Source organism: Planococcus sp. ANT_H30 (assembly GCF_008369335.1).
Lineage (GTDB): Bacteria > Bacillota > Bacilli > Bacillales_A > Planococcaceae > Planococcus > Planococcus kocurii.
In genome coordinates this window covers 57,672-115,342 of the sequence record NZ_VOBJ01000008.1, presented here as the reverse complement: position 1 = coordinate 115,342, position 57,671 = coordinate 57,672, and the positions used below count along the sequence as shown (strand labels likewise).

Genomic DNA, 57,671 nt, shown 5'->3' with positions numbered 1-57,671 from the left:
GTCCAGGCAACATCCATTGGTGAAATTGAATATCGCTCGGTACCTCAATGGGATTAATGTATGTTTCAATATACTGCTGTACAAAAGAGTCTTGGAATAAATTATCGGCATAGGATTCATGACTTTCTGCAACTTGCTTTTTCGTCTGTTGAATAAAATGATGGATGTATTGTTGCCACTTTTCATTGAAAAAATGAATGAACTTTTCTTTGGACTGAAAAAGCATTACACTGTCGGCAGAAAATTGTTTTGGTGGCATTGTGAGCAAGTTCTTCAGATGCTTCGATAAAAAAATTGGCAACTCTTCATGAAACCTATCGTAATAGAGCAAGCCCGCTTTCACTAAATCCGTTAAATTATAAATTCTTGATGCATGAATATCACAGACGGCATTGAGCAAGAAATTTATGGTTTCACGACTATTTAATCTTTGGCCTTTTGAATGCTGAGCTTTATATATAGGTTCGTGCATCCAAGTGGGGCACTGCCTTATAATAGAAGGCTCTAAATTTGGAAACAACTTATCAAGAGACAATGTTACACAAACGGCTTGTGCATATACATCATAAGGAACTTGGTTGAATTGGCTGTCTGGAATAACAAGCAGCAAGCTTGAACGTTCAGCTCGATTTACATGCCGAAAATTGAGCTCATAATACTCACGGAATACAACGGGGTCTTCATAAAAATGAAGTATACAATTTTGTTGAGTAAAAATATCTTGTATTGTTGATTGATCAAGAAAATCATGTTCATCGGACACAACATACAGAAGCCCATTTCCTGTAAAGTAAGACGCTATTTTTTCAGACCAATTCAACCTCATCACCCACTTTTCTCCTTACATATCTAAACGAATTTGTGCATTGTCATAATACATTAACAGCTTATCATCTTCCTGGATGACAGTTTCAGGTAAACGATCACCAACTGTAACAATTTTTGTGTAATCTTTATCGCTCCAAGCTTTTTTGAATCCTGCTCGGATTGCTTCTGTACGGAATTGTTTTAACTTCTTTTTATGTGTAAGCAATTCCTCTATATAACTGTCAAATTCACGTAAAAGCGACTTCTCACGTAGTTTTTCAAGATCGGCTTGCTTGTTTGGATCAGGGACATACCAACGATTCAATGCTTTATTTTTCATCTTTGTGGCACTATTCTCTAACCCACGTAAATCATGATAATTTCGACGTAAGTAGCTCGCTATTTGATCTGGAACGACCTCATTTCCTTCATAGCGTAAGAAGCTTTGCAACAGTAAAGCGTTCATTTCGGGTAATTGCTCATGCTTCGCAATATGCTGAATTTCTTTCATAAACTGCGGGTGTAAGTCTTGACTTGTTTGTGGCTTCTTCATCAATTGTTGACGAAGCCACTCTATCGCACTATTCTCATCGGAAATAAATAAACTTAGTTGGGAAAACTCTTTCACAAGGATGCGTTTTTTATCGTATTCGGCTACTTGAGATTCTAAAAATATCATACCATCGCGTATTGGAAAACTTTGTATCACCCCTGATTGGAATTCGGCTGAAGAGATAGGTACAGGTAAATTATTTTGAACGTGATATGCTATCATGCGGTCATAAAGGATGCGTGGTGTCCGCTCAGCAATAATAGATGCTTCACCTTTCGAGCCTAAAAATATAGGTAGTTTTTCTAAATGTTGGCTAATAAATGTCCATGCAGCATCTGGCGTGTTTGTTTGTTCACGTATTTTTATAATATCTTTTTCAGACGGTTTATAGGCAGAAATAACTAAGTCTTGTTTTACCGCTGTTGTTCCAATCATAGAATGTAAGCCACCACGTTTTTTATTTAAGGCATCAACACTAGCTATAACAAATCCTACTTCTTGTAGACTTCGTTGAATTACGTTCCATATTTTTGCTTGAGTATTTGAAAATTCAATTGTAATCCATCTACCAGATTTAAGGATTCTATATGCCTCTCTAAAACAATCCGTCATTAGATTCTGATAATCAGATAACGATTTTGATATAGATTTATTTTCAATAGCTTCTTTTTCACTATTCGTAATCACATTTATCCATGATTCTCTTATGAAATTTAATTCAGAATACATAATGTTCGCTCCAAATGGTGGATCTAAAAATATATAATCAATTGAATTATCTTTAATATTTGTTTTGGATGATGATTGAGTAGATATTATATTCCCTGAATACGTAGAAAAGGCTTTAATAATCTTTTTTTGTTGAAATTCAAGTTGAGATAAAGCATTGTTTTCAATAGAAACAGGTGGTAAATATAGTGTATTAGCCATTGGTCCAACCAAAGCTCTACTCCCATGCTGAGGCATAAATCTGTTAAATTTTGTTAATTTCGGCAAGACACTACCGTGTAAAAATAAGTTTTGAATGGAGTTATTATTTTGGTTAATAAAATCACCTAAAATTAATAAAGTTCTGTCTGTATAAAAGTGATGAACATGTGTATGCCCGCTTGAATCATTTCTTCTTGTTTCTCCACCATACATCATTCTATTACTTGGTAACTTATACGGTATGTTATAGTCTTTCAATAATTTTATTAATTTCAAATCAAATATATCTGGCTTTTTATTGAACCTCTTTTTATTTATAGTGAAATTTATTAACACCGGAAGACGTTTAGCTATTTGTATAGTTTCACCAAGTAAATTGTCATATTTAATGTCAAATGAATAATCTAATTTATTTTTTGAAACCTCAGCGCTACAGTAGGGACATTTATATACTTGCTCTAGCCTTTTTGTTTCTTTATTTAATGCGGCATCATAATATATAATTTCATTAGAACAATTTGAACATAAATGAACTTCACTCCAAACAATATAATTTATTTTCCCCATCTTATCTTCATAACGCTTATAAATATCCTTTAAATCTTCAAGTGTAGTAATATCTTTTATATTTTCTAAAAGACCACTTTCATTTAAATCAAAGTTTTCACTTAAGGTAGAATACATCCATTCATAATTATTTTTTAAATCATTTAATAAACGACTACTTTCTTTTTCAAATTTAGATGAATCAATTGCGGCATTATAATTTTGTGAAATTAATGTTGCAGCAGGTGATATATCCATTAAGATAGCATGCCTAGAACCTATTTTGGAAAACTCTATGGTGTTTTCTGTACTACCATTTTCTTGCAACTTATCTAGAATTGTGCCATTCTCACTAACTTCATAATCTAATTGCTCTATTTCTGAAACACTTCCACAAAGTTGTGAAGCTACACCTGTCATTCCAGTGCCAGAAAAACCATCAAATACAATATCACCGGGATCAGTATAGTTTAAAATATACCTCATGATAGCTTTATGAGGTGTTTTTGTATGATAACTATGGGCGTTATAGATAGCATCATTTTTTCCTTCTGTGACGTCAGAAGAAAATGGGAATCTATGATATGTTTCAAGTAATTTCCCGCTATGTTTTATAAGTTTTTCTTTCTCCCATTCCTCTATAAAATCATTAATCCAAGGATTAGGACATGCCATGTAGTACGGGGGATCGGATAAGGCTATGATGTCCTCATCTTCTCCAATCGGGAATCCTTCAATATTTTTTAGTTCGGGAAGCTTTTTACGCAGCTCTTCCCTAAAATATTCTCTTCTTGCTTCTTCACTTTCAAATTTCATACCTAAGCAGACAACTGGTGTATTTTCTGCGGCAGATTGTTTATCTAAAAAAGAAAGCTGATTGTCTTGGCGTGACATGTTCGTCTCCTCATTTCTTTAGCATGATGCGTACTCGGTTTGTTGATGTGGCACCAACCTTTTTTGTAAGGAGATCCTCAAATCGTTTCCGCAACTCATCGACGGCTAACGGGTGTCCATTGGCCATCATTTCTTCGATATCTGAGATGGATACTTCGACTTTATGGATTCCTTTTAATAAGTCATTGATTGCCTGAATTAAGCGAATGTCTAACGGTAAAGTGAATGCTTGGTTTGCAATGAGTGCATCCACGAATTGTTGTTGTTCAGGTTTTAGTAGTGAAATATTTTCTTTTACAGATGGGTCATTGAAGTTCGCAAGTAATGTTTCTGTCCAGTTTGTCAGCATATCAGGAAGCTCTTCTTGCATTTTCTTCAATGTGGATTTTTCATTCGTCGCGACTTCTGTAGGACGGAACTTACACTCCGAGCATATAGGAGTATGTTCTAGCTTCTCTTTCGTTACGTGATAGCAAGTCTTTAATTGCGATAATGTTCGTTCCCAATTAAACAGCTCCTCTTTAGGCAAAATGGGAATATGAGCAGCTAATTCTTTTAATGCCTTTGTCTGAGCATCGTTTAATAATGCGTTTTTTAACATGTTTTCTGAAGCATTTAAACGGGATTGATCATGTGCTTCAATATATAACTGGATATATTCTTTTTTCAATGTATCAAGAGCAGTAAGCTCTTTAGTAGTATCTTGGTGTTGTTTTAAAGCGCACTGTAATTCATCCAATGCATCATCTACACGCGAAGACCATTCAGACTGGCTGCCGACGTTTGGCTGCGCAATTTGCAAGTAACTGACGCGCTGTTGAATTTCTTTAATTTGCTGTTCCAACTTTTTAAACGAACCGAGTTTATTAATTGCTTCTTTTTGCTTTTCAATTGTCTTAAGATCATACTTTAAATTACGCATTTTTGCAGGCGTATCATATCGTTTCAGGCCTTCACAAAAGTCTTTGTATTCCTCGAGTATAGATACATTCTCTTGAATTTCGGCAGGATTTAGCAATGGACCATCCCATGTAGGAAAGCCTTTTTTCACGATTTGAATGGTGTTTAATGCGTCAAGAATTGCATTGTTTGCCTTGCCTGCAATCGTCGTGATGGTGCGCTTTAACATTTCATCTTCATAGTTAGCGATGCGCTCGTCAAAGAGGTCAGCCACAGCATTTAATTCCGCAATAGGAAGACCAGTCGGCTTTTTGATATGGCTGAATTGAGCGAGCTTCGGCAAAGGAAGTTGAATGTACTCTTGTAAATTAGAAGCATTATATGTCTTCCCTTCAACTGTCACTTCGACTGTCCCTGTATAAATCATTGCGCCAAATAGAACGACCAATAGCTCAGGTTCTAGGTAAAACTGTTTTGTATATTGAAGGTCTTCAACCCCACGAATAAATACGGTTTCAATAAGTTCATTATGATTAACAACCTGGCCATGTCCTTTTTGTTCTAACAAGTCTACTACCCATGCAGCATATCCAGATTGTTTAATTGATACTTTACCGGCTGGATCAAGTAGAACTAAGCCATCTAAGATAGATTCCCCTTGCTTCGTTTCTTTTCCATTCAAATAGTAGAGTGCATCACGCACATAAGTTTCTAAGTTATTTTTGGATAAATAAGAACCTTGAATTTTTCTGAATGAAGGATAGTCTTCATATTTTTGCGCAAACCAATCAGTTAAAATACCCTCGGAAATGATATTAATTATTTCTTGAATGGTAACGTTTGCGGGTAAAAACATTCCGAATTCGAGCACACTTCCCTTTTTTCCTTTATAAGTGATTTCAAATGAGTGTACAAAGTTATCATTTAACCATTTATTGATTTCTTTAAAGTAACTTTCTATTTTCCTTGTGTATAAATTCCTTGTTGCAGATGCAGATTCTGCTTTCAAATCGTTGGCAGCTGCGTATAAGCGTAACAACTGTGTAAAACGTTCATCTTTTTGATTGAGTTCAAAAAAGAGCTCATCAGGCTTTTGTTCGTCTTTAAAAGGTGTTTCCAGATAAGGTCGTAGCATGTAGATATAAAAATCGCGTTCAGGCTGCGCAGTTGAACGTTCGTTTGGTGCACCAAAAAACAAGTACCCTTGCCGAGTAATACGACGTGCATCCCAAGGAAGATTGTGCCGCCAGATTTTATATCCGGATACATACGTATTGTCATCGAGCGTAATCGCTTGTTTTAAAATATCGTAATAGAAGCGATCTAATTTATCATCCTCAATTTTTTCGGCTTTTTGTTGAATTAAGCTATCAATATCAATATCTTTTTTCAGATCCAAATAATATTGTCCATTTGACTCGTTTGCAGATAGATACTGGTAACTTACTGTTTTTTGGATTTCTCTAACTGCTGCATCGACATTAGTTTTTAAGAAGTCTGACGCATCCTCTAAATCCCTTAAAAGATCCATTCCTCCTGGAGGAGTTAATAGAAGTTCATCTCTTAATTCTTCAGCAGTTAAGCCGACTTTGTCATAGATATCGGATGTAGATAGACGATATAATGACAATGCATTAATGATTCTTAAAGACATCGGTTTATAAGCACGCTTCTCCAGGGCATTCTGCACGCGGTCTTTCAATATCTTTGCTTTATCCATGACTTCTTTAACATCTGGATTTGATTTGTACGAAGGATCTTCCTCAATGAATTTCCAGTAGCTATCATACGAAATAAGCCCTGGCTCTTCTTCAGGTAGTTCCTTGTCAAGAATGCTATTCATCTCAATGCTTATTGTCTTTAGTGCTACACGTTTTTCAATACCATTTACTTTTTCAAATGCACTCAAGTAAGCAGGATGGATTGGGAAAAGATTTACGTACGCTTCCATATCTTCATTTAATCGTCCGTATAGCGTTGTAAATTTTGATAAATGTTCTCGAATTAACGCTTTTTGCTCTTCGTTCTTTTTTAATAGTCGCTCTGATACGACATGGGCGATATCTTCTCGGACGATACGAACTTGCTCAAAGCGTTCCTTTACACGACGTAATGGTTCAGCTACGAAACTGAAACTAGGATTATCGAAGAGCATTTCCTGAATACCAGCTATGAAGCGAAGACGCGTTTTACTACAAATCTCTCCTAATTCACGTAAGAAGCCTAAATCCAGTGTGATTTCTTGTTCTTTTCTACCGCGCAAATAATCGAGTAACTCATCTACTACGATGAGTAGGCCGTGTTTAGGATATTTTTCATTGAATAGCCCCATCATTTCTTCGAGCGCATCTTTGTTATTTGTAATTTTATCGAATGAAGGGAAGGTAAAATTGACATCCATTTCAGCAAGTCCATCTTCAATATTGGATACTAAAATATCACGTAAAGATGTACCGACGCTTCCGATTTCCAAGCGAATTACTTTGAATTTCCCTTCGATATCTTTAGATTTCTCTGCAACAGAAGGATTTGAAATATGAGCACTGGCCCCTTCGCGTTCTGCAATCGTAGAAATGACGCTCATTAAGTGGGATTTACCTGTACCGTAGTTACCGACAATGAGTAATCCTTTATTATCAATAGATCGATCAAATTGAAGTTGGTTGATGATCATATCATTTAATTGTTCAGCCATACGGTCAGAGATTACATATGTATCTAGTAATTGAAACGCGCGATCTTTGTTATTAGCATCTTTTAATTGAATAACTGATTCGATTGGTTCGAATTGTAATAGATCCTTATATTGCAAAATATTCACTCCTTCTATTTGATAACAATTGCATCTTTTGTGGAGTACTTAGTGTACTCTGGGTGGCCAGGTTCAGCGTGAATAAAATAATCACCTTCAATCCTGCCTCGCCAAGTAATAATTAACGTTTTGTTTCTACTTAGATTGGTAAAAAGATCAAATGGATTAACTCCTAAAGATGGTTCAAATAACATTTCATAATAATTTATACAGACAATTTCAGAATCTACATTATTAATAAATTCATGTAAAATTCCTGCTACTTTATAAGGCCTTCTATTCCGAGCTACTGTTTTTAATCTTTCAGATAATAATAAATTTATATTCATTAAGGGATAATGATTAGCCCGACTAAAATACTCTACGCTATTACCTCGTTCAAATTCATATACATAAACTTGTTTATAATAAAGTTGAGAAATATTCTGCAGCCTAACACTAAGGTTGTTTAATACAGATATATTCAATTTAGTAAAACCCCCAAGTGAATTTTTTTGATGATGATAAACGATTAAACTTTTAGATGATTTCTTAAAGCTTCTTCCACTATCTCTAACATCGTCTTGTCCTGTTCAACTGCAGCAGTTTTCAAACGTTTATGCAAATCTGTAGGCAACATAAAAGTTGCTTTTTTCGTTTCTTTTTTTTGAGAGACTTCGTCAACTTTCTGATTAGAAAAACCATAGTCCCCTTCTAAATTGTTACTGTAATTATTTTTAGTTGGCATATTTTAGCATCCCCTAAATAAATTAAATTATTAAATATTCCTAACTTCCAAAAGAGATCTTGTTCGAATCTAGAATACTTATAAAATTGTACCAAGAAACTTAATGGACATAAAGCTGTATTTACAGAAAAACAGCTTTGTATTGGATAAGTGAGAATCAAAGTAATTTAGTAAGTGGGCGTGAGGACAAGAAAGGATGTCATTTAAAATGACATCCTTTCGATTCTTTCACTTATCAAACTCTTGCTTGGCGATTAGAATGTGTTCTTTGAGCTTTTTTTATTTCTTTCTTTTTCTTCTTGTAATTGTATTTAAAAGTATAATGAAGGACCAACATTAAGAAAATATATCCCAAAACTAGAGGTATCATTTGTTTCCAAAAACCAATTATTAATACTGATTCGGCACCATAAAAAGCTTGACGATCATATAAATATGCTAAATCGCTCACCAATGCTGCACCTAAAAGTAAGGAAACAAGCGTTAATAATATTTGTAGAACCACCCCAATCATATAAAGATTTCTTAAATGTCCGATACTTAAAAATCTATTTGCCATTAACCAATCTACTCCTATCATCTTTTACTCTATTTATCGGCATATTGAGCTTATTTATTAACTAGAGGAGATGACTACTAATTACATAAGTCTTATATATTTAATATAAGACTCAATTCATTTGAGGGAAGTCTAAGTTGAACTTAGGAATACTCTTGCAACTTTAATTACAGTTGAAAAGTTCCTCCACCTATTTATCTTGTTTCACCAAATTGCTAAGCGAAAGGTTTCCTCAAAAATGAGGAAATTTTTTTATTTAATTTCTCTCAAGATGCGAAGAAAGTTAGGATATAAATTAGTTGAAATAATCCTCTATTATTCATACGGATACTTATATATGGATAGAACCTATAAAGATACTATTTACATGAAGAGGTTTAGGTCAATCATTTTACAAACAAGATAATTTGTAATACAATGTATTACAAAGAACTGAAGGAGGTTTATCCATGGCCACCATTTCCTTGCGTGTGGATGATCGCGACAGCAAACTCATCCGCGATTACGCCAAACTAAAAAAGACATCTGTTTCTGATTTAATGAGAAATGCCATCATTGAAAAGATTGAGGATGAAATCGATGTAGAGAATTTTAATCGGGTCCTTGCCAATATAGAAAAAACCCATTCCTTGGATGACGTCAAAAAAGAATTGGGTTTATAACAGACGATGTATGCTGTTCATTTTTCAGATGTCGCGTTGAAGAAATTAAAAAAGATGGACCGGTACCAGGCCTCTCTCCTGATTGGTTGGATCGAAAAGAACTTGCAGGATGCCAGCGATCCCCGAATACATGGAAAGGCTTTGGTCGCGAACCACAAAGGCAAGTGGCGTTATCGTGTCGGTGATTACCGCATCCTGGCGTTAATCGAAGACGAAAAAATCATTATTACCATTATCGATGTCGGGCATCGAAAAGATATTTATGAATAATAAAACAGATACAGCCCCTGTATTGAACTGAGCCCCAAATGGGTCACTTTTTAAAGTGTCTACCATTTGGGGCTCAATTCATAATTGGCTTCTTTTTTTACTTTACGGAGTTATAGGCTGCTTCTAACGTTTGTTCAAACACACTGCGGTAAGCGTCTCTTTCTTCTTCAGAAAGCATACCTAATTCACCGCTCATTAGACCCATAATCTTTTTCAACTCGGATATTTGTCCGCTCATACCCAATGCTTCTTGTTGATTCTTATCAATCGATTTAATAGCAATAAAAGTTAGGTTCTTTTCATAATCTTGATTGGCAAATCCGCCACCGTTAGTCCAATGCTTCCATGCAGTTTTTATATTCTCTGCTCCTTTGAATGCTTCGGCATCTTCTTTAGAATAATCTTCTGGAATTCCACCTTCTACAGTAGCAAGGTTAACCCAAGCGATTGAAATTGCCAATGAAATAAGAACCACAAAAGGTGCGGCAAAAATAAATTTCTTCATTGCTTAATTCTCTCCTCTTTCATTAATTAAATCTTTCATTTTTTGAAGCTCGTTATAGCCCTCTTTAAGAAGAGCTTGTCTTTCATCTCCTGAATCCAAGTTCTGAGCTTCATCAAGAAGACTGGCTGTTTCTTGAGACCATTCTTTTAACGGTTCAAAATCAGTAAGCTCGCTAATTTGATTAAGTCTAGAAATAGGGTGTGACATTTGTTCGTTATAATTCGTTACTGTCATATCTTCAAAATCTCCTAACTCTGCAGCATCAACCAGGAACCCCATGATGACCCCAGTCTTCTGATCTTCAGTAGGTTCATTAACAGTCTCATCCTCGTTCCATTCTCTGCCAATCATGAATTTTGTTTCTTTATCAAAGGTATAGCCATTTTCATAAGAGACGAGTCTGCCATCTGCTTTTCCAACATCTGGAAGTTCATAGTTTTCAAAGTGCTCTTTAATTTCTTTGTAAGGCGATTCTAAAATAACTTCTTCTTCAGCTTCTGAGGCAGTAGCAACCTCAGTTGAAATTTGTTCTCCTTGAGCTTCGCTTTCAGGATTCTCAACTTTCGCTTCTTCCGAAGTTCCACATGCTGCCAATAACAATGCTGCTGAAATTTTTCCATCTGTTTGCTCTAATATCATTCCTCTTTCTCTCTAAATAAAAATCTCAGAATCTTTCAATATGATTTTCTATGAAGTTTGTCATTAGGGTTGATTTAACTTCTGATAATTGATTTTATATTAATTTGTATCTTTCGTTTTAAAAGTTTCTTTTACTAGTTACGAGAAAGGGTAGTTAAAAAGAGAGAGAGTTCAAGTAGAGGAGAGCAAATTATGGAACGCATCATAATACTAGTATTGATTGTGGGAACGACGATAATAGCGTACCTGTTACATTCTTATCAGAAAAAAAGAGAGGAAAAAAGACACGTTGGAAAGTCACTCTTTATGGGAACTTTTATTGTTTCACTGGTTGTATTTCCCGTTAGCTTTCTAATGAAGGAGCCATTCGCTTATTACATGGGCGTATCAGCTATTTTTCTCTTTTTCCTTTCGATTAATGGTTTTGCCATAACTAAAATCCTTGAAATGTCAGAGGCAAGACAGCAACAGAATCTTTGATTTGCCTATCAGGATTTATCAAAATTACATAAACGAAAAAAGAGAAAGAGCACAAGTATTTTTTAAAAGTAAGTGAATCGGTTTACATATCACAAGTTACCGGAAGTTAGAGGCTAAAAAAATGATAAGGGAGGAATTTCTTTGAATTCCGATCAATATGGTTCGGGTATAATAACCCTACTCTTGGGGGTTGCTTGTTTAGTAGTAAGAATAGTCTCCATAAAGAAAAAAAGATTTCTTGAGACAAATGATTTTAGCGGATTTCAAAATACACTATTCCTTCCACCAATCGTAAATTTCTGGCTGTTAAAATTGTTTTTAATCATAAGCGGTTCGCTTTTTATATCATTCGGTATCTATTTAATCGTAATCGGTGTATTTTGAATAAAATTTCTGCGACAGGCTATCAGAAGTAGCAGTAATTCTAATAACCAAATAGGATGGCCTCCTAAAGTTAAACGACGTTCTAAATAAACTTAATGAGAAAAAGGACATAGCCTGAAATTGCAGTTCCGTATTTGTAATTCGAATTTTTTACGAATTACAAATTATAAGAGCCATTAAGGAGAGAAAGAAGATGCTAAACCAATAGCCCATTCTTTCTCTTTTCAAATTTCCGACAGATAATAGGACTGTTAAGTAAGGAATCATCTATAAAAAAAATAAGATTACGATTCATTTACTTAACAGTCCTATATTTCATTATAACGTTCAAAAACGAGTTTTAAGGCGGATGTAAGCGACGTTGGCGTAATTCCTAGTAATTCCACCATTTCATCAAAAGACTTCCCCTGAACCTTATACAAGTCGTAAATATAGGCAATCCGAACTTCTTCCGTCTTAAATGGTTTCGGTAATAGCAAAGTTAAGCCAGAATAAATATCCTTCATGTTGTTCCTTACATAATCCGGTCCGTATTTCTTATCCGACGAGACCAAATAATCATGCTCCCGAAAAACCGCGCGTTCCATTGCCTGAACAATTACCGCTACGTCTGTCGGATCCTCAAAAACCAACTGCCAGAAAACATCTTGTGACGTCACAAAGTTCATTTCCACTCGGTCCCCTAAATCACGAAAATGCCTGCTTCGTAACCGTTCAATTTCCCTCATCCGGAACCCGGCCATCGCGAACAGGAAATAAAGCTTCGCATTCAACATCAAAGTCGGATGCTGCAGCACCTTTTTCTTTTCCTGCATAAATTCCATATACTCAAGTTGCGCCATCGGTTTCTCTATGATCAATTGATATTCAAATTTAGGCATGAAATCAACCGGTACCTTCCCCACCTTCCACAAGTAATGGAAATACTGGCGGATATGGGACAGCTTACGTTTGACAGTACCAGGCTTTAATCCTTTAGCCTTCTCCTGATCCAAGAATGCCCTGACATCTGCAGGTTTGATTTCATACGGCTCCAGCTGCTTCTCATTCCGCAGGTTCACAAAACGAACAAATGACTTCAGCAGTTCCAATTCCGTCACCAGCGTACCAGGAGAAATCCCTTCTTTTAATCGATACTCCTCATAGCCATACAGCATCCTCATTCCCCTGCCCTTCTTAACATTTAGTTTAACAGGTCGACAGAAAATCCCCAAAATCAATTTCTTAAACTACAAAAGAAGCTGTAAGTAGAATACGGATCTCGAAACAGAACACGTATACAGATATGTATTGGCAGATTGGACAATTAAGAAGAATTGAATTTTTTTCCAGTTAAAGGGCGGTTTTCAGGGAAGCGGGTCAGCAACGCCAATTGGTTTTCTAGCTCCCACAAGGCGCTTGCGTTCTCACGTGAGCCGTTCATTAACGAGATTGCTTCATAGTACAGAGCGCGATGCTGCTGGTTGAATTCAAGGGCACACTGAAGAAGCACCGCCACAGAGGTTAACCCGGTCTGCGCACCGCGCCCTTTTCCGATTCGTTTAATGAGAATTTTTTTGGATTTTCGGATGACTTCGTTGAATGTGCTACGTGGAATGCCCACGGCTTCACATAATGCGCTTTGGGTTGTCCATTTGATTGGCTGAACCGTACTGGTCTCCGATTGGATATAGGCAAGCAGATCCTCTTCCCACTCGTCGTAGTGGCTGCGGACGCGATCCTTCCGTTCCTTCTTGAATTTGTACCAGCCTCCGAGGTGATTTGTGACCGGAATATCCTTTCCTGGCAACCAGGCTTCTAATAGCTCCTGAATATAAATCTGACTTGCACCTTTGAAACGGCCCTTATAGGCGCTCTTGACGATTTTCTGAACCTCACTGTGTCGCACAGGCGCTTCGAGAGAGGAATTGTATTCGTCTAGCAGATCCAGCGTCTCCCCCTGTCCTTTTCCGGCGCTGTAACAAGCCAAGGCGAGCGTGTACATCAAGTTGTCCCGGCCAATCTGTCCGTCGCTTCCTTTTACGTGACGGGTAGCCAATAATTCCCGGAACCATTCGGCGTGTGTCGGATCAAGCCCCTCCCCTTTCGATTCCACGACGAATAATCCACGGTTTTGGTCATCGTCTTGCCGTTTCGACCACGAAATCAGGTTGTGCAGGGAAAAGACCATCTTGTCAGAGAACCAGCGGACATTGTCTTCTGAAGGCATGCGGAAAAAGCCAAAGTCATTACAAGAGAGATCCACTCCCTGCAAAACCTTGGCCAAGCTGCGCCGGATATTCTCGGAAATGCGTTTCGCGACCTTCAAGCCGCGGTAATCATTCTGGTTGCTGATGAACAGCGGCGTTTCCAGCACGAAATAGACCTGAAACCCTTTCGGCGTCTCCAGGACCATCGTTGGAATTCCCACGCTGTAATCGAGCGCAGCGGTCAGAATTTCCGTATACGGCTGTTTCTTCGTGTCGATGTCGACGACGAACGTATTGATTTGCTGCAGGTTCTTTTCGGTGTGTCCCTTGAGATGCCGCTTTTCTTTATCGACGTACCCTAAGTAATTGTGTACATTGGGGGTCCAATGAGAAAGTTCAACAGAATCCTCCAAGAGAGTCTCTTTCGACGTAATCACGTACCCTTTGACACCACCAGGTGTCGATAGATCTTCCTTGGAACGCGTAACGCCAATCGCACCTTTTTTATGTTTCTTTGTTTGTTTCTGATCTTCGATTAAGTGAGGAAGAGGGGTAGATGAGTTTTTTTTCTTGTAACTATGGATTCCTTCATGGAGAAGTATTTCAAAAACATTAGTCATCATTAACACAAAGCAGCCCCCTTCCCTATCCAATAATAACTCTACAGATTTCCTTCTACCTCATAACCTAAAGCAACGAATAGAGTCTGTAAATAGCGTTATATCAGGGTTTCTAAGGGCACAAAAGTAGATATTTCCACTTTTCTACTTTTGTTAGAATAAAATTCTTTTTCGCATAAGTAGATATTTCTACTTTTCTACTTATGTTATAAACGAGAGCATTCTAGCATAAGTAGATATTTCCACTTTTCTACTTTAGTGAGAATATATCATTATTATTGCACAAGTAGATATTTCTACTTTTCTACTTGTGTTAGAATATTTTTCATTCTCACAAAAGTAGATATTTCTACTTTTCTACCTACGTAATATTTAGTATGAACTTCGCACAAGTAGATATTTCTACTTTTCTACTTATGTAGTTAGCGTGATAATTTACGAGCACTTTATATTGTCTACAAACATTGTCTTCTAAGGGTTTAAAATAAAATTTCTTCTAATTACTTTATAACAGAAGTAGATATTTCTACTTCTGTTATAAAGTAATTCATTTTAACGCAAGTAGATATTTCTACTTTTCTACTTATGTTAATAATAAATCTATTCTCACATAAGTAGATATTTCCACTTTTCTACTTATAGCTAATTAAGCTCAGTTTATAAATGAAGTAGATATTTCCACTTTTCTACCTATGTTAGAACTATCTCTATTCTCACAAAAGTAGATATTTCCACTTATCTACTTACGTTAATAACAAGTTTATCCTCACACAAGTAGATATTTCTACTTTTCTACTTATGGTTAGATCTTTCATCAAATATTACAGTTGTATTACATTTAACTTTATATTCTCACGAACTTCCACTTGTGTTATTATCAGATATATACAGAAGTAGAAGTTTGTTAGGTAGAAGTTTGTTTAGAAGATAAAAATTAGGAGGAATAGCGATGGTAGCCAAAACAATAGTTGTAGGTAATTTTAAAGGTGGAGTAGGAAAAACCAAAGTCTCGGTAATGACGAGCTGGGAGTATGCAAAAGTACATAATAAAAAGGTATTGCTTGTTGATATGGACCCCCAGGGAAATGCGAGTACCTTGATTGCTCGATCAGCAGGAATTGAAGAGATTAATCAAACTATATTTGATGGCTTCAAGAATGGTAATCTCCGAGATGTGGTTGTCAAAGTTACAGAAAATCTTGATTTGATTCCTGCAGCTGTTTCTTTCAAAAACTTTTCAAAATTTTTATATCAAAACTATCAAAATGATTTAGATCAAATTACTTTATTAAAAACACTACTAGAACCATTAAAAGCAGATTATGACTATATTTTCATTGATGTACCACCGACTATCAGTGATTACTCTGACAATGCCATGATGGCTTCTGATTATGTCCTTATTATATTGCAAGCCCAAGAACTATCTTTGGAAGGTGCCGAAACTTATGTATCGTATCTGCAATTTATGGCAGACGAATATGAAGCAGATATACAAGTTCTTGGTGTATTGCCAGTTCTTCTTAGAGCAGGGGGCCGAGTTGATCAAAGTACAGTTGAACGTGCCACTGAACTTTTTGGAGAGGATAATGTCTTCAAAAATGTTATAAAGCATTTAGAACGCTTAAAGGCTTGGGATGTAACCGGAATTAAAAACGAGGATCATCATGATCGTAAAGCACATCAAACCTTTTTAGATGTAGTGGATGAAATCGAGGAAAAACTTGCAAGATTTGAGGAGGAAAATACCCATGTCTGAAAACTCAAAGAAAGGACCTTTAATTAAGAAAAAAACAAAAACTAATACTCTTGAGAGACCAAAACCTGTAGTAATAAGTAGCCAAAACGATTTTAAGTTTAATAATGAGCAATCAAATCGACTACAACTTACAAGTAATGAGCCTATCAATAAAGAAAAGGCTGTCTCAATTCCTCCAGTAGAGAAAAAAACTGCAATTCCAGTTTCTGAACTAAAGACAAAACCTGCTCGCAAAACTAAGTCGGTAGTGGGTAAAAATAATAATGTCAAATCTATTAAAGTTCCTCATGATCTTCATACTCAAATTGGAGTCCTTGGAAAATTCATGGACGAAAATAAAACCTATGCTATCATTTCAGAACTTGTAGAATATTACACAAAAAATGAATTGACTGACAGACAACAAAAGCAATTTGAGTATATGACAGAATTCTTTAATGAAAATGAAGAATAATCATATTGAGTTCTTATTATTCTTTCCTTAAAAACCATCCACCTAACAAAAGTAGATATTTCTACTTGTGTTAGGTGGATATTTCTACTTTTGCGAGGTAGATTTTTCTACCTTTGTTAGGTAGATAATTAAACAGATTTTATTTTAGAAGATTTAGTCAGATGTATGCTTGCATACGTGTATACGCCAAGCATGCCAGTATCTGATAACAATTAAAAATGCTGAGGGTTTCATGTTTTACAAAAGAAAATATAGAATGATTGTAAATCATATCTGATTGGCTACTAGTTTCATATAGAAGTGATAGAGGATAAAGATTGCAAATGATTTGAGCTCCGTGTGTAAAATTTTGTGCCAGTCAATGAGGAATGAAGAACCAGTAAATAAAACTATTATTGAAGTGCTAAAATGAAAAAGAAAATCAACTATTTAATTGTACTTTTAACGACCATCTTTATGTTAGGCTGGACCGAATCAGAAAAAATCCGCAAGAGATTGTTACCCTTGAAACAGATGTTCAAGAAGGAACCTAGCTGAAACAAATAAAAGGAAGGAAAAGAAGAAATGACCCCTGCGGTGTTAATGAACCAGTAGTAGAGAACACACCTACACAAGCCAATAATGAATAGTTCGAAGGATACGAACTTATTGAAATGGATAGTGGTGATTTGTCTAGATATCGTGAACTCAACACTATCGTTGTAAGTGTACCGGACTCAACAGTTGATAAGTTTTTATAAAAGAAGGAGGGAATAGCGATGGAAATTGCGAGAGTAAAAGAGAAGTTCATGAATGCGGATATTAAATTGAAGGGGCTTTTTTTTCTGGGGATCATCTTATTTGTAGCAACACTTCCCAAAGGCTTATTTTTACCGTTGGGCGTGTTGGTAGTTTTGGCCATGTTTTCTGAAAGCCTTTGGAGCGGACTGGTTTACATCTTTAAAACAATCCTTCGGTTCGCTATCGGGATTGCTACGCTGCTCCTTGCATTTTACCTAATCATGCTGATCGTAACGTATTTCTTTACTTGATAGCTTCTTAATCCTCGAACATTTTGTGATCGAAAAATTCGGACAGCGTCATGCCGAATCCATGAGCAATATTCTTAATCGTGTTGATCCGCGGATACTTGGATCTGCCAGACATTATTTCGGCCATGGTGGATTGTTTGACGCCCGAGCGTCTGATCAACTCGTTTGCAGTCCATCCTCTTTCCTTCAATAGCTGCTGAATTCGAGTAGTCACTGCCTCATCAATTTGCATACAATACCTCTTTTCATTTACATTCTGGTTTATGCCATGTACCGCTTGTACTCACCAGATCATTTATAAATCTTTAATACAAGATATTTTACCTCAAACTATAATCCCTAACAATGGCAATAGATTTCCTACAAAATTCAGATAAAATCAAAATGATACATAAGTCATCGTGTCGGGTGTGTATATGCCCACGTTTCGTGTTCCTTTATCCCGAACTGCAAAAACCCTCCTACAATACCCACCTATATTCGACACCATTCGACTTAAAAACTAAAAACGCCGCTCTTACAAAAAACCCTAGAAATAGGGCTTTATCGGCCTAAAGTATCGGTATACTGTTTTATTTATCGGTATACCGTTGTAATATTATCGGTATACTGATACACTCAAATCACTAAATTGTTCTGTTTTTAGAACCGATGATGGGAGGGGATTTACATTGCCTGTATGGTTTGGCGATTGGATCAAGGAACAACGAATGGCGCTTAACATTTCTCAGTCTGAGTTATCCGACAGGACCGGCAAACAGATTCCGCAAAGCACCATCAGTATGTGGGAGCAACGAAAAAACGGAAACCCGACCGCTCAGAATGTGAGATTGCTGGTCGAGTCACTGGGGATTTCCATGAATAACTTCCCATGGGAACACATCTTATTTAAAGACAAGTACACGGAAGCGAGGTGCAATCAGATGGCAGAGCGGTTTTATCTATACGACTTGGCGTCGGCGTCCAGCTTGAAAACATTTGAGGGCAAGGTCTACGAATTGAAAGGGGCTGTTGGCGTGGAGAAAGAGTCTGGTGAAGTTCGGCACATCACGGATCTTTACTATCGAACGCGCTCGGTGATTTCGAACAAACGGCTGTTGGCCAAACGGAAGAATGCGCACGACGAATTGTTGAAAGTGAGTGGCATAAAAAAAGTAAAATGAGCCATCAGTAGCATGCCCTTAAGAACAGTAAGCAACAAAAAGGACAACTTCATAGTGCGTGTCTGTCGCGGATGGCAACCTGCGGTATAGATATACGTCGAGATGGTTTGGCCAGAGTCTCCTAAAACTGGCTGTTGTCCCGTTGCCAGATTGTAGTTCTGGGTTACCTAAAAACCCTGTACGTTGCAGCTATACGCTGCATAGAGTTAGCGAATGAACCGGCTATAAATTCGCCTCTCCTTACTGTTCTTAATGGTGTGCTACTACCAACCAAAAACGAAAGGCGGTTTTAGGAATGGCAGCAACAAAGGAACAAAAGGAACTGAAGACGAATGCGGAGGATCTCTTGGCCTTTAACGGCAAAGATTACGATGACTGGTTAGAAGAAAAGCATCGCGAAGTGGTTTCTGAAAACATTCCGTTGTTGATGAACCTCTTGAAGAAAGAACGCAAAGCCGCTAACACCGGAACAGCTTTACAGAATTCCTAAAATAAAAGGAGGGGTTTTAAATGGATGGAGCAATGAGCACTGGTGTCGCCGTATTGGAATGGGCGCAAAGATTCGGCATACTTTCTTCAGCTATCGCGATTTGTATAGGAGGGTACTACCTTATATGGGGCGGAGATCGTGGGCGTCCAAAAGCGATTGGCTTTTTCATTGGGGCGGTAGTCGGTTTGGTCATTGTAATGGGAGCCTACAACATGGCCGAAAGCATCAACGACAACATCAAATTTTAATAGCCACACAAGAAGAAGCCACTCCGGAATGAGTGGCTTTTTTCTATTAACCGGATAAAGGAGAATCTTAATATGTTAAAAATACTCTTTGTGGGCGCACCGGCTGACGCGATACCGAATCATGAGAAGCTCGAATTTAGCCAAGCGGTGGCACTCACACACGAATTGGAGTTGGCTTACCGCGATGAACAACGGGGAGCGGCTGCGGAGTTCTTTGTGATCGGCAAAGATGGCCTTGATCTATATAAGGGAGTCTTTAATTTCGGTTCCTATGATTACCCGAACATTTATCACCAGATCAAAGACAAAGCAACAAAGATCCGCGTCGATAAAGAAAAACAGGCCGACAAGCTCTTTTTGCTGGAACAGATTGAACAGCTGACACCGGAAGAATTCAAGAAAGAGGAAACGATTGACCGGTCGTTGGTCAACGTCGACAAAGACCGGATCTCCCGACTGAAGAAGTGGCAGCGGGTCACGATTTATTCTCTGGCTGCCGTATTAGGAGCGGGACTGGTGTTCCTTGGGGCTTTGTTCTTCCTGCAGAAAGTGCAGTATGAGCAAGCTTTGGAGGAAGGACGAAGCATTGTCGACCAGCAGAAACAAACGATTGAAACCTATGAATACGGCTTATTGGGAGAAGAGGAAGAGTTCTTGGAATCCCTCGAAGCCCAGGATACGTTGAGCGAAAGCCAAAAACGGATACTGGCCGCTCTTTATCTCGAAAAAAGTGAATTTGAGAAGGCTGTCCAGATCATGGAGGATACCGTCTACGTGGAAACGCTCATCCTGAAGAATCCCCAATTGGACAAGGAGGAGAAGATCAAGCAAATCAATGAGTTCAATCAGCTGTATCCGACAAACGAAGCCCGATTCGATTTGGCTTACTTTGAAGGAGACTACGAATTGATGATGAATCTCCCTTCCATCAACATGACGGTCGAACGTTCAGAAATGAAAACGTATGGCCTGCTGAAGCTCGGAAAGCTTGAAGAAGCCAAAGCAGAGCTGAACAACAACAACAGCGAGGAATTGGAGCAGAAGATCGATTTGCACGAGGTCCTGACAGCGGAAATCAAAACACTTGAGGACAAGTTAGCAGATGCTAAAAAAGCTTCTAAAAAGGACGACAAGGCCATTAAAGGCATCACGGATGAATTGAAGAAGAAACAAGACGAATTGGCGATGCTCTAAAGGAGGAAGAGATGGATGTTCAATGAAAGTTTTATTTATTACCTGAAGAAGATCGGGATTCCATTGCTGCTACTGGCGATGTCATTCTCGGTCTTCTTTCTTACACTGAATGCCTTGTTGAATGCAATCGTTGAAGTATTCCAGAAGACATTCAATACCGGAAGCCTACTTGAACTGGAGCCGATTAATCTGACAACGGAAATGTTTTATACTTTCCCCTTCTTAGAAACAGCAAGCCTTGTCTATGCTGTGCTGTTCTTGCTCGCGTTTGTGCCGGCTGTTGTACTTACATTCAAATACATCACCAACTTCGGCCAAATCAAGAAAGAGCAGAAAGGCAGTGCCCGCTTCACCACATTCAAGGAAATCCAGCAACAGTACCGAGATGTCCCCGAAAAAGGGGAGAAGTTCAAAGGCAGCGGCGGGGTGCCGGTAGCCCGGCATAAGAAGCGGATCTTCATCGACGACAGTCCCGTGAATAACATGGTCATCGGTACCACACGAAGCGGAAAGGGGGAAACATTCGTCTTCTCGGCCATCGACATCTACAGCCGTGCCGAGAAGCAAGCCAGCATGATTCTGAACGATCCAAAAGGCGAACTGTACGCAGCTTCCAAAGATACGCTCGAAGGGCTGGGGTATCACGTCGAAGTCCTGAATCTGATGAATCCCATCCAGAGCATGTCCTACAATCTGCTGCAGCTCACCATCGATGCGTTTATGGAAGGCAACTATTCCTTATCTCAACAATACGCCCGCTCTGTGGCCTTCATGCTTTACCACGATCCGAAAGCAAAGGATCCCTTCTGGGCGAACTCGGCAACAGATTTATGTACCGCGCTTATCTTAGCTTTGTGCGAACAATGCAAACTGGAGCGGGAGAAAATCAACATGTACAACGTCGCGTTGATGCTCTCGGATTTAGGGACGCGCACCGTGATGAATGAAGACGAAGAGGAAGTAAGTGCCCTGGACGATTTCTTTTCCAAGTTCCCTGAGAATCATCCGGCCAAGATGCAGTATGCAACGATCAACTTCTCCAGCGGTCAAACGCGAGCCAGTATCTTAGCCAACGCCAATGCCAAACTCGGTGTCTTCACGCTGGACGGCACGGCAAAGCTGACATCTCGGAATTCATTCGATATGTCGAAAATCGGCTTTTCCCGCTGGATCAAAGGGAAGACCGCTCCAGATACACGCATTCATGTCACTTTTTCTAGTAATGAAACGGCCACGATCCGGACGGACGCAGACGGCATGTTCACGCTGTTCCACAAGCACCCGCTACAGGTTGGCGATTCCTTCACTATAAGGGCCGGCAAAGAGGAAACTGTGGTGAGTGTCACTGGATTGATTGAACGGGAGCGGAAAGATGGCGTGATGATTCACGAAGGGCTTCTGGAACACGAAGTGATGAGTGGTAACGTGGAAATACAAGCCATCATGGAATTCGATAAGCCGACCGCGGTGTTTATGATTGTGCCGGATTACGATGCCACACTGAATGTCATCGGGTCGCTTTACGTCAAGCAAGTCTATACAAACTTAGCCCACATCGCCTCGAACTCGGAAGGCGGCAAGTGTCATCGTGAAGTCATTTTTATCCTGGATGAATTTGGGAACATGCCGGCGATTGAAGGGATGGCCAATATCGTCACGGTTTGCCTAGGCCGAAACATCCGCTTCAATTTGGTCATCCAAGCCTATGCGCAGCTTGAAAACCTGTATGGCGACGACTGGAAGACCATTGACGGCAACTGCGGGAACACGCTGTATCTATTGACCGCAGACGAATCGACGGCTGAATTGATTTCCAAGAAACTGGGTGATGAAACGATCCTCACGAAGTCCCGCTCCGGCCAGACATTGTCCATGAGCAAGTCGAAGACAGAGAGTGTGGATTCGAGGAGACTGATGACGGCCACCGAAGTCATGGGGCTGAAAGAAGGGGAGATGATTGTGATCCGCATCATCAAACGCCAAGACAAGGACCGGAAGCGCATCAAGTCGTATCCGATTTTCTTGACCGGCAAAACCGCGCTCAAATATCGCTGGGAGTACCTGTCGGCGTATTACAATACCGATAATTCCATTAACGACATCGACATCCCATGCGAGCATTCCATGACGGACTTGAACCAGCTTCGGGCTTCCTTTACTACGAATAACTTTGCGGATAACTTAATCAAACAGTTGCCAGAAAAGGAGGGTGCTGAAAAATCGGCAGCCGTCGCTTCGGTCAAACAGAAGAAAGCCGCTGCACGGCACGAGAAACGAAGAGCGGAGATGCAGAAAGAAATCGACTTCAATCAGTTCGTGAATGATCACTACAAAGTTCAGCAGCTCTTCAACAGCACCTTCCTTAAAAATGTGGATGCTGAAAACCCAGAGAAATACATGGAGATGGGCATCGTCGACTTCCGGGAATTCATCTTGGCCAACGATCACCAAATCGAAGACAAGTTCTGCTCCGTCATCTTAACGAAGATAAACGGCACATTGACGAAAATTAAAGAAGAAGAGGAGCGTGTAACTGGATGAACGATAAGATAGAGCAGCTGGACCGCTATTTGCTGTCGCGCGAAGACCGGCTCGAGGCTGGAGACATCTTGACCGTTAAACTAACGGACGGCATGCTGACGGTGTATAAAGAAGAGAATCCGGATGGCGAAAAGAAAGTTGTCACGTTGATTGAACAGTTTGACGACCAATTGGATCTAGCGGTACACGATTTACTAGCACAGCACCCGACTAAAGGAGGTCACCTAAAATGAATTACGCAGTTTCGTTTCTCTACCAGAGCGATGAATTCGAAATATCGGTCGGTACCAACCATGTCTTTGAAGCACAGAATAGGGAAGAAGCGATGAAGAAGGCCGCAACCCTGCAAAAACTGTCAGATTATTTCTCGCCCTATTACACCAAAACGGAAGGCGATATTGTATTTGATGTGATGGAAAACAACTATTTTGATCAGGTATTTGTATTCGAGTATACCTTTTATGATGAAACCAAAGGCGATTATCTAACCGTGGATGTAGGTGACGGAAAGGTCCTATCCCCTGTAATGAACCCAGCTTGTTATGTTAAGTTAGACAGAAGTGCATTTCTTCAATGCTTCAAAGAACATTACCCAGACAAAGAGGTAGTGACTTTCGGCTCCTTAAGTTACGGAGTGGAGGAAACCAGCGCGAAACGAAGGTAATGGTAATGAAGCATTGTCATAACTAATAATTAGGAGTGATTTTATGAAAAGAATCGTCGCTTTGGTAGGCATCGTTTTTCTATTAGCCGCTTGCAGTGAAAAGGAATACTTCAAACAGATTTACATCGGAGACATGAAAGAGTACATGGAAGAAGATAAAGATGGCTTTTTGTTAATCGTGAATGAAAACGACCAAGACTTTCAGGCGTATGTGAAAGAGGTAGCGGAGAACGAAAAGGTTGAAATCGGCATGTACAATTCGTATCTATCGGAAGAAGGAGCGGAAGAAAGCAATCCCGTCTTGCCGTTCGATGGCTTTGACCGGTACAACGAGCTTTATTATGTTGAGGACAATGAGGTGAAAGGGAATTTGGATGTGGAAAGTTACGAAGACATGGAGTTGACGCAAGAACTTGAGCATTTTGTAAATCTCCATAAATGATTTCCTGCGGTTTGATAAGGAGTGAGGTTGTATGAAAGACGCGGAAATTGTAGAAAAGATTGAGGAATTTAGCGAGTTTTTAAGCGTCGGTACTCCTATTAGCGACATGGTGCGCTGGTTGGGTTGGGTGTTTATCAAAGGGCTTGCCTTTATAGTAGATGGACTCGAAAGCGTGACAGACGACGTGTTGCTCGTCAAACAATTCTTTCAGAATCCAGAAATTGCGGCGTTCGTTGACACGATACGCCCTTTTTTGTACATTCTTTTAGCGTTCAGCCTGCTCTACGCCGGTTATATGCTGATATTCCAGAAGAAATTCGACCGAGAAGGCATGGCCATGAACTTGTTTATCGCCCTGATCATCGTCGTCGCCCTGTCCCAAGGAATGGGCAAAGCCAATGAATTTACCGATGAGGCCATCAATGCCATCAATACAACCGAGCTGTACGATGAAGGAAAAGGTTCTTTATCGGACAACATTGTTTCGAGGCAGCTCACGGATTTAATGGAGTTTGATAAAGGCGGATGGGAAACAACCGATATCGATCCATCCAATACGCTGCCACTTTCCATGATTGGGCATCTTTCCGTTACAGAAAAGCTGGATAAAAAGCGGACAGAATTGGAACTGACACCGGACGGGAGAGAAATACTCGCGCATAAATTAACATGGTCTGTGAGTGAAAAAGAATTGGTAGAATTGGAAGACAGTAAACTGATGCCCTGGACGAATGAACGGTATTATCGCTACGACGTGAATTGGCTGACATTGCTGACGACATTGGCTGTCATGGCGTTCACGCTTTTCTCAATCGCATACAAACTGGCCAGGCTGTCTTTTGAATTAACGTTCAACTACATCCTGGCCTTACTTGTGGCACCGGCCGATATCCACGATGGCCAAAAGACCAAAAAAATCATGCAATCGATTCTGAATACATTTCTCGTCATCATCCTGATCTTCCTCTCCATGAAAATTTACATGATTGGCACCGCTTATGTGGCTGCTGAACTGGATGGTTTGGCGTATTTGATTGCATTGATTGCGTTCTCGGTTGCCGTAATCGACGGACCGAACATCGTAGAACGGTTATTCGGCATTGATGCCGGCCTGAAAAACGGCTGGGGCGTCTTAGCAGGCGCGTATGCCGGCGGTAAACTGATTTCGGGTGCCGGAGGCGCTGTCATGAATACCATGAGTCGTGCCAAGGGTCCCCGTGGTTCCGGTGATTCAGAAGAAGACGATGAAGAGGGCAAGAGCGGAACGGCAACTGGCGGACGTACCAAGAATGGTTCCGCTACCGAAAGTGCCGCGTCACCGAATGCCAGTGAAGATGCAGGTGGGGCACACGGTGCAGGGGGTACAGCCGCTGGAATTGCTGTTAGCGGAATGGCCGGCAACAAAGGAATCAACACTGGATTGGCTGAGAAGAATGAGGATGTTAAAAACGAACAGGCGCCATCGCCGAATGACGGCATTGAACTTTCGAAAGGCAAAACGGAAACAACCGGAACATCCGGAAACGGCAACAACTCTCCTGGAAACGCCAATTCAGCTAAAGGAAATCTACCTAGTGACGAAAAAGGCCCTCAGGAGCCCTCGCAAGGCACGGGAGCATCCGGAGGACATACACCTTCACCAAACGATGTAGAACGCGTCGATTCCAGTGCTTCTGGAGGCGGTTTAAGGCAAGTAAGTTCGGCTGGTTCTGCGCCATCACCAAACGATGCAGATCGTTCGAATGGCGGGTCGTCAGCGGCATCAACTGCCGAAAGTGTCCGAAATGAACGCATGGAGCAACGGACAACAGGCCGGACGGATTACGAGGTCGAAAGCATCAATGAACAGGCAGACGGACATACAAAGGGTCGTGATAACTCAGCCGGAAGTTCCGGTTCGGGTCCAAGTGCTGCAGCCAGTCCGAATACAAGCAGCTCTGCTCCTTCTTCAACAACTGCACAAAGTCGCACAGAAAACAGCAGCGGCTCTTCTGGACGGCAGCAAACGACCACCACTATCAATCGCTCGGCCAGCGACCAAACAATTGATGAAAACGTTGTGGTAACTGAATCGCAAGGCAATACCACGCAGGGTTCCCGAAACGTAACCGAGAATACGAGTCGTGGTTCGGGTGCAGGCGGCTTTAATTCTGAAGCACCAGCTGCTTCGGGAGGTTCAGCGACATCGAGGAGCGGAAGCAGCCGCACAATCAACCAAGACAGTTCTTCCCACGAGAACATCGTGAATGAAACGACAGTCAATCAGAATCAGCACCAGGACACGCAACAGACCGATAGAACGAATGTGAATGAGAGCCGCCGACCGCGCATGCATAACTTGAATCAACAAGAGTCAAACACACTGGACCGCATCAAGAATTACAGAAGAAATAGATAACCAATGAGGACGGCGCAAAACTGCGCTGTCCTTTTTTCATAAAGGAGCTGACAACGATGAGGATCTACCAAATCCCGAATGAAATTACGACGGAGCTGAAAATCAACAAGGCGCTATACCTGTTCGACCTTTTTCTAATAATCGGGTTGATCTTGCTGCGGATGATTGTCTTGCCTTTTGTTCATTCGTCACTGGTCTGGCCGTTTACAGGCTTCATTGTGCTGTTCGGGCTGTTCTTAATTATCCGCCCTGCCACGAACCCGCAGAAACGAATGAACCAAGCCATACTCTACGCAATGGTCCGAAAAAAAGACACGTACAGTGCCATTGATTACGAAGAGGGGGAATAAAAATGGCTTTATTTGAAGAAACAAAGAAACGGTCGACATCCAAAAGCCGACCCGCCTTGCTGGATGAGCAGGACATCGCGGCCGAGCGGAAAGCGCGCAGCACGAAAAAGAAAGTCCTGTCCTCTTTCGCGGACATCGCGCCCATCGTCGACATCACCGATTCCGAATTCTTTGAAATGCGGAACGGCGAATTCATGGAAATCCTTCAAGTCACCAGCAAGGACATCTATTCATTGAATGAGACGGATAAAGACAACGATATCTATTCACTGGCCCACTTTTTCCAGGCCTATCTGCCCTCGGTTAAAGTGGTCCCGCTCAATACGCCCGTCAATCTGGAGATTCCGAAACGGCATGTCCTGCGCGACATTCGGCGGAATCAGAATCCCTATTACCTGCCGCACTTGGAAAAGAAATTGAAAGACCTGGAGTTTCTAGAAAACAACCGCACAGACCGCGAATTCTTCCTGTTCCTCTACAGCAATGATGAGAAAGCCATGCTGGAGAACAAGGTTCATGCCCGAAAGTTAATGGCACGCAGCAACCCGCTCGTTGAACTGCCGCTAGATAAAAAGCTGAGTATCTTGTACCAGCTAGCGAATTTAAACTCTAAACCACTATCCGAAGTATAGGAGGACGCGACATGCTGAATGTTTTAAGTGCACTACTGAAACCCAAAAATGACGACGAAGTGAAAGCGGAGAAAGGGTTCAATCCTTATCTGCTCTCGAAGATTCAACCACAGGGCGGCATCAAATTCGAAAGCGGCTACGTGAAGACAGGGGACGGCTACATCTCCTGCATTCATGTCTATAAGTACCAATCCTTGGTCAGTGACTTCTGGCTGGAGGAATTGATGCGGATTGAACATGCAGTTGTCACACTGGATGTGGCCACAGCCGACAAGAAAGAAATCATCGAGTCCATCAACAAATCCATGGCGGAACAGAATACCCGCTACCAGACAGCGAAAGATAACGTCGATCGCATCGATGCCAGAGCCAGTTACGAAGAGCTAGATGGCGTCTACAAGCAGATCACCAAAGGTGAAATCATGAAACGCATCCACCTCCGGGCTTATGTGAAATCCAAGACCTTCGAGGAGCTGGAACAGCGCGTACGCCAGGTCTTGGATGAACTGGAAAGCCTGAATTTTAGAGGTTCGGTTTTATTGAATGAGCAGGATTATTTGTGGTCCGGCATCTTTGCCAGCTACGACAACCAGCTGCAGTTCATCAACAAACGGAAAGGCAAGGAGATCCAAGCCTTGTCTGTTGCCGGCGGCTATCCCTTTCATTACACCAGCCTGACGGACGAGCACGGCACCTATTACGGCACCACCGAGACCAACGGCAGCGTCGTCTTTGATCTGTTCCATAAAGACAAAAACCGCAAGTCCTATAACGCGTTGATGGTCGGGAAGATGGGCTCCGGGAAATCCACGCTGCTAAAGAAGACGGTGATGGATCAAGCCAGCAAAGGCAACAAAGTCCGCATCCTGGACGTGACCGGCGAATTCAGAAGCCTGGTCGAAAAGATGGGCGGCAAAGAGATTGCGCTGGATGGATCCCGCGGCCTCATCAACCCGCTCCAGGTATTCAAGACGGTGACGAATGAGGAAGACGGCTCCACCAACGAGACGCAATCCTTTACGCAGCACCTATCCAAAATGAGTGTGTTCTACAACTTCATCAATCCGCAGGCCAATGCGACCGAAAGTACCGAATTTGAAATTCTGCTTCGCAAACTCTATGTGGAACGGAAATTATGGTCAAGAGATCCGGATGAAATCATTCCGATTACCCAATTCCAAGCGAACGAATACCCGACGTTCTCAGACCTTCTTTCTTTAGTAAGAACGGAACTGTACCACGACTTTGAGCAGCAAATCCGCCATGAAAACTTAGCCCAGGAGCGGGAGCTACGGCTGTCGAATATCGAGTTGTCCCTGACGAACCTAGTCGACAACTACGGCAGCATCTTCGATGGCACGTCTTCCATTGAACGCTTTGATGACGAAGGCATTGTGTCGTTTCCACTCCGGAATTTGACCAACTTGAAGTCGGAAATTTATCAGGCGCAGATCTTCAGCATCCTGAACATGTTGTGGGACAGCATGATTTCAGAAGGGGCGCCGCAGTTCAATGCCTACAACAAAGGAAAGCTCGCCTTTGAAGACGCATCGAAGTTCCTGGTCCTGATTGATGAAGGCCATCACCTCATCAACACGCGGGAAGTTTCCCAGCCGGCGGTGCTGTATTTGAACAAGTTCATGCGGGAAGCGCGGAAGTATTTCGGCGGGCTGTTCTTCGCCTCGCACCTCATTTCCGATTTTGTGCCGGACGGTTCCAATAACGAGTACGCGGAAAACGTCAAAGCCTTGTTCGACTTGACGCAATACAAATTCATCGGCCAACAGGACGCCCAATCCTTATCGGCCATCCAGAATGTGTTCACAGGGCAGCTGACCGATTCGGAGACACGCGTCATCCCGCACCTCGAAACCGGAAAGGTCGTGCTCTCAATTTCCGGAGACAAGAACATTGTCTTCTCTGTCGATGTATCGAAACGGGAGCTGGCGATGTTCGGTGGAGGTGCGTAAAATGCCCCAGCCCCGTTCAAAGGCGCAACTGGCCAAGACCGCGCTGAAATTGGCGCTGTTGAAATACAATCCCATTGGCCTGCAAGCCAAACTGATCATCGCCGGTTCCGTTCTGGCCATCGTGATTGTCTTGATTTTCACAGCAGGCATCTTCTCTATGTTCTCCAGTCCGGATGATGGTTCTTCGGGAGATGGCATCGGTGCCGGCGTCGGTCCGGCATCCGTTTCGCCGGAGGTTGCTCAATACCGAGATGCCATCTCGAGTGAACTTGCCAAGTACGATATGGAAGGACAGACCGAGTTGCTACTGGCGTTGATGATGCAGGAATCCGGAGGGAAAGGAAACGATCCGATGCAAGCCAGTGAATCGAAATGCGGTTCGATTGGCTGCATCACCGATCCAGACGAAAGTATATCCTACGGCGTAGAGCATTTCGTTTCTGTCTTCAAAAGTGCCAAGAAAGATGTGAAATTGACTTTGCAAAGCTACAACTTTGGGAGCGGTTTTATCGATTATGTATTGAAGAATGGCGGCTCCTATACAAAGGAACTGGCCATTTCCTTCTCGCAATTGCAGTACCAGAAATTGAAGCACACCGGCATCTATAAATGCAATCGGCCGGAAGCGATTCAGCACAGTGCGTGTTATGGAGACATCGGTTATGTGGAAGCGGTACTGAAGTATCTACCCTCTGCCAGCACAGGGAACTCAGCAATGATTGCAGGAGACTTGGCCGCTCCTGTCCGCAACACAATGCGCGTGACCTCTAACTATGGATGGCGGAACATCGGAGCGGGACCAGAGCACCATGACGGCATCGACTTGGGCTGCAGCGAGGCTGATTCCATCCACTCAGTGAAAGATGGCACTATCGTTTTTGCCGGCATGTATGGCGGTTACGGAAATGTTGTCACCGTTCAACATGCAGCCAATTCATTCACCACCTACGCACATTTAAGTCGCATCAGTGTCCAGGTAAACCAAAAAGTCGAGGGCGGCAATAAAGTCGGTATGTGCGGCAATACCGGACGTTCTTTCGGTTCGCATTTACACTTTGAAATCAAAACCCAGATGTGGGGCGGCTATATGGATCCCGCTCCTTTCTTATTTAAGGAGGCATAACGCATGCAATTCACAAATAAATCATTGCTCATTCTCCTCTCGTTTCTTCTAGTAATATCACTGGCAGTTAATATTTACAGCTTCACTTCAGAGTACTCCGTAGACCGCGGAGACCTTGATGAACAGAAGAAGGCGGAAGCGCAATACGAAAGTGAGTTAGTAGAAAAAGAGGATACGATTGCATCACTTCAAAAAGAATTGGATGCGAATGAAGTTACCGCTCCGGTTGAGGTAGAAGAGGCAGAACAAGCAGCTCCAGAGACCGGAGCGGAACCGGATGAACTCATCAACACTGCGCAACGGTTTATTGAATACGCGTTCGAAAGTGATCCTGAGTCGTATGCCACACGAAAGAAATTGGCGCTTAATTACATGACGGAGAGCCTGTATGAAACGTTATATCCTGCTGACGGAATGGATCAAGAACAGCAGAAAATATCTATTGAAATCAATGAGGTGAACGTTTTTGCTGATGGCCAGAACGAAAACGAAGCTATCGTGCATTACACCTACAGTGAAGAAATCCTTTCTTCCGGATACGAAGAAGAAAAGGAAATGTACGCAAAATTATTGTTCACAGTAGAAGAAAATCTCTTGAAAGTGGCTGAAATCAAGCCGCTCGAAAACGAGTACGGAGGGATCTAGATGGCGAAAAAGAAAAAGAAAAACCTAAAGCTCAACATGTCGACGCTGTATATCACATTGGCTTTTATGTTCATTCTCGGCTTCGGATTTTTCGGAACATCGAAGCTCTTCATGGCAGAAGATATTCCGCTCAATCAAACCGAATTGAATGAAGAATTTGATTTAAAGGCAAACGGAAATTTCACTATAAAGGAATGGGCATACGATAAAGAACAGAACATGATGGAGGTCACACTGATTACGAATGGCATTGAGGACTACATGACGAAGTTGGATTTCACTGCAGTCAGTCGAGAAAGATTATCGGATGAACTTCCCACAGAAATTGTTTATGACGAGAGCGATATTTACATTATTCACATCAAGGATGTCCCAAAAGATTTCAATCAGATTGCGCTCCGATTCAATAAAGGTAAAAAGAGTTATGATGATTTGTTCGCCGAAGGAGAAGCAGAGGAAGGTAAAGAGAAAGTCATTTCCACTGTCTACACAGATCAGCGAGTGGTCAAAGAAGAAGCAATACCTGATCGGAACTTTACGGAATACGCGCTGGAAATTACCGGCGAATTGATTACAAAAGCAGAGCAAGACATCAATGAATTGGAAGATAAGAGCGGCATGACAGACGATGTAATTGCTGAGATTCTGAAAGAGATTGAGCAGCTCCAAGTGGACCTTCTTTATCAAACGGTAGACGAACAAGTCGAAACAAACAATGACGTTTTCCAACTGGAGAAGAGCATAGAAGGCTACGAAAAAGAGAAAGAAATTATGGCCGACGACATCAAAAATATTCGTGCAAAAGTGGAGCGCTTGAAACAAAAACAATACGATTTGAATATTTAACGGTCAATTTTAAGGGCTTCCATATGGAGGCAAATGGCTTTTTAAAGGGCTTCCATATGGAAGCCTTAAGCTGTTTTTAGTGATATCACCTCAAACCCAGGCTCCGCCTGGTCTAGCACTGAAAGTGATAGCAGATTTCCCTTATGCTCTTCTCTTCCCTACACCAGGTATCAGACTATATCGGTATTCTGATATACACTTAACGAAGGAGGTTTTGACATGGATCTTATCATTCGGGATGTTGATCCCCACGCGGTCAAAAAGATTGATGAATGGGCCAAGAAAAAGAATGTATCCCGTCAAGTTTACCTAAAAGAATTTATTGAAAAGGCAACGATGTTGGAAATGATTTCGAATGCGGACGACAGTTTCGAGAAGCAGCTTCAAGTCAATACGCTGTTCATGGAGAAGACGGCAGACAGTCTTGATCAGTTGGTCGGTGTTCTTCGGGAGTTGATGGCCGATGACGAGTAAACCGGCTGTTGTCATCAAGTCGAAATTTATTGCCGGCAGCGATGGAGGAACGTCGTTTAACGATTACTTGAATTACATGGACCGGGCAGAAACGCACGACAAAGTAAATGCTTTTGAAAAATATCAGGACTACATGAGCAACGAAGAGAAGTCGACCGGGCTCTTCACGTTAAGCAAGGACAGCCTTAACGATAAAGACAAGGAATACTTCAAGGAAGAATTTAAAACGGCGCAGGAGAGCGGCAGCATCTTGTGGCAGGACGTCATCTCTTTTGATAACGACTGGCTGAAAGAAAGCGGCGTGCTGGAAGGCAAGAACATCGATAACAAACAAATCCAAGACGCAACCCGCTCCGCTGTCCAAGACATGTTGAAGAAGGAAGGCATGATCGATTCGGCCATCTGGACAGGCGCCATCCATTACAACACGGATAACATTCATGTCCATGTCGCCATCGTGCAGACGAAGAATCTTAAAGAGCGGGGCAAACGAAAACAAGCTTCCATTGATTCGATGAAATCAAAAGTGGCCAACAAGATAACCGACCGCTCCAAGCACAACGAAAAGCTCAATGAATTTATCCGAGAGCGGGTCATCACTTCCAAGCGCAACGACCCGCTTACAAGCTTAAAGAACCAAGTCATGAACCGCGAGTTGCTCCGGCAGTTTAAGAAGATCCATAAGCAGCTGCCGGATGACAAACGGATGTGGCGCTATAACATGAACGCCATTCAAGAAGTCCGTCCGGAGATAGACAAGCTCACTACTCTATACATCGAAAAGAATTTCAAAGAAGAATTCAAAGACTTCCAGAAGCAGCTGGACAAAGAAGTGGACGTTCATAAACGGATGTATGGCAACTCGGTCAATTCAGAGCGGTACCGCGAAACAAAGATGACGGATTTGTATACACGCATGGGCAACGCCATCCTCAAAGAAGTAAGCGAATACGATTGGAAACAAAAAGAGTTTTCTAGAAAAAACGGCAAAAAGCCGAGCAGGTTTATTGTTCAGCGCGATCTCAACAAGGCCGTCTATTTGGCCAATTGTTTTGCCAAAGATGATTTGGAAACAAGCAAAAACCAAAAGGCTTACGAAGAATTGCAGCAGGAGAAGGAATACGAAAGGTGATTTTCAGTTGGGACCAATTTGGTCGGTACTTTCAGTGCTAACCAACTTGGTTAGTGCTCCCAGCTGTCGTCAAGTTGCGGACAACTCGAAGTTGATACCAATTTGGTACTAACTGAAAAAAGAAAGAAGGCGACGTCATGGATGAACAATATGAGCACTCGAAAAGGCAACATCGTTACCGCATTGATGAAGATGTACATGAGTACTTAAAGGATTACGCCATTAAAAACGAGCTGCCGCGAGAGAGCAGTTCCCGGGCTTTAGAATTGGTTATCCGAGAGCACAAGCAGCTGACCTCTGAAAAGGTCAATACGAATATGCTGGCACAAATCGTTTCGCAAAACGTGACGGATTCTGTCAGTGAATTGATTGAGGCGGGTGTTGCAAAAGAAGTAAATAAGATTCGTTTAGGCACCAACAACACAGATCGCAACACGCAGAAACTCATTGAATTGGTCCAAGGACTTCTGCAGCTCCAGAACATCGATCACATCATGACGACGGATATGAACGCCCCTCCGTTCTTGAAACAGGTGGATGAGTTGATTGAGTCGCGGATCACTGAACAGAAGCAGCGGAAAGACAATCAATAGAAAAGGGAGCGGATGACAATGGCCGTATTCAGCCACAATTACACACTGGGTTTGATCAAGGAAGTCGGAGAAGAGGATGTATTGGTTTCGGTGAATGGAGAAGACATTGAAATTGAATTGAAGGAATCGGATCGTGAAGTGCTGCTCAATATGGTGACAGAGAACGTCTTCTTAGTTCCAGTAGATTCGGACACAAACGAACTCATTTTAAACATCGAAGAGTCAGTCATACAGGAAGAGTTTCCGGAAATGGATTTAACAGAATTGATTGGAGCGGCTGAAGAATTCGATGAAGAATAAATCCTGAAGAAAATCTTTTTTCTAGTAATCAAAAGGAGTGATTGGGGTGGGTGATCGCGTGGACAGAGAAGAAGTTCGAAAAGCCAATGAAGTTCATGTACTGGATTATTTGCACGCAAAAGGCGAGAGCTTGGAGCGGCAGGGACATTATTACCGGCATCCGGAACACGATTCACTGGTAATTAAAGACAGCGGGCATTGGTACTGGAACAGTCGAAGCAAGGGCGGCTATGGTGCCATCAGCTTTGCCCGTGAGTATAACGACATGACATTCCAGGATGCAGTTCGGGATGTGAATGCGCAAGATTCTTCCAAGACTTTTTCTAGGGAATCGGAGCGGCGCGCGTCAAAAGAATTCGAATACCCGAACCATCAAGAAGTTCCGAAACAGGAAAACATATCGAAGTATTTAATTGATGAGCGGAAGCTGGATCCAAAAATTGTTGCCGCTCTAGTTCGTAATGATTTGCTGGCTGAAGATAAATTAAAGAACGGTATTTTTAAATGGAAAGATTCTGCCGGCAAGATTGTCGGCGGTGATCGGCAAGGCACTGTGAAGATGGATAACAAGCGCGGTTCCTTTAAACAGATCTTGGCGAATAGTAAAGAAGATGGTGGATTTAGGCTGGATATAGGTACGCCAAACAAGATTGCGTTATTCGAAAGCCCGATTGATGCGCTCAGTTATTTTGAATTGAAACGGCCCGAAAACATCCGTCTGCTGTCCATGTCCGGCCTTAAAGACCAATCCGCTACTGCTGGTATTCGGGACTTGATCAAGGACTGCAAGGAGCGAGGAGCGGTTGTGGAACAGGTCATCTTTGCCGTCGACAATGATGCAGCCGGTGAACAGTTTGTAGATCGCTGGTCTAATTATCTAACTAATTTTGAAGTTGACAAGCCGAAGAATAAAGACTGGAACATTGATTTAGTTGAAACGAAAACATTCACAAAAGAGAAAGTAGTTGAAATAGAAAGGTGATGGTCTGAATGGCGTTCAAAGGCAAAAAGAAAACCCCGGAAGAGAAGATGAAGGAAATCGAAGAATTGACTGCTGGCATGGATCAGCAGATTGAATCATATTTCGTTTCTGAAAAAGCGATGAGGGAGCACCTGGCCTTCATGGCCAACTTCCACAACTACTCGCAGCGCAATATGGTATTAATCGATAAGCAATTCATGGGAGCCCAAGCTGTGGGCTCCTTTAATTTTTGGAAGAGCAAAGGGGCAGCTGTGCAAAAAGGGGAGAAGGGTATCAAGATCCTCGTCCCCACGCCGGTCCAGTTTTTCAAGAAGAACGGAATTGATGTGCCAGTCTCTTCTGCCAGCAAGCAAGAACGTGATTTGATCGATAAGAAGCAGCTGGAGACATCCAAAAAAACGTTCTTTAAAATTGGCCATGTCTTCGAATACACGCAGACCAATGCCCGGGAATTGAATCTGTCGGTCTCAGAGATATTCGGAAAATACCACCGGGACGGAAGCCTTGAAAGCAGCAAAGAAATGATGGTTGCACTGGATAAAGTTGCTACAAAATTAGATTTTACTATTGTTGACGAGGCACCATTCGAACTCGGGACAGCCAAAGGAGCAGCCGCTCCGAACGAAAAGATTATTGCTTTGAATCCGCGCAATACGGAATTCGAGAATGTTTCGGTGTTAATCCACGAACTGGCACACGCGAAAATGCACACGCCGGAGAGAGCCAAAGAGTTATCGACGAACGAAAAGGAATTCCAGGCCGAAATGGTTTCGTATGTGGTAGCCAATCGCTACGGCATCGATACAGAAGACTTCACGCTTTCCTACCTGGCCAACTGGACGAAGGGTAGCGAATTGAAGGACAAGGAGCGGCTGCTGAAGGAAGTCCAAAGCACAGCCAGCGAGTTTATCGACGAAATCGACTCGCATTTTGAGCAAGTAAAAGAGAAGGAGCTACTACAAAGCAAGGCGGATGATATCGCCTACAATCTCACGGACCAAGCACTGAAGGTCCACGCGTCTCATTCTGGACAGGAATTGAATCATAAAGATCCCGCTATGTTTATCCATGGCATCAGCAGTGAGTTTCAGCCTTTTGGGGAAGTGAATAACTTAGACTTCGATCAATACAGGCAAGAGCGAACAGCCTATACCGTGGCCATTCCACAAGACACCGGCCTTACGCTCGTCATCAGTTCTCAATATGAAAAGGGGGAATACATTCACCCGCTCCACCAATTGGATAAGGAGCAGCTGGTGGACAAGCAGACGTACACCACATTAGAAAACGGGTATCATGATGTCCTGCTGAAACAAGACGAGGGCTACATCCAATCGTTCGCCGCTCGGTTAAGGACGGAAATCTATCAAGAAAAGGGTCCTGCAGCCGATAAGAAAAAACAGAATCCCAAAACAAACACAGTCGAAATCGAAAGGTGAGATCAATCACACAAGAAAGCAGTTGTCGGATCCACCAGTAGGATAAGTGATCAATCAAACTGAAATATAAAAACTTAACGAGAAGAAACTTTTTTGAACCCATACAGAAAAACACCTCCAGTTTGTCGTTAGTAACTACATACGACGTTGGGGGTGTTTTTCCTTGTCTCATTTTATTGGGTTACTCTAGTTTCCGGTGGTGGCCTTTTGAAATTATTATTAAAAGCTTCTGAAGCTGTGGAATTTAGGTCCCCAGTACGAATTGTTCAAGCTGACAACTTCAGCTTTCGATCCGCCAGAGTGAACGAACTGGTTGTTGCCGATGTAAATTCCGGCATGCGAAATTCCTGGACGGTACGTGTTCGCAAAGAAGACCAAGTCTCCCGGCTGTGGAGATGATACTTGTTTTGTTTCTGAGAATATAGAAAGGGTTGTGCGTGAAATTGATTGGCCAGCTTTATTGTATACGTATTGGAGAAAACCACTGCAGTCGAATCCAGCTGGTGTTGTACCGCCCCACTTGTATGGTGTTCCTTGAAGGGATAATCCAATAGAAACGACTTTAGAGTCGATTGATGAAGAACTAGAAACTGTTTTAACTGATGAATACTTAGAAACTAAAGAACTCAGTACCCATCCGGTATTTGTGCTGGTTTTAATTTTAAACCAAGTTTTGCCGTTTACTGTTTTCTTGTGAGTAGCAGTAGTAATAGCGCCTTTTTTAGCGACGGTGACAACTTTATATTGGGTACCCGCATCTTGGCGGACATTAGTAGCATAGTTGAATTTGTATGTTCCAGACATTGCAACTGCTTTGCTTGTTGAAACTTGCTCGACGTTTTGACTGTTTGTAGTTTCATATGCAACCGCTGTATTAGCCTTTGATGTAGAGTTAATCATCGCTTCGGCATCCATAGCTGAGTTAGATAAGATTAATGAACCTGCAGTTAAAATTGAAAAGACTAGTTTTTTCATTGTTTTCCCCTAACGTTTTTTATTATCCAAAGATAAGGATTCAATGTTTCTTACTCTGTAACTTACTATAGGGGGAGAAAGTAAGGAATACAACGTTAGTTAGATTGCAGTAATATTACAATTGTATTACAATAGTATTTTTTTGCTAAAAAAGCTGATGTGCCAACGTTTCTAATTAATTAAAAATAACAAAAAAATGTTTAGAATCAAATAAAAGAGAAATTTCAACTTAAAACGTAAATTTTTTTTTACAAATTTATAAAATTAATTACAATATTTTCTTTTATTAAATTTAATTATATCAATTATTTGATTTAATATAGGAGAAATAGTCTTGTTTTTTTCTTATGAATTATTCAACTACCGCAAAAAACTTAATTATATTTTATTTCCTTTTGTAGAAAAATTTTAAATAAGACTTTATGTATCAAGCTGATTTGGAAAACTCTAAAAAATCTAATTAAAGTTTGTTATAGATTAAATAATTAATAGAACGAAAGTTTGTTCAAACTATAATATTTCTATGACATTTTTTTTTGAAAAAACTACAATTAATAAATATTGAAAGAAAAAAATTATTTTGATATTTTAAAAAACAAAATATATTTTGTATAGCAAATTTTTAATGATGCATCTCCTTTTTTCATAATGTTTAACTATAAAGAAGTTAATATAGAAAAAGAGCTACGGCAGTATGGTACTGACCTATTAATTTGAAATAAAAACAACTTTTATTGAAAAATAGGTATGGAAAATTCGAAGAAAACTGTATTTACCTAAATATTAATAGGAGTTAGAAGAAAAATGCTCCTCATGAAAAAACTTCTTTCAGTCCCGGTCATAGCAAACCGATTCTTCCTGGAAGTAGAATGGACCGAATACTTAAAAGCACTGATATAACTCATTCCTCACAAGCATTTCGGGATGCCTGGCAGCATTCAAAAGCATACGTTAGTCTACACGATTGTATTGGCTATGATTCTCACTATCTTTTTTGACCTGAGCCGAATCGCCTCGGTGGGCGCAATTCTATACCTGTTTATGGACATGATTATCCATTGGGGTGTATTCAAGCATTCGCGAGGGAAAGTAGGGGCGAACCCTTTCGTCGTCTTGACCGCCTTCACCTTAGATGGCATTGTACTCGCGGCCTTTGTTTGGGTAAAGGTGAACTCTGACTTGTTCGTTGTCGCCGTATCGGTTGTGTTTATCATTGCAATTTTTGCGGTGGAACGTTTCTTTATAAAACGTGCAGCCTAAAGTTTTTGCGAAAGATATGTGAAGATCAGTTATGGCATCGCCATTTAACTTCCGCTCTCATCTGCTAAAATAGAATTGACTTCAAGCAAAAGATTTATTCTTTATAAACCACAAAAGACCTTTTATCAGATATATAACTGACAAAAGGTCTTTTGTATTGATTTTTTACCTTTTTTAAAATATTTTCCATACATTCCTTAGGTTCAATGGGTAGCCTATATCAGAAACTCGTCTGAAGTTAGAAGTAAGGTTTTAACTTCATACTTTCTACAAACTTTTCCCTTAATATGAAGAAGTCAAAAATGCGATTAAGTTGGTGAGTTCTGTTGTATGAATTTATTAGTCAGATGAGCAATACCATGATGCAGCCTTTTATCACTCTTTCAAATAGTTTTATGAGTACCCCTCTTCTCTTTGCTTTTTTGCTCGGGATCGTAGGAGCCATGGCTCCTTGTCAGTTCACGGGAAATATTGGTGCCATTACCCTGTATGGGAATAAGTCGCTTCAAAAAGAAACAGCCTGGGCTGAAGTTATCTTTTTTGCACTAGGAAAGATCACTGTGTTTACCGGGCTGGGACTGCTGGTATGGATGTTAGGGAATGAATTTGAGTCCCGGCTCACACTGTACTTCCCCTGGTTCAGAAAAGTAGTGGGGCCATTATTTATCGTTGTTGGTATTTTTATGCTGGGAATTTTTAAGCTGAAAGGGACTTTAACATTCCTGGAAGTGCCAAAGAAGTTTTTTAAAAAGGGGAAAATGGGATCCTTTTTCCTCGGTGTCAGCTTTTCGTTTGGGTTTTGTCCGACGATGTTTGTCCTATTCTTTGTGACATTAATGCCTGTTGTTCTTTCCACTTCCTACGGGGTGGTGTTGCCTAGCTTGTTCGCCATCGGAACTTCCGTGCCGTTGTTCATTGCCATTTTTCTGATTTGGTATTTCGGAGCTGGTGGAGCTGTGATGAAAAAGGGTAGAAAACTCGGATGGTATATGCAAAAAGGGTCCGGAGTAATTTTAATTATGTTAGGTGTACTGGACACCATTACTTACTGGAGTATCTGAGTCTTATAGAATTTTGTTAAATCTAAAGAAAAAAGTAAGTAGGATGATTTAACGGATTAGAAAGGGGTAGCATATGCATCAGATTTTAGCGACAATAGACCCCATTGCGTTTTCACTGGGACCAATCGATGTTCGCTGGTACGGCGTCATTATCGCCACAGGAATTATCATTGCTTTTTTGGTCGGGCAGCGAGAGATGGTCAAAAGAGGGCTCCATCCTGATTTTTTGACAGACCTGCTGATTTGGGCAGTGCCATTGGCAATCATTGGAGCGCGTATTTATTACGTGGCGTTTGAGTGGGAGCAGTACAAAGACAATCCGGCAGACATTATAGCTATTTGGAATGGCGGAATCGCCATTCATGGAGCATTGATCGCTTCTGTCATCGTCGCTTATGTCTTTACCAAAAAGCGCAATACGTCATTTCTCAAAGTGGCGGATATTTTGGCCCCGAGCATTTTAATCGGCCAGGCAATTGGACGCTGGGGTAATTTCATTAATCAGGAGGCGCATGGCGGAGAAGTGTCCCATGCGTTTCTGGAAAGCTTGTTCCTTCCCGATTGGATCGTTAACCAGATGTACATAGACGGCGCTTATTATCATCCGACGTTTTTGTATGAATCACTGTGGAGCTTGGCGGGCATTGTTATTTTGTTGCTGCTTCGAAAAGTCAATTTAGTTCGCGGGGAGCTGTTCTTTTTCTATATTATTTGGTATTCCTTTGGTCGATTTTTCATTGAAGCCATGCGGACAGACAGCCTGTATGTAATCGGCGAACTCCGGGCAGCGCAGCTGGTTTCCGTGATGGCGATTATACTAGCGTTCGGATTACTTATTTATAGACGTGTCGTACTTAAAAAACCAGCACATTATGAGGACAAGTAGAAAGAAGTGAGAAAGACAGTGAAAGTAATTGGGATATTGTTTAGCGTTCTACTAGTGTTGTTTTTGAATCCGGCAGAAAGCGGCTTGGCGCATAATGGCGTTGATGAAGCAACCGAAGCAGCTAATTTGTTTTCACACTGGAACCTTTGGATGGCGGTGGTTTTGGTCATCATCTTAGGGGTCTATGTTTATCAATTCAAAACGGAAGAAGATTTTTTCAAGAATTTCGGTTTTTTCTTTTCGGCTTTAGTGGTGCTGTATGTAACACTAGGAAGCCCGTTGCATGTACTTGGTGATCATTATTTATTCAGCGCTCATATGCTGGAGCAATCGTTAATATACACCCTTTTGCCGCCCTTATTGTTGCTGGGTCTTCCGAAACGATTTGTTGAACCTATAATCCGAATCGGTTTGCGGACTAAAATATTAAGTTTCTTGAAACGTCCGCTGTTTCCATTGCTTTTGTTTAATGTATTGTTTTCATTTTATCATCTTCCCCTCATATTTAACTTAGTTGTAGGAAATAGTATGCTGCATAATTTAATGCATTTTATTCTAACGGTGACAGCTTTCTTTATGTGGATTCCGCTTATCCCTATGGTAAAAGAATTGGATAAGTTGTCCGAAATCCATAAAATCGGATACATTTTTGCGGCAGGAATGCTGCTGACACCGGCCTGCGCCCTTATCATTTTTTCAGACCAATCGTTTTATACGGTATACTCAGATGCTCCACAGCTGTTTGCTTCTCTTCCGCCGCTGGAAGATCAGAGAACCGGTGGTATTGTCATGAAAGTTGTCCAGGAGATTGTATACAGTACAGTGATCGGTTATATTTTCTTTAAATGGGCACGGAAAGAAAAAGTGGATGAAATTGATGCATTGCCGAGTAAATTTACTGTTGGGGAGTGAATCAATGAGAAAAATTAAAGAAGCATTAGCGAAAGAAGGAGTCAACGATCATCTGAGAGAACCTATTCAGATTAAGCGTGCTGGGGCAGAGAAGGTTCGCGTATTTCAGCGTTTGGATGAAGAACTATGAAAGGGAACAGCATTGTAGTTAAATTAGGTTCCAGCATATTGCTGCTCGTGTTGGTAATTTTATTGCCGCTTGGTTTTGTAGTGAACCAAATTTTCTCCGGCTTTTATTTTAGCAAGGTACAAGAAGAAGTAGAAGAAGCATCGGACCGCTATGCAAATTCAATCGACTCACTTGATGAACAGCAGCTGGAATTGTTCGAGTTGCTTGCCTCAGTAACAGAACAAGAAATTATTATTGTTGATGAACAAGGAATAGTCGTTGCGAATTCAGGTATTCCAAGTTTGCCGGTAGGAGAAGGTATCCGTTCTGAAGACCTTGCTGTGATGGCAAATAATGCTGATATTCGAAGTGAATATTATGATGATATTAACAATAGACGTTATCTTCAAGTTGGAAAGCCTATTTACTCGGACGATGAGCAGCTAATCGGTGGAATTTTTGTTTTGTCTTCTGTCGAAGACTTGTATCAGTCGCTGGAGTTAGTTAAAAGAGCAATAATCCTAGCGGGAATAGGGGCAGTTTTCTTGGCGGTCGGTTTTACCTTCATTTTATCGCGTAAATTATCCAGTCCTCTTCTAGAAATGGAGCAAGCAACTCGGAAAATAGCTGCAGGCGATTTGAATACAAGAGTTTCGCGCAGTTCAATGGATGAAATTGGTACGCTGGCCGCAGCTATAAATGATCTGGCGATCGAACTTCATCGATATCGTTCCAATCGACGGGAATTTTTAGCCAATATATCGCATGAGTTGCAAACGCCAATTACGTATTTGGAAGGTTATACAAGCGCATTAAGGAATCACCTTTATGAAACAGAAGAAGAAAAAGAACAGTATCTGCAGATCATCCAACTGGAAGCTGTAAGGATGTCGAATCTGGTCTCAGATTTATTTGAGCTATCAAAAATGGAAGATGGAAAGATAGCGTTGGTCTTCGAAGAAGTGGATTTGGTGGAAGTGATAGAAAATGCGCTTCTCAAGACGAAAATGAACGCACAAGCGAAAGGGCTTCAATTGGAGTTTAACCAACCATATGACTTCCCGAGTATAAATGCTGATGGATTAAGAATGGAACAAATCATCAGCAATTTACTTGAAAATGCCATCCGCTATACTGAAAGTGGTTTCGTAAAAGTTAAACTTTTCAGTGACATCACTACTGTAAAAGTACTCGTTGAAGACACGGGCATTGGAATTCCACAAGAAGATATCCCGTTTTTGTTTGAACGTTTTTATCGGGTAGAAAAATCAAGGTCGAGGGAGTTCGGAGGAACAGGACTTGGATTGGCGATTGTCAAACAGCTGGTCGAATTGCAGGGAGGAGCCATTACAGTGGAAAGCCAGATTGAAAAGGGCACATGTTTTGAACTTGCTTTCCCAATCATAAGGAGGGAATCTCCATGAGAAGGATTGAGGTTTTTTTAGCCATTTTGTTGGTTGTTATTGGAATACTCTGCTTAACGATGTCTGGAACATTGATGCTGGAAACCGGATTGACGGTTTTCTTAACAACATTTGTCCAAGTATGTTTATGGATGGGCATTCCGCTGATATTGACAGGAGTAATTTATTGGCAGTATACAAAAAAGAGGAGGTAACAAAATGAAGAATTTTACATTTGCGCTCCTGATAGCGCTATTGGCGGGTAGTATCGCGGCATGCTCAAGTGAAGAAGAAGCTATGGATAATGCAGCAATTGAAGAAGTGGCTGAAGACCAGTCCGCGAATGAGGAAGCAAACGAAGAAGAAACTGGTGAAGAAGGCGAAGCAGGGACGACAACTGCCGAAGAAAACACACCAGAAGTGAGCGATATTGAAATGATGCACGTACACGGGCTTGGTTTCTCAGGAGACGGAGCCAGATTATATGTCCCTTCCCATGATGGATTGAAAGTGTTCGAAAATGGCGTCTGGAGCGAAGCAGCAGCTGAGCCGCATGATTACATGGGCTTTGTCATGGTTGATGATGGATTTTACAGCAGTGGTCATCCAGGTCCAGGTTCTTCACTGAAAAATCCATTTGGTGTGGTTAAAACAACTGATATGGGGCAAAACTTGGAAATGTTGGATCTGTATCAGGAAGTGGATTTTCATGGAATGGCAGTCGGATATAATTCACATGCCATTTATGTGATCAATCCGCAGACAAATTCAAGAATGGATGACATTGGTTTATATTATTCCACAGACGAAACAGAGACTTGGACGAAAAGTGAGATGACGGGTTTGCAAGGCCCGATATTTTCAATAGCCGTTCACCCGACAGATGAAGCAACTGTTGCTCTAGGGACAAGCGAAGGAGTCTTTCTGTCAAACGATTTTGGACAGACCTTTGATCCAGTATCAGACTCTCCCACTACAGCAGTCACTTTCTCTCCAGCAGGTAACTTGGTTGCAGGAAGTGTTTCTGGGGAAGTGACTTTAACAATATTCGATAGCGAAACAAATGAGCCGCAACTCATTTCAATCCCTGAATTGAGTGAAGAAAACACAATCGGCTATATCGCGGGCAATCCGCAGGACGAAAACCAAATCACATTTACAACGGTTGAAAAAGATATGTACATGACCAAAGATTTTGGCGGGAACTGGAGCCAGATAGCTGAAAAAGGGACAGGCATTAACTTAGAAGCAGGTACAAAACAGTAATTTTTCTTAGCTACTGTGAAGTAGCAAATTTCAAGGTTGATCAAAATCCGCAGGAAATGGTAACCGCAAACAGGTTACCATTTTTTTCTGGAACTGTTCCAGTGTATTAACTTCAAACTTTAGGAGTGTCAGGATTTGAGTGATAAAAAACGATCCATTATAAAAACAAGTCTCTTAGTCGGGTTTGCCGCCGTTATAATCTACGTGCTTTTCACCAATCTCTCAGACATCAAAAAGAATGGAGAAGCCCTTTCCGTTGGAGATGAAGCTCCTGACTTTCAACTTACTACGCTTGAAGGAGAAACTGTAAAGTTGAGCGATTATAGAGGAAAAGGTGTATTTTTGAATTTTTGGGCCACTTATTGTCCCCCCTGTAAAAAGGAAATGCCATTCATGCAAAATCAGTATGAACTGTTTAAAGAAAAAGGGGTTACAATTTTAGCGATAGATGTGGCAGAGCCACAACCAGTAGTCGAAAAGTTTGCGGTGAAATACGGATTGACTTTTCCTATCTTGCTTGATCTGAACCAAGAAACGATGAATTTGTATGATGTAGCGGCAATTCCCGTCAGCTTTCTGATAGACGAAAACGGAAAAGTGGTAGACCGAATCACTGCCGGTTTAACGGAATCCCAAATAGCTGACTATATGAAACAGATAATGCCGGAATCTGAAATTGATAAAACGTCTATTACGCACTAATTTCAAAGCTGTAAGGAGGTGATTATTATGAAGTTTGTCCATAAATTTTTTGCTTTATTCGTCACTTTGCTTTTGATGCACGCTGTTTTTCCGGAAATCCATGGTCTTGCTCATTCTACTTTGGAAGAAACCAATCCATCAGAAGGAGAAAGGCTAACTGAAAGTCCTTCAATGCTCGAATTTTGGTTTCAGGACCCTGTTGTTCTGCACGCTGAATCTATTCAGTTAAAGAGTCAATCTGGAACTAGAATTGAATTAGAGGATACACGAGTTGATCCTGACGATAAGACGCATATTATCAGTAACTTGAATGATGAATTACCGCCCGGCAGTTACGTGGCCATGATAAGTGTCATCGCTTTGGATGGCGACATAATGGAAGAGAATCTGAATTTCCAAGTAGTTAAAAAAGAAAAAACACAGCAACAGACGGATTTTGAAATTATTCAAAATTATCCCGAAGATGGAGAAATTACAGATGGTTCTCCCCGAAAAATGAATCTTTGGTTCAATCAGCCTGCTGACATAACCGCTATTGGGGTTTTTGATGACAGGCAACAATCGATCAGTATCAAGGAACCTGTTATGAATCCTGATGATCCAAATCATGTAATTATTGAGTTCAATGAAGAACTGCCGAAAGGATCCTACCAAGTTACCTGGTACGCCCGGCCCGCGGCCTCAGAAGATATTAGCCTACCAGATACCATAGGCGTGTTTTATTTTGCTGTCGATGAATTTACTGCGATTCAACAGCCAAGTGAAGGAGAGCCAGTCGGATCTGCCTGGTTTGCCAGTATAGGATTAAAACAAACGGGATACTGGTTGTTTTTCATCGGCATGATGGCTTTATTTGGCTTAGCGTTTTTTCATACGGTCATACATAAAGAAGCCGCTTCGCTGAAACGGAATCCACTTTCTTTTTTCCTGCTGTTTTTTGTATTCACTGGCGTGGTTCTCGTTCTTGTGGCTCAAAAAAGCGAACTTGAAAGCCTGTCATTCATTCAGTTTCTTTCGCTGAAATTTGTTTGGATTCCGTTGTTGCAGATTGGTTTATTGCTGCTTGGCGTCTTCTTAACAAAAGTGAGACTGCTGTTTTTTGCAGCTGCGCTGTTGCTGATTCCCTTTATAACCGGGCATGCGGCATATCCTCGATATGGCGGCTACTTTTCAATGTTTATGAATGCGCTGCATCTAATGGCGTCTTCCATTTGGATTGGCGGTTTACTGGGATTACTGACGTTTCCCAAGAAAGAGGAGATGAAAAAAATTTTACGAAGCACGCTGCCGGCTTTTTCGAATTGGGCATTCGTCAGTTTATCGGTCATTATTGTAACCGGGTTATATATGACAATGAAATATGTCCCTTCTTATACAATTGAGAGCTTTTGGAAAAGTGAATGGGGGAAAACAATTGTTTTAAAAATGGCGTTAACCCTCGCTGTTTTGGTGATTGGATTTTTCCAAAGAAGATTAATCAAAAAATTGACTGAGAAGGCTGTGTCTAAAGTGGCAAAACGGGTGCGGGTCGAGATAATTTATGCGGCTTTGTTTTTACTGTTTGCATCTGTTTTGGTTGTTTCAACACCCGGTTCAGCTGAACAAGGCGTTTACCCTGCCATCATAGAAAAAGAGGACGTTGAATTGGATGTCCGTTTCTCTCCTTTGAAGTTGGGGTTAAACGTTTTAACCATGGATTTCGAAGGTGAACCGATTGAGGAAGTGGAAGTAACGTTATCCATGCCGCCGAATTACCAGGTGAACTATAAAGCATTCCAAGTTGAAGAAGGTGTGTTTAAACTTACGGGAAACCTTCTTCATGCTGCTGGCACAATGAATATGACGGTGACGGCGGAAAAATCGAACGGAGAAGAAGTGGAATTTGCTTTTCGAGTCGTTATACCGGGGGAAATGCGGTTTAATGAGTAGCGGTTCTAAATGTGCATAAAAAAATCCAAAAAACTAATTTAGAAAGGGCGGGATGGGAATGGAAGATGTAAATTTATTATTAGCTTTCGCTGCTGGGGTGTTATCTTTTGTATCCCCCTGCTGCCTGCCGCTATATCCAGCATTTTTGTCGTATATAACCGGAATGTCTGTGGATGAATTACAGAATGGCAAAGGGATACTGAGAAAACGGGCATTGCTGCATACCACGTTCTTTCTGCTTGGATTTTCCCTCATTTTTATTGCTCTTGGATTCTCCACCTCCTTGTTCGGCAACTTATTCAGCTATTATGGAGATCTGATCCGGCAGATCGGGGCAATCTTAATCGTCTTGCTGGGTCTGGTCATACTGGGAGTGTTTAAACCCCAATTCCTGATGCAGGAAAAAAGAATGACGTTTAAAGACCGGCCAAGCGGCTATCTGGGTTCAAGTGTCATTGGCATTGCCTTCGCCGCCGGATGGACACCATGTACCGGCCCTATTTTAGCAGGTGTTATTGCGCTGGGAGTTTCAAATCCGAACCAGGCGTTGGTTTATATGATTGCCTATATCCTCGGTTTCTCAATTCCTTTTTTCTTTATGTCATTTTTTATCGGAAGGATGAAGTGGGTAAAGACATATAGCGGACTTATTATGAAGGTAGGCGGAGTTACTATGATCATCATGGGGGTATTCCTCTATTTTGATTGGATGACTAAGATAATTTCATTTTTGTCTAACAATTTCTTTAACGGTTTTACGGGATTATGAGCAACTGAGTCACAGAATTTTCGGCTGCCTTCAGTGAAATGAAAAGAACGGAAATCGGAAAACTTCACAGTAACTACAAACTTGAAGGCTATAGTTAGGTTAAGCAATCAAAAAGTGAGGGCTTAAAATGAAAAACAAAATTTTAGTGGTCGATGATGAATGGAATATGAGAAACCTTGTGAAAATTTATTTATCAAAAGAGCACTATCAGGTAGACGAAGCCCGAGGGGGGCATGAAGCCATACAGATGGCCAGGCAAAACTCTTACGATTTACTGGTATTGGATATCATGTTGCCGGATATTGATGGATGGGAAGTTTGCTCTGCCATACGTCAGACTACACAAGTGCCGATTCTAATGCTGACCGCTCGAAATGACGTTCAGGACCGCGTTCGGGGCTTAAATATTGGAGCTGATGATTATCTGGTTAAACCATTTGCCCCCGAAGAATTGGTGGCCCGTGTCAATGCGCTACTTCGCCGGGAAAAGGTTAAAAAAGAGGGGGCTCAAGGCGTTTTGGTAACTTTTGAAGATTTGCTTATCGATAGTGAAAGCAGAGAAGTAAAGGTGAAGAGCGTTTCCGTCGAGTTGACGCCGAAAGAGTTCGACATTCTTTATATGGCCGCAAGCCAGCCCAAAAGAGTTTTCACCCGGGACATTTTATTGGATACCATTTGGGAGCCGGAAGACTTTCGCGACTTGCGAACGATTGATACCCATGTAAAAAACGTACGGGAAAAGCTTCGGAAAGCCGGATTATCTTACAACCCCATCAAAACAGTGTGGGGTGTCGGATATAAATTTAATACGCAGGATTGAACTGAGTGGAATTTTTGAAAACAAGTTGATTGAGAATATATTCCATGATAATTGGAGGTTATAAAAATGATGTCGATGATGGGTGGAGGCATGATTCTGACTATGATTTTTTGGGTTATTGCAGTGGGTTTAATTATCTATGGAATCGTATTATTTACTATGAAACTGGCTACAAAGAAAGGAGATTCTGAAGAAGTTGAAAATCGGGAAGATTCTTCAATGGAAATCCTCCGGGAAAGATTTGCGCGCGGAGAAATAGATGAACAAGATTTTGAAGAAAGAAAAGCGTTTTTACAAAATAAACAATAAGACTTTCGCATCTTCACAAATTCAACAAACTTAGTGTCTATACTTTAATTGTACAGTCATAAAAGAAGGAGAGGAAGAAATGCAAATGAAAAAAACGCCTTTTATCTTGTCGTTTGCTTTGTCGACCCTGCTAGTAGTAGGAACAACCGCATTTGCCAGTGGATCAGATAGCGGTAGCGCTGGTAAAATGATGAATGCTAATGAAAACGGAATGACGAACATGATGGAGAATGGCAATATGTCGAATATGATGAATGCAATGAATTCGCCTAAAGGACAGGAAATGATGGATACCTGTGCAAGTTTTATGGGAGCCGCTGGTGATGCAAAAGAAGCTGAATAATATCACTCTCGAATAAGGTCTCTAGATGAGACCTTATTTTATTCTTTAAAAAATTAAGGAGCTAAGATAAGATGGCCACGAAAAAGAAGAACCGACTATTGATGAGGACAACCATTTTGCTGGTCATGATGGGGGCTGTTGCGTTTACCATCTACAATGGTGTAACGAAGGAAAAAAGTGAATTGCTGCAGGTCGGAGATACGGCACCTGATTTTGCGCTGACTGACTTGAACGGGGAACGGCATCAGCTGTCTGATTACAAGGGGCAAGGGGTGTTCGTAAACTTTTGGGGGACCTGGTGCAAACCGTGCGAGAAAGAGTTTCCACTGATGGAAAAGCAATATCAAGTATATAAGGACCAAGGTGTACAGATACTGGCTGTTAATATTGCCCAGTCGGATTATGAAGTGGAACAATATGCTGAACGGAAAAGTTTAACTTTCCCGATTGTCATCGACAAAAGCAAAAGTGTTATGGAAGCTTACACCATTCGACCACTGCCGACGACCATCCTGGTAAATCCGGATGGAGAAATCGAGAAAATCATTACAGGTGAAATGTCCGAGGAGGACATTCGAAGTTACATGGAACTGATTAAGCCGGCATAGTTTAAAAAGATAGTCTGATACCGATGGGCGGTCTATCATTATACGGCGTCTAAGAGATAAACTCGTTTGACGCTTATTTTGTTTGAAAACGTCTTATTGTTAAACTTAGAGTCTCGTATTTAAAGTTAACATATGACCGATTATTGGAAGTAAAAGAACACATCATCAAAGTTCTTCTCTTTTAATAAAAAGTTTATCAAAGTATAATTCAACTTATCTATTAATATCCTTCAGAATAATAATTACTCTTTTTGATAAATTGTGATACTTCATTGCTTCTAAGTATGTAAGACTATCGTTCGAAAGATGGCCGTGCGCAGCCTTATTACGTAAATCTCTCAATTCATTTAAGGAATTAAGAGTATCAAGATCAATCTTTCCGTTATCTTTAAGAAGTTGAATATTTTTTAGTGGCGATTTATAGGCTGGGTAGTCTGGAGATATTGCAATTCTTTTTATAGTATTCATTATCTCTTTTTCAACCATTGACCAAGACATAGTAATTGAAGCAGCAGGAGAGATTTGAGCGATTGTCATTATTTCTTTGTCTTTATTATTGAGCTGGCTATTATTTTCTGGCAATTGTGTGTCTTCTAATGATGTTTCAATTTCTTCTAATTTATTGGTGAAATCCATTTCCAGGTTGTTGTAAGTGAGTCTATTTAAGTTGGAAAGAATTTTAATCAACGGTTTTTTTAAAAAATGAATTACAACAATAAGAGCAATAGGCCAAGCAATAGAGTTGATAATTGATGAAATAAACTCAAGTTTGTTCAATTTATGTTCTCCTTTAAATTCGAATTAAAACATCTCTTTCAAGAATAAATTTTGTGCTTTTTCACTAATTTCACTTTAAAGTTTTTCACTTGATTTCAATTCAAAATTATTCTTACTTTTTCTAATAATAATTATACTTATCCAAATCTAACCGCTTTAATCGATTTTCTCCCATGCGTGTCAATACCTGTTCATTATCCTTGTTGGAAAGATTCGTATAAAGGGATGTGGTTTCAATATTGCTGTGGCCCAACTGATCCCGCAGGAGAACAATGTTTCCCCCATTGCGAATAAAGTCTGCCGCAAAACTATGCCGGAGCTTATGCGGGCTCATACCTTCTCCCTGTGCGAAGGCAGCGGTGTATTTGGTCACCAGATTCTCGATGGCACGACGGGAGAGAGGACGGACAGTCCCTCCGTAAAGCGTGACAAACAGAAAAGGCACTTCTTTCGATCCGGTATACCGAGCTTCCCGAATCTCTATGTAATCTTTTAAGTGTTGAATCGCTTGGTCCATCACCCGGACGGTATCTTCTTTCGCGCCTTTCCGCTTGATATCAATCAATTGCTTCTTGATGTTCACTTTCTTGACGAGAATGCGGGCCATTTCCCCAAGACGGATGCCGCTTCCAAGGAATAGGGAGAGAATCGCCAAATCCCGCTCTTTGTCTCGGTTAAACCGCTGACGTGCTAGTCCACTCGTCAACGTAGTTTCATAATTTAGGTCAATGAACTGGAGGAAATCATGGATTTCATGTTCATTCAGGATGACCGAGCTGATCTTTTGCGCGCGGCGACTGGCCGTCTCTTTTTTCGTGTGCAGCACAATCTTGCTCATGACATTCCGGTAGAAATACGATTCCCCGGCCTCGTTTTCCGTCTCTTTAGTCAGGTAGTTGAAGAGCGATTTTAACGCATTGACGGAGAGCGTGACGACGGCGTTGCCGCGCTTTTTCACAGTGTTGTTCTCATGGGTGAGGGATTCTTCCTTCAGGAATTCAATGTAGTGCTCCACGTCCTGCTTCTTCAGTTCCGCCAATACGGAATAGGGAATAGAAGCGGTATCCGCAGCTTCTGCCAGGCTTTCTCGAAGCAACCATTGGAAAAAGTGCTGATAGCGGTAGAGATACTGCAGCAACGTATCCGCTGAAAGTCCGGCACGTTTTTTGGAACGGACATACTCGACGACATAGAACGGCATGTCTTTCAGCTGTTTTTCAATCCGTTGAAGGACTTGCAGTTCTTCGGGTGTCAGTGCCATAATCAGCTACTCCTTTCTTATTTCTATTTATATGTTCGCAAAATGTAATTTAAGCGAACATATAGGGGTAGTAAGTACTTTTTCTAGAAAATCGCTAAGTGAATGAACTAATTGCTATAGAATCGCTTTTAAATAAGTAGTTAAACTTTCTTCCACACATTGCGCAATCAACTCGACGAAAGGCTGCGTATTACCTTGTACGCTCGCTGTTTCCAGCACTTTGTAATAGGTTAAGCGCTGTGCGTCTTCCGCTTTAACGATAGCAGGAGGGAAGCCATGCCCCATCAGAATCAAGTTCATCAGTAGCCTCGCGGTCCGGCCATTGCCATCTGCGAATGGATGAATATAAACGAATTTAAAATGAAACAATGCGGCCAGCTCCACCGGATGCAGCCGATCTTTTTCATGCTCGTACCAGGCGAAAAGCTCGTGCATTTCATTCGCCACCTGCAGAAAATGCGGTGGTTCGTGCTGGCTACCGGAGATTCGCACGTTGATGGAACGATATCTACCTGCATTTTCATCGTCGATATTCTTTAAGATCAAGTGATGAATCGTTTTTAGCGTGCGCTCATCCAACGGTTCGGTTTGAGTGACCTGCTCCTCAATAAAGCTAATGGCCTCGGCGTGGTTGATGACTTCAAAATGTTCCTGCAGCCGTTTACCACCAATCGTTAAGCCATCTTCCATGACTACTTTCGTTTCAATCAGCGATAAAGTATTGCCTTCGATGGCATTCGAATTGTACGTCCATTCCACACGATACACGTCGCGGAGGTTCTTCACAGCCGCAGCCGGAAGTGGTCTGTATTGATCTAATTGCTTTTTTAATTCGTCGACGCGAGTAAATGAGCTCATTTCGGAACACCTGCTTTTCAGAAGATTAAAGGAAAAATTGCTTGATTTAAGTAGATTTGATGCTAAATGCCTTGATACTCTTCATTTTATCATATGCCTTTTCTATTTGTTCGTTAAATTAGTATTTTGCGAACATATAAAATGGAAGAAAGGAAGATAACCCATGCTGATGAGTTATCTCCTTCTTAGGTATGCTTCAATCTAAATTTACTTTATCTCAACCAAATTCAAGCAGTTGTAATTGCATTTACCGCTAAAATGGCATCTGCAATTTGTTCCGGTGTAAGTTCCGGGTTCATGTTATGCGATGTTTCTCCTGCCACGGTAGCCAGTTCGCCAATTTTAAGTAAGTCTTCGTATGACGCATTTTCTAAATGAAGGTCTTTCAGAGTTGTCGGCAACTCAATTTCTTTAAAGAAGTCGGCATAACGCAGAATGTCAGATTCTGCGTAACCTTCCAATACTAACTGAGTCAAGACACCGTAGGCTACCTTTTGGCCATGAGTCAACTTGTGAATTTCTCCTTCAAGTGCAGTAAAGCCATTGTGGATAGCGTGCGCTGAAGCCAATCCGCCATTTTCGAATCCTAATCCTGATAATAAGGTGTTTGCTTCGATAATCGCTTCAACTTGCGGAGTGACCAGCCCTTGTTTTGCAGCTTTGTATGCAGCAATACCTTGATCGAAAAGTACTTCTTCAGCTTTTTCAGCAATTGCCTGTCCAGCAAGAGTAGCCTTTCCACCCGCCATGGTATTTGAATTTCGTTTCAATGAAGCTCGGGTTTCAACAAATGTGGCCATAGCATCTCCCATGCCCGAAGCCAAGAGAAACACTGGTGCATTGACGATCACTTTTGAATCGACCAAAACTAAATCCGGATTTTTGGTATAGAACTTATAGCCCTCAAATACCCCATCGTCGGAATAAATCACGGAAAGTGCGCTTGTCGGAGCATCTGTAGATGCAGTTGTAGGAGCAACCACGACAGCAATTCCCAGGGCATCCCCAACGGCTTTCGCGGTGTCTATAGTTTTTCCTCCGCCTAACCCGATCACAACGTCAGCTTTTTTATCTTTCCCTACTTTAGAAAGACGATCAATTTCCGTATTAGAAGCTTCTCCCGTAAACTCTTCATAAATATATGAAGTATTCGAAGCTTTGAAACTTTCCTCAACTGTGTTTCCTGTGATTCCCCAAACCGTGCTGTCGGATAAAATAAACGGCGTTTCCCCGATTTTAGCAACTTCTTCGCCAAGCTGACTTAGAACACCAGCACCTTGAATATATTTTTTGGGGGAAATAAAAATTTTCTTTTGCATTATGAATTGCTCCCTTCTCATGAAAAAATCGTTTTTACTTTGAATAGTGATGTATTGGATTCTTTTCCTGCAATGTTTAAATTCCAAGTATCTTCCAGCTAAACTTAACGCTTTCCACGACTGGTTGTCAACGAAGCCGGCTTTTGCTATTTTAATAGATGCTTTTATAAGATATAGAATCGTTATGCCATTTTTACATTTTGACTCACAAAATCTATCGAAAAGAATTCTCTTGTTTACCAAAATTTAAAAAGGTAATTTAAAATAGAATAGCACTGTAGCAGTCTTTTTAGAACTTGTGAAAATATCTTTCGGTTCTAGTTAATTCCCGGCTTGTGTATATAAACAACTTGCCATACTCTGATTAATAACCATAAAAAATGATACTTTATCAAGCAAAAGAAAAGAAAAAGGAGGGTATAATCCTGTCCTTCTTCCGATAATTCCTCATATGTTAACTCAAGATCCGATTTACTTTTTTTCATGCCAATAATAATCGCTTAACACTGCGGCCAATGCTTCTACTGTACGGTGAAGTTCTTCTACCGTATTATCGACTCCCCCAATTTCAACAATGACTGAGTTGGGAGACAGATTCTGATTGTAGACGCCGTTCCCTTGACTGCTGTCTTTTTCAAGTATTCCTTTGGACAATCCCGGATATTCAATTTCAAGCTGTTGATGTAAATCTTCCGTGAATGTCAGATTCTTTTCGAATTCCTTGTGACCTGTTCCGACTACGAATAACAGCTTTGCATAATCCTCTTCATTCAGTTCGATAGTGGTAGAATCTTTACGCAATGAATCCCGATGGATATCTAGAAAGATTTCCAAGTCACTGTTTTCTTTTTGAGCAGACCTCACATGTTCTCCCGAAACAGCGTAAGAACTGCCATAATCTAATTCTCTTGAATCCAATTCTTGAACGATATCAGTAGAATTGACTGTTGTCCCTAAACCCCTTCGTTCCAAGGCTTTTCCCAACATCTCACCAACCAACGTAATGTTGGCTTTTGAATGATAGGCTTCTTCTGGTTGATCTGTCTTTTTTAAATAAGGTAAAAAAGCTTCTCTGCTGTGGGAGTGATAAATGTAAATGACCTCTCTACCGAAAGTCGAGTGCCCTGTGTTTAGTTTATCTGAGGAACTTATATTTCCAAATATATCTTCGACATTCTCTGGAGAAAGATCCCTGTCTTTAAACAGATCTTTCATGGCAGGTTGAAATTCATCTCTTGTTAATTGCTCCGCATGTAATGTGGTACCCTCTTCCGAATTGAGAATGCCGTTTGAAGAACCAGTGGTTCCATCTGGCGGCTTAAGGAGTTGAAAGTGAAAACTTGATGAAGTCGAATCGGATGTTCCTTGAGATTTTAGATCATTCGACTCAAAATTTTCACGGTCATTTCCTTCTATATTGAAGTAGATATACGCCAAAGCAACGACCAGTAGAGAAGTAGAGAGAAAAAGTGCCAAATAGTATAAACCAGTTAATGCCGACATTTTCTTCTTACCTTTTTTAATAGTTTTTTGAGTTCTTGGCAATATGATTTGACCTCGCTTCCATTAAGATTGTATAGAAGAAAAAACAATCGGCATAGTAGAAAATGCCGATTGTTTACAGGATCACCTAATATACTGGGCTGGATTTACAGCATTCGAACGTGCACCGTTCCAAGGCCCTACGTGAACTTCAAAGTGCAGATGGGTTCCTGTAGAACGTCCCGTATTCCCCATGCCTCCGACTTGTTGCCCTTGTGAAACAGACTGACCGACCGAGACGTTGATGGAATTCATATGTGCGTATACTGTCGCGTGAGTCTGTCCATTAATTGAATGAGTAACAATCACGACATTTCCATATCCCCCCATTACACCCGCATAGGATACAATACCTTCTGCAGCTGCCACGATAGGTGTGTCCGTTACATTAGCAATATCGTAGCCTAAATGCGTTTCAGCCCCATCCCCGATATCCCGGCCGCCAAATCCGGATGTATGCCGGCCTGCTGCCGGTCTGATAAACGGAGAGCTTGTTGAAGCAGCAGGTGCGGTATAACTGGATGCCGGCTTTTCTGCCGGTCTTGATGTACTTGAAGCACTCGTATTGTCAGTCTTTTTTGAGGCAATTGTCGCTTTGCGGTCTGTCGCCGCACGTTCTGCCTCCGCTTCCTTTTTAGCGGTTGCTTGGCGCTGTTTTTCGGCTTCAGCCGCTGCTTGACGCTGACGTTCTTCTTCGGCGGCTAATTTCCGTTGGCGTTCTTCTTCCGCTTTCCTTGCCAATTCAGCGAGACGCGTTTGCTCAGCCACGATTTGTTGTTCCAAATCAACACTGATTTCTATTTCTTCTTCAAACCGATCTTCCAGTTCGGATTTTGCACTGGCTAATCGGTTCTGTTCCGCTGTCAGCTCTTTCACTAGCCCATTTTGCTCGCTTTTTTGAGAGGCAAGTGAATTTTGAAGCTCTTGAAGCTCTGTTTGGCGTTCTCTTTGTGCTGTGAGCTTCGTTTCCACTTCGGCTTTCTGTTCAGCTAACAGCTCTTTGTCTTGCGCTTGTTGCAGCATAATTTCTCGATCTGCTTCAATTAATGTATTCACGGCAGAGAACCGGTCGATAAAATCAATAAAGCTATTAGCACCAAGCAAGACATCTATGTAATCCACCGATCCACCACTCATTTGAATGGCACGGGCACGCTCCTTAAGCAACTCTGTTCGCTCGTTAATTTTCTCTTCGAGTTCTTCAATTGATTTTTT

General features: G+C 41.2%; 60 protein-coding genes (2 of these 60 cut by a window edge). 42 read left to right on the top strand and 18 right to left on the bottom strand.

Going from position 1 to position 57,671, the window contains the following annotated elements; genetic code table 11:
- From pglZ to FQ085_RS14910, 6 genes are all read right to left on the bottom strand, one after another.
- Positions 1-826, bottom strand: the 5' end (the start) of a protein-coding gene (pglZ, locus tag FQ085_RS14935; RefSeq protein ID WP_262499822.1) for a BREX-3 system phosphatase PglZ. It extends 1,076 nt beyond the left edge of the window; only the first 826 of its 1,902 coding nucleotides appear in the window; the start codon lies at positions 824-826; its stop codon lies beyond the left edge, outside the window.
- A gap of 15 nt (positions 827-841) precedes the next feature.
- Positions 842-3,730: a DNA methyltransferase gene (locus tag FQ085_RS14930; protein WP_149457006.1), complete on the bottom strand. Its 2,889-nt coding sequence runs from the start codon at positions 3,728-3,730 to the stop codon at positions 842-844.
- Positions 3,731-3,740: 10 nt separating this feature from the next.
- Positions 3,741-7,451, bottom strand: coding sequence for a DUF6079 family protein (locus FQ085_RS14925; RefSeq protein ID WP_316834670.1), 3,711 nt, complete (start codon positions 7,449-7,451; stop codon positions 3,741-3,743).
- Between the two features lie 5 nt (positions 7,452-7,456).
- Positions 7,457-7,909, bottom strand: coding sequence for a BREX-3 system P-loop-containing protein BrxF (gene brxF / locus FQ085_RS14920; protein ID WP_149457004.1), 453 nt, complete (start codon positions 7,907-7,909; stop codon positions 7,457-7,459).
- 44 nt (positions 7,910-7,953) lie between these two features.
- A complete protein-coding gene (locus FQ085_RS14915; RefSeq protein WP_149457003.1) occupies positions 7,954-8,169 on the bottom strand; it encodes a hypothetical protein in 216 nt (71 codons plus the stop codon).
- A 235-nt stretch (positions 8,170-8,404) separates the two neighbouring features.
- Positions 8,405-8,728: a hypothetical protein gene (locus FQ085_RS14910; protein ID WP_149457002.1), complete on the bottom strand. Its 324-nt coding sequence runs from the start codon at positions 8,726-8,728 to the stop codon at positions 8,405-8,407.
- 449 nt (positions 8,729-9,177) lie between these two features.
- On the opposite strand from FQ085_RS14910, the gene relB reads away from it, so the two are divergent.
- Positions 9,178-9,390: a type II toxin-antitoxin system RelB family antitoxin gene (gene relB, locus FQ085_RS14905; protein WP_149457001.1), complete on the top strand. Its 213-nt coding sequence runs from the start codon at positions 9,178-9,180 to the stop codon at positions 9,388-9,390.
- 6 nt (positions 9,391-9,396) lie between these two features.
- Complete coding sequence (locus FQ085_RS14900) at positions 9,397-9,660, top strand: type II toxin-antitoxin system RelE family toxin (protein WP_149457000.1); 264 nt, start codon at positions 9,397-9,399, stop codon at positions 9,658-9,660.
- 97 nt (positions 9,661-9,757) lie between these two features.
- On the opposite strand, the gene FQ085_RS14895 is transcribed toward FQ085_RS14900, so the two are convergent.
- Both FQ085_RS14895 and FQ085_RS14890 read right to left on the bottom strand, forming a co-directional pair.
- Positions 9,758-10,165, bottom strand: a complete 408-nt coding sequence (locus FQ085_RS14895) for a hypothetical protein (protein WP_149456999.1) — start codon at positions 10,163-10,165, stop codon at positions 9,758-9,760.
- A gap of 3 nt (positions 10,166-10,168) precedes the next feature.
- Positions 10,169-10,804: a hypothetical protein gene (locus tag FQ085_RS14890; RefSeq protein WP_149456998.1), complete on the bottom strand. Its 636-nt coding sequence runs from the start codon at positions 10,802-10,804 to the stop codon at positions 10,169-10,171.
- 192 nt (positions 10,805-10,996) lie between these two features.
- Here FQ085_RS14890 and FQ085_RS14885 point away from each other — a divergent pair, with 192 nt between their 5' ends.
- The gene (locus tag FQ085_RS14885) at positions 10,997-11,284 is read left to right on the top strand and encodes a hypothetical protein (RefSeq protein WP_149456997.1); all 288 of its coding nucleotides are present in this window, start codon (positions 10,997-10,999) and stop codon (positions 11,282-11,284) included.
- Positions 11,285-11,976: 692 nt separating this feature from the next.
- Here the strand turns inward: FQ085_RS14885 and FQ085_RS14880 are convergent.
- The gene (locus FQ085_RS14880) at positions 11,977-12,831 is read right to left on the bottom strand and encodes a site-specific integrase (protein WP_149456996.1); all 855 of its coding nucleotides are present in this window, start codon (positions 12,829-12,831) and stop codon (positions 11,977-11,979) included.
- A gap of 143 nt (positions 12,832-12,974) precedes the next feature.
- Positions 12,975-14,480: a primase C-terminal domain-containing protein gene (locus tag FQ085_RS14875; RefSeq protein ID WP_262499821.1), complete on the bottom strand. Its 1,506-nt coding sequence runs from the start codon at positions 14,478-14,480 to the stop codon at positions 12,975-12,977.
- 946 nt (positions 14,481-15,426) lie between these two features.
- Between FQ085_RS14875 and FQ085_RS14870 the strand changes: the two genes are divergently transcribed.
- The 3 genes from FQ085_RS14870 to FQ085_RS14860 all read left to right on the top strand — a co-directional run bounded on the left by FQ085_RS14870 (position 15,427) and on the right by FQ085_RS14860 (position 17,721).
- Positions 15,427-16,236 (top strand): ParA family protein, encoded by an 810-nt coding sequence (locus FQ085_RS14870; protein WP_149456994.1) that lies wholly within the window; start codon positions 15,427-15,429, stop codon positions 16,234-16,236.
- Positions 16,229-16,690, top strand: coding sequence for a hypothetical protein (locus FQ085_RS14865; protein WP_149456993.1), 462 nt, complete (start codon positions 16,229-16,231; stop codon positions 16,688-16,690). The genes FQ085_RS14870 and FQ085_RS14865 overlap by 8 nt, the downstream gene beginning before the upstream one ends.
- A 758-nt stretch (positions 16,691-17,448) precedes the next feature.
- Positions 17,449-17,721, top strand: a complete 273-nt coding sequence (locus FQ085_RS14860) for a hypothetical protein (protein ID WP_149456992.1) — start codon at positions 17,449-17,451, stop codon at positions 17,719-17,721.
- Between the two features lie 7 nt (positions 17,722-17,728).
- Here FQ085_RS14860 and FQ085_RS14855 read toward each other — a convergent pair whose 3' ends face one another.
- Positions 17,729-17,953, bottom strand: coding sequence for a helix-turn-helix domain-containing protein (locus tag FQ085_RS14855; protein WP_149456991.1), 225 nt, complete (start codon positions 17,951-17,953; stop codon positions 17,729-17,731).
- 439 nt (positions 17,954-18,392) lie between these two features.
- On the opposite strand from FQ085_RS14855, the gene FQ085_RS14850 reads away from it, so the two are divergent.
- The 21 genes from FQ085_RS14850 (at position 18,393) to FQ085_RS14750 (ending at position 37,347) form a co-directional block, all read left to right on the top strand.
- Positions 18,393-18,884, top strand: coding sequence for a helix-turn-helix domain-containing protein (locus FQ085_RS14850; RefSeq protein WP_149456990.1), 492 nt, complete (start codon positions 18,393-18,395; stop codon positions 18,882-18,884).
- A gap of 295 nt (positions 18,885-19,179) precedes the next feature.
- Positions 19,180-19,374 carry a hypothetical protein gene (locus tag FQ085_RS14845; RefSeq protein WP_149456989.1) on the top strand — a complete coding sequence of 65 codons (195 nt, stop codon included), beginning with the start codon at positions 19,180-19,182 and terminating at the stop codon, positions 19,372-19,374.
- Positions 19,375-19,394: 20 nt separating this feature from the next.
- Positions 19,395-19,622: a hypothetical protein gene (locus tag FQ085_RS14840; RefSeq protein ID WP_149456988.1), complete on the top strand. Its 228-nt coding sequence runs from the start codon at positions 19,395-19,397 to the stop codon at positions 19,620-19,622.
- A 72-nt stretch (positions 19,623-19,694) separates the two neighbouring features.
- Positions 19,695-20,816, top strand: a complete 1,122-nt coding sequence (locus FQ085_RS14835; RefSeq protein ID WP_149456987.1) for a hypothetical protein — start codon at positions 19,695-19,697, stop codon at positions 20,814-20,816.
- Positions 20,817-20,831: 15 nt separating this feature from the next.
- Positions 20,832-23,357: a VirD4-like conjugal transfer protein, CD1115 family gene (locus FQ085_RS14830; protein WP_149456986.1), complete on the top strand. Its 2,526-nt coding sequence runs from the start codon at positions 20,832-20,834 to the stop codon at positions 23,355-23,357.
- A complete protein-coding gene (locus tag FQ085_RS14825; RefSeq protein WP_149456985.1) occupies positions 23,354-23,590 on the top strand; it encodes a hypothetical protein in 237 nt (78 codons plus the stop codon). The genes FQ085_RS14830 and FQ085_RS14825 overlap by 4 nt, the downstream gene beginning before the upstream one ends.
- Entirely contained in the window at positions 23,587-24,021 is a 435-nt protein-coding gene (locus FQ085_RS14820; protein ID WP_149456984.1) for a hypothetical protein, read from the top strand. Before FQ085_RS14825 ends, FQ085_RS14820 begins: the two co-directional genes overlap by 4 nt.
- Before the next feature lie 43 nt (positions 24,022-24,064).
- A complete protein-coding gene (locus FQ085_RS14815; RefSeq protein WP_149456983.1) occupies positions 24,065-24,463 on the top strand; it encodes a membrane lipoprotein lipid attachment site-containing protein in 399 nt (132 codons plus the stop codon).
- 31 nt (positions 24,464-24,494) lie between these two features.
- The gene (locus FQ085_RS14810) at positions 24,495-26,861 is read left to right on the top strand and encodes a pLS20_p028 family conjugation system transmembrane protein (protein ID WP_149456982.1); all 2,367 of its coding nucleotides are present in this window, start codon (positions 24,495-24,497) and stop codon (positions 26,859-26,861) included.
- A 56-nt stretch (positions 26,862-26,917) separates the two neighbouring features.
- Entirely contained in the window at positions 26,918-27,211 is a 294-nt protein-coding gene (locus tag FQ085_RS14805; RefSeq protein WP_149456981.1) for a DUF5592 family protein, read from the top strand.
- A gap of 2 nt (positions 27,212-27,213) precedes the next feature.
- Complete coding sequence (locus tag FQ085_RS14800) at positions 27,214-27,843, top strand: hypothetical protein (protein WP_149456980.1); 630 nt, start codon at positions 27,214-27,216, stop codon at positions 27,841-27,843.
- An 11-nt stretch (positions 27,844-27,854) separates the two neighbouring features.
- Positions 27,855-29,813: a VirB4 family type IV secretion system protein gene (locus FQ085_RS14795; RefSeq protein WP_149456979.1), complete on the top strand. Its 1,959-nt coding sequence runs from the start codon at positions 27,855-27,857 to the stop codon at positions 29,811-29,813.
- A 1-nt stretch (position 29,814) separates the two neighbouring features.
- Complete coding sequence (locus FQ085_RS14790) at positions 29,815-30,936, top strand: lysozyme family protein (RefSeq protein ID WP_262499816.1); 1,122 nt, start codon at positions 29,815-29,817, stop codon at positions 30,934-30,936.
- Between the two features lie 3 nt (positions 30,937-30,939).
- Entirely contained in the window at positions 30,940-31,581 is a 642-nt protein-coding gene (locus FQ085_RS14785; RefSeq protein ID WP_149456978.1) for a hypothetical protein, read from the top strand.
- Positions 31,582-32,427 carry a hypothetical protein gene (locus FQ085_RS14780; protein ID WP_149456977.1) on the top strand — a complete coding sequence of 282 codons (846 nt, stop codon included), beginning with the start codon at positions 31,582-31,584 and terminating at the stop codon, positions 32,425-32,427.
- 219 nt (positions 32,428-32,646) lie between these two features.
- Complete coding sequence (locus tag FQ085_RS14775; protein ID WP_149456976.1) at positions 32,647-32,901, top strand: hypothetical protein; 255 nt, start codon at positions 32,647-32,649, stop codon at positions 32,899-32,901.
- A complete protein-coding gene (gene mobP2, locus FQ085_RS14770) occupies positions 32,891-34,033 on the top strand; it encodes a MobP2 family relaxase (protein WP_149456975.1) in 1,143 nt (380 codons plus the stop codon). Before FQ085_RS14775 ends, mobP2 begins: the two co-directional genes overlap by 11 nt.
- 137 nt (positions 34,034-34,170) lie before the next feature.
- Complete coding sequence (locus FQ085_RS14765; protein ID WP_149456974.1) at positions 34,171-34,626, top strand: hypothetical protein; 456 nt, start codon at positions 34,171-34,173, stop codon at positions 34,624-34,626.
- A gap of 18 nt (positions 34,627-34,644) precedes the next feature.
- Complete coding sequence (locus FQ085_RS14760; RefSeq protein WP_149456973.1) at positions 34,645-34,926, top strand: hypothetical protein; 282 nt, start codon at positions 34,645-34,647, stop codon at positions 34,924-34,926.
- A 46-nt stretch (positions 34,927-34,972) separates the two neighbouring features.
- A complete protein-coding gene (locus FQ085_RS14755; RefSeq protein ID WP_149456972.1) occupies positions 34,973-35,908 on the top strand; it encodes a DUF3991 and TOPRIM domain-containing protein in 936 nt (311 codons plus the stop codon).
- 8 nt (positions 35,909-35,916) lie between these two features.
- The gene (locus tag FQ085_RS14750) at positions 35,917-37,347 is read left to right on the top strand and encodes an ArdC-like ssDNA-binding domain-containing protein (protein ID WP_149456971.1); all 1,431 of its coding nucleotides are present in this window, start codon (positions 35,917-35,919) and stop codon (positions 37,345-37,347) included.
- Between the two features lie 219 nt (positions 37,348-37,566).
- On the opposite strand, the gene FQ085_RS14745 is transcribed toward FQ085_RS14750, so the two are convergent.
- Entirely contained in the window at positions 37,567-38,322 is a 756-nt protein-coding gene (locus FQ085_RS14745) for a C40 family peptidase (RefSeq protein WP_149456970.1), read from the bottom strand.
- A 1,017-nt stretch (positions 38,323-39,339) separates the two neighbouring features.
- On the opposite strand from FQ085_RS14745, the gene FQ085_RS14740 reads away from it, so the two are divergent.
- The 15 genes from FQ085_RS14740 to resA (FQ085_RS14675) all read left to right on the top strand — a co-directional run bounded on the left by FQ085_RS14740 (position 39,340) and on the right by resA (FQ085_RS14675) (position 50,699).
- Positions 39,340-39,582, top strand: coding sequence for a hypothetical protein (locus tag FQ085_RS14740; RefSeq protein ID WP_262499815.1), 243 nt, complete (start codon positions 39,340-39,342; stop codon positions 39,580-39,582).
- A gap of 326 nt (positions 39,583-39,908) precedes the next feature.
- Complete coding sequence (locus FQ085_RS14735; protein WP_149456969.1) at positions 39,909-40,643, top strand: urease accessory protein UreH domain-containing protein; 735 nt, start codon at positions 39,909-39,911, stop codon at positions 40,641-40,643.
- 73 nt (positions 40,644-40,716) lie between these two features.
- Positions 40,717-41,529: a prolipoprotein diacylglyceryl transferase gene (gene lgt, locus FQ085_RS14730; RefSeq protein ID WP_149456968.1), complete on the top strand. Its 813-nt coding sequence runs from the start codon at positions 40,717-40,719 to the stop codon at positions 41,527-41,529.
- Between the two features lie 18 nt (positions 41,530-41,547).
- Positions 41,548-42,441 carry a cytochrome c oxidase assembly protein gene (locus FQ085_RS14725; protein WP_149456967.1) on the top strand — a complete coding sequence of 298 codons (894 nt, stop codon included), beginning with the start codon at positions 41,548-41,550 and terminating at the stop codon, positions 42,439-42,441.
- A gap of 4 nt (positions 42,442-42,445) precedes the next feature.
- Complete coding sequence (locus FQ085_RS18370; RefSeq protein WP_262499814.1) at positions 42,446-42,571, top strand: hypothetical protein; 126 nt, start codon at positions 42,446-42,448, stop codon at positions 42,569-42,571.
- Entirely contained in the window at positions 42,568-43,974 is a 1,407-nt protein-coding gene (locus FQ085_RS14720; RefSeq protein WP_149456966.1) for a sensor histidine kinase, read from the top strand. The genes FQ085_RS18370 and FQ085_RS14720 overlap by 4 nt, the downstream gene beginning before the upstream one ends.
- Positions 43,971-44,168, top strand: coding sequence for a hypothetical protein (locus FQ085_RS14715; protein ID WP_149456965.1), 198 nt, complete (start codon positions 43,971-43,973; stop codon positions 44,166-44,168). Before FQ085_RS14720 ends, FQ085_RS14715 begins: the two co-directional genes overlap by 4 nt.
- A 4-nt stretch (positions 44,169-44,172) precedes the next feature.
- Entirely contained in the window at positions 44,173-45,219 is a 1,047-nt protein-coding gene (locus FQ085_RS14710; RefSeq protein WP_149456964.1) for a F510_1955 family glycosylhydrolase, read from the top strand.
- 135 nt (positions 45,220-45,354) lie between these two features.
- On the top strand, positions 45,355-45,921 hold the full coding sequence (gene resA, locus FQ085_RS14705; RefSeq protein WP_149456963.1) for a thiol-disulfide oxidoreductase ResA: 567 nt from the start codon (positions 45,355-45,357) through the stop codon (positions 45,919-45,921).
- A gap of 27 nt (positions 45,922-45,948) precedes the next feature.
- Positions 45,949-47,850, top strand: a complete 1,902-nt coding sequence (locus FQ085_RS14700) for a copper resistance protein CopC (protein WP_149456962.1) — start codon at positions 45,949-45,951, stop codon at positions 47,848-47,850.
- 58 nt (positions 47,851-47,908) lie between these two features.
- Positions 47,909-48,619: a cytochrome c biogenesis CcdA family protein gene (locus FQ085_RS14695; protein ID WP_149456961.1), complete on the top strand. Its 711-nt coding sequence runs from the start codon at positions 47,909-47,911 to the stop codon at positions 48,617-48,619.
- A 127-nt stretch (positions 48,620-48,746) separates the two neighbouring features.
- Complete coding sequence (locus FQ085_RS14690; RefSeq protein WP_149456960.1) at positions 48,747-49,439, top strand: response regulator transcription factor; 693 nt, start codon at positions 48,747-48,749, stop codon at positions 49,437-49,439.
- A gap of 66 nt (positions 49,440-49,505) precedes the next feature.
- Positions 49,506-49,748 (top strand): SHOCT domain-containing protein, encoded by a 243-nt coding sequence (locus FQ085_RS14685; RefSeq protein ID WP_149456959.1) that lies wholly within the window; start codon positions 49,506-49,508, stop codon positions 49,746-49,748.
- 79 nt (positions 49,749-49,827) lie between these two features.
- Positions 49,828-50,091: a hypothetical protein gene (locus tag FQ085_RS14680; protein ID WP_149456958.1), complete on the top strand. Its 264-nt coding sequence runs from the start codon at positions 49,828-49,830 to the stop codon at positions 50,089-50,091.
- 71 nt (positions 50,092-50,162) lie between these two features.
- Complete coding sequence (gene resA / locus FQ085_RS14675; protein WP_149456957.1) at positions 50,163-50,699, top strand: thiol-disulfide oxidoreductase ResA; 537 nt, start codon at positions 50,163-50,165, stop codon at positions 50,697-50,699.
- A 213-nt stretch (positions 50,700-50,912) separates the two neighbouring features.
- Here the strand turns inward: resA (FQ085_RS14675) and FQ085_RS14670 are convergent, their stop codons facing one another.
- The 6 genes from FQ085_RS14670 to FQ085_RS14645 all read right to left on the bottom strand — a co-directional run.
- Positions 50,913-51,476, bottom strand: a complete 564-nt coding sequence (locus FQ085_RS14670) for a DUF4145 domain-containing protein (protein ID WP_149456956.1) — start codon at positions 51,474-51,476, stop codon at positions 50,913-50,915.
- A 121-nt stretch (positions 51,477-51,597) separates the two neighbouring features.
- Positions 51,598-52,737, bottom strand: a complete 1,140-nt coding sequence (xerS, locus tag FQ085_RS14665) for a tyrosine recombinase XerS (RefSeq protein WP_149456955.1) — start codon at positions 52,735-52,737, stop codon at positions 51,598-51,600.
- A 114-nt stretch (positions 52,738-52,851) separates the two neighbouring features.
- Positions 52,852-53,595 carry a Fic family protein gene (locus FQ085_RS14660; protein ID WP_149456954.1) on the bottom strand — a complete coding sequence of 248 codons (744 nt, stop codon included), beginning with the start codon at positions 53,593-53,595 and terminating at the stop codon, positions 52,852-52,854.
- Positions 53,596-53,822: 227 nt separating this feature from the next.
- Positions 53,823-54,914, bottom strand: coding sequence for a glycerol dehydrogenase (locus tag FQ085_RS14655; protein WP_149456953.1), 1,092 nt, complete (start codon positions 54,912-54,914; stop codon positions 53,823-53,825).
- A 471-nt stretch (positions 54,915-55,385) separates the two neighbouring features.
- A complete protein-coding gene (gene spoIIP, locus FQ085_RS14650; RefSeq protein ID WP_262499813.1) occupies positions 55,386-56,459 on the bottom strand; it encodes a stage II sporulation protein P in 1,074 nt (357 codons plus the stop codon).
- Positions 56,460-56,540: 81 nt separating this feature from the next.
- Positions 56,541-57,671 carry the 3' portion of a murein hydrolase activator EnvC family protein gene (locus FQ085_RS14645; RefSeq protein WP_149456952.1) on the bottom strand. 309 nt of this gene lie beyond the right edge of the window, so only the last 1,131 of its 1,440 coding nucleotides appear in the window; the start codon falls outside the window, past its right edge; it ends in the stop codon at positions 56,541-56,543.

Excerpts from the sequence above, each read along its gene's own strand:
- FQ085_RS14930 (WP_149457006.1), bottom strand. The coding sequence starts at position 3,730 with ATGTCACGCCAAGACAATCAGCTTTCTTTTTTAGATAAACAATCTGCC.
- FQ085_RS14915 (WP_149457003.1), bottom strand. The coding sequence starts at position 8,169 with ATGCCAACTAAAAATAATTACAGTAACAATTTAGAAGGGGACTATGGT.
- FQ085_RS14910 (WP_149457002.1), bottom strand. The coding sequence starts at position 8,728 with ATGGCAAATAGATTTTTAAGTATCGGACATTTAAGAAATCTTTATATG.
- relB (WP_149457001.1), top strand. The coding sequence starts at position 9,178 with ATGGCCACCATTTCCTTGCGTGTGGATGATCGCGACAGCAAACTCATC.
- FQ085_RS14900 (WP_149457000.1), top strand. The coding sequence starts at position 9,397 with ATGTATGCTGTTCATTTTTCAGATGTCGCGTTGAAGAAATTAAAAAAG.
- FQ085_RS14895 (WP_149456999.1), bottom strand. The coding sequence starts at position 10,165 with ATGAAGAAATTTATTTTTGCCGCACCTTTTGTGGTTCTTATTTCATTG.
- FQ085_RS14890 (WP_149456998.1), bottom strand. The coding sequence starts at position 10,804 with ATGATATTAGAGCAAACAGATGGAAAAATTTCAGCAGCATTGTTATTG.
- FQ085_RS14885 (WP_149456997.1), top strand. The coding sequence starts at position 10,997 with ATGGAACGCATCATAATACTAGTATTGATTGTGGGAACGACGATAATA.
- FQ085_RS14880 (WP_149456996.1), bottom strand. The coding sequence starts at position 12,831 with ATGAGGATGCTGTATGGCTATGAGGAGTATCGATTAAAAGAAGGGATT.
- FQ085_RS14875 (WP_262499821.1), bottom strand. The coding sequence starts at position 14,480 with ATGATGACTAATGTTTTTGAAATACTTCTCCATGAAGGAATCCATAGT.
- FQ085_RS14870 (WP_149456994.1), top strand. The coding sequence starts at position 15,427 with ATGGTAGCCAAAACAATAGTTGTAGGTAATTTTAAAGGTGGAGTAGGA.
- FQ085_RS14865 (WP_149456993.1), top strand. The coding sequence starts at position 16,229 with ATGTCTGAAAACTCAAAGAAAGGACCTTTAATTAAGAAAAAAACAAAA.
- FQ085_RS14860 (WP_149456992.1), top strand. The coding sequence starts at position 17,449 with ATGGAAATTGCGAGAGTAAAAGAGAAGTTCATGAATGCGGATATTAAA.
- FQ085_RS14855 (WP_149456991.1), bottom strand. The coding sequence starts at position 17,953 with ATGCAAATTGATGAGGCAGTGACTACTCGAATTCAGCAGCTATTGAAG.
- FQ085_RS14845 (WP_149456989.1), top strand. The coding sequence starts at position 19,180 with ATGGCAGCAACAAAGGAACAAAAGGAACTGAAGACGAATGCGGAGGAT.
- FQ085_RS14840 (WP_149456988.1), top strand. The coding sequence starts at position 19,395 with ATGGATGGAGCAATGAGCACTGGTGTCGCCGTATTGGAATGGGCGCAA.
- FQ085_RS14835 (WP_149456987.1), top strand. The coding sequence starts at position 19,695 with ATGTTAAAAATACTCTTTGTGGGCGCACCGGCTGACGCGATACCGAAT.
- FQ085_RS14830 (WP_149456986.1), top strand. The coding sequence starts at position 20,832 with ATGTTCAATGAAAGTTTTATTTATTACCTGAAGAAGATCGGGATTCCA.
- FQ085_RS14825 (WP_149456985.1), top strand. The coding sequence starts at position 23,354 with ATGAACGATAAGATAGAGCAGCTGGACCGCTATTTGCTGTCGCGCGAA.
- FQ085_RS14820 (WP_149456984.1), top strand. The coding sequence starts at position 23,587 with ATGAATTACGCAGTTTCGTTTCTCTACCAGAGCGATGAATTCGAAATA.
- FQ085_RS14815 (WP_149456983.1), top strand. The coding sequence starts at position 24,065 with ATGAAAAGAATCGTCGCTTTGGTAGGCATCGTTTTTCTATTAGCCGCT.
- FQ085_RS14810 (WP_149456982.1), top strand. The coding sequence starts at position 24,495 with ATGAAAGACGCGGAAATTGTAGAAAAGATTGAGGAATTTAGCGAGTTT.
- FQ085_RS14805 (WP_149456981.1), top strand. The coding sequence starts at position 26,918 with ATGAGGATCTACCAAATCCCGAATGAAATTACGACGGAGCTGAAAATC.
- FQ085_RS14800 (WP_149456980.1), top strand. The coding sequence starts at position 27,214 with ATGGCTTTATTTGAAGAAACAAAGAAACGGTCGACATCCAAAAGCCGA.
- FQ085_RS14795 (WP_149456979.1), top strand. The coding sequence starts at position 27,855 with ATGCTGAATGTTTTAAGTGCACTACTGAAACCCAAAAATGACGACGAA.
- FQ085_RS14790 (WP_262499816.1), top strand. The coding sequence starts at position 29,815 with ATGCCCCAGCCCCGTTCAAAGGCGCAACTGGCCAAGACCGCGCTGAAA.
- FQ085_RS14785 (WP_149456978.1), top strand. The coding sequence starts at position 30,940 with ATGCAATTCACAAATAAATCATTGCTCATTCTCCTCTCGTTTCTTCTA.
- FQ085_RS14780 (WP_149456977.1), top strand. The coding sequence starts at position 31,582 with ATGGCGAAAAAGAAAAAGAAAAACCTAAAGCTCAACATGTCGACGCTG.
- FQ085_RS14775 (WP_149456976.1), top strand. The coding sequence starts at position 32,647 with ATGGATCTTATCATTCGGGATGTTGATCCCCACGCGGTCAAAAAGATT.
- mobP2 (WP_149456975.1), top strand. The coding sequence starts at position 32,891 with ATGACGAGTAAACCGGCTGTTGTCATCAAGTCGAAATTTATTGCCGGC.
- FQ085_RS14765 (WP_149456974.1), top strand. The coding sequence starts at position 34,171 with ATGGATGAACAATATGAGCACTCGAAAAGGCAACATCGTTACCGCATT.
- FQ085_RS14760 (WP_149456973.1), top strand. The coding sequence starts at position 34,645 with ATGGCCGTATTCAGCCACAATTACACACTGGGTTTGATCAAGGAAGTC.
- FQ085_RS14750 (WP_149456971.1), top strand. The coding sequence starts at position 35,917 with ATGGCGTTCAAAGGCAAAAAGAAAACCCCGGAAGAGAAGATGAAGGAA.
- FQ085_RS14745 (WP_149456970.1), bottom strand. The coding sequence starts at position 38,322 with ATGAAAAAACTAGTCTTTTCAATTTTAACTGCAGGTTCATTAATCTTA.
- lgt (WP_149456968.1), top strand. The coding sequence starts at position 40,717 with ATGCATCAGATTTTAGCGACAATAGACCCCATTGCGTTTTCACTGGGA.
- FQ085_RS18370 (WP_262499814.1), top strand. The coding sequence starts at position 42,446 with ATGAGAAAAATTAAAGAAGCATTAGCGAAAGAAGGAGTCAACGATCAT.
- FQ085_RS14720 (WP_149456966.1), top strand. The coding sequence starts at position 42,568 with ATGAAAGGGAACAGCATTGTAGTTAAATTAGGTTCCAGCATATTGCTG.
- FQ085_RS14715 (WP_149456965.1), top strand. The coding sequence starts at position 43,971 with ATGAGAAGGATTGAGGTTTTTTTAGCCATTTTGTTGGTTGTTATTGGA.
- FQ085_RS14710 (WP_149456964.1), top strand. The coding sequence starts at position 44,173 with ATGAAGAATTTTACATTTGCGCTCCTGATAGCGCTATTGGCGGGTAGT.
- FQ085_RS14700 (WP_149456962.1), top strand. The coding sequence starts at position 45,949 with ATGAAGTTTGTCCATAAATTTTTTGCTTTATTCGTCACTTTGCTTTTG.
- FQ085_RS14695 (WP_149456961.1), top strand. The coding sequence starts at position 47,909 with ATGGAAGATGTAAATTTATTATTAGCTTTCGCTGCTGGGGTGTTATCT.
- FQ085_RS14690 (WP_149456960.1), top strand. The coding sequence starts at position 48,747 with ATGAAAAACAAAATTTTAGTGGTCGATGATGAATGGAATATGAGAAAC.
- FQ085_RS14685 (WP_149456959.1), top strand. The coding sequence starts at position 49,506 with ATGATGTCGATGATGGGTGGAGGCATGATTCTGACTATGATTTTTTGG.
- FQ085_RS14680 (WP_149456958.1), top strand. The coding sequence starts at position 49,828 with ATGCAAATGAAAAAAACGCCTTTTATCTTGTCGTTTGCTTTGTCGACC.
- resA (WP_149456957.1), top strand. The coding sequence starts at position 50,163 with ATGGCCACGAAAAAGAAGAACCGACTATTGATGAGGACAACCATTTTG.
- xerS (WP_149456955.1), bottom strand. The coding sequence starts at position 52,737 with ATGGCACTGACACCCGAAGAACTGCAAGTCCTTCAACGGATTGAAAAA.
- FQ085_RS14660 (WP_149456954.1), bottom strand. The coding sequence starts at position 53,595 with ATGAGCTCATTTACTCGCGTCGACGAATTAAAAAAGCAATTAGATCAA.
- FQ085_RS14655 (WP_149456953.1), bottom strand. The coding sequence starts at position 54,914 with ATGCAAAAGAAAATTTTTATTTCCCCCAAAAAATATATTCAAGGTGCT.